Origin of the sequence: Williamsia sterculiae (assembly GCF_900156495.1) — a bacterium.
Taxonomy (GTDB): Bacteria; Actinomycetota; Actinomycetes; order Mycobacteriales; family Mycobacteriaceae; genus Williamsia_B; species Williamsia_B sterculiae.
On sequence record NZ_FTNT01000003.1, the window covers coordinates 402,589 to 460,259 of the forward strand.

At 67.7% G+C, this 57,671-nt stretch carries 49 protein-coding genes (2 of these 49 only partly in view); 28 read left to right on the forward strand and 21 right to left on the reverse strand.

What is annotated here, in order from left to right:
* Together BW971_RS07440 and BW971_RS07445 are read right to left on the reverse strand one after the other, a co-directional pair.
* Window positions 1-122, reverse strand: the 5' end (the start) of a protein-coding gene (locus BW971_RS07440) for a lipase family protein (RefSeq protein WP_234974300.1). 1,111 nt of this gene lie to the left of the window's left edge; 122 of the gene's 1,233 nt are visible here — the first part of the coding sequence; it begins with the start codon at window positions 120-122; the stop codon falls past the left edge of the window.
* A gap of 167 nt (window positions 123-289) precedes the next feature.
* Window positions 290-1,135 carry a GNAT family N-acetyltransferase gene (locus BW971_RS07445; protein ID WP_234974277.1) on the reverse strand — a complete coding sequence of 282 codons (846 nt, stop codon included), beginning with the start codon at window positions 1,133-1,135 and terminating at the stop codon, window positions 290-292.
* Between the two features lie 135 nt (window positions 1,136-1,270).
* Here BW971_RS07445 and cobN point away from each other — a divergent pair, with 135 nt between their 5' ends.
* The 5 genes from cobN to BW971_RS07470 all read left to right on the forward strand — a co-directional run bounded on the left by cobN (window position 1,271) and on the right by BW971_RS07470 (window position 9,674).
* Window positions 1,271-4,867, forward strand: a complete 3,597-nt coding sequence (gene cobN / locus BW971_RS07450) for a cobaltochelatase subunit CobN (RefSeq protein WP_076478317.1) — start codon at window positions 1,271-1,273, stop codon at window positions 4,865-4,867.
* 84 nt (window positions 4,868-4,951) lie between these two features.
* Window positions 4,952-5,428: an FxsA family protein gene (locus tag BW971_RS07455; RefSeq protein WP_076478000.1), complete on the forward strand. Its 477-nt coding sequence runs from the start codon at window positions 4,952-4,954 to the stop codon at window positions 5,426-5,428.
* Window positions 5,429-5,501: 73 nt separating this feature from the next.
* On the forward strand, window positions 5,502-7,127 hold the full coding sequence (locus BW971_RS07460; protein ID WP_076478002.1) for an amidohydrolase: 1,626 nt from the start codon (window positions 5,502-5,504) through the stop codon (window positions 7,125-7,127).
* Window positions 7,124-8,848 carry an apolipoprotein N-acyltransferase gene (lnt, locus tag BW971_RS07465; protein ID WP_076478004.1) on the forward strand — a complete coding sequence of 575 codons (1,725 nt, stop codon included), beginning with the start codon at window positions 7,124-7,126 and terminating at the stop codon, window positions 8,846-8,848. The genes BW971_RS07460 and lnt overlap by 4 nt, the downstream gene beginning before the upstream one ends.
* Window positions 8,832-9,674 (forward strand): polyprenol monophosphomannose synthase, encoded by an 843-nt coding sequence (locus BW971_RS07470; protein WP_083709430.1) that lies wholly within the window; start codon window positions 8,832-8,834, stop codon window positions 9,672-9,674. The genes lnt and BW971_RS07470 overlap by 17 nt, the downstream gene beginning before the upstream one ends.
* A 69-nt stretch (window positions 9,675-9,743) precedes the next feature.
* Here BW971_RS07470 and BW971_RS07475 read toward each other — a convergent pair whose 3' ends face one another.
* Window positions 9,744-10,088, reverse strand: coding sequence for an RNA polymerase-binding protein RbpA (locus tag BW971_RS07475; RefSeq protein WP_076478006.1), 345 nt, complete (start codon window positions 10,086-10,088; stop codon window positions 9,744-9,746).
* Window positions 10,089-10,334: 246 nt separating this feature from the next.
* Here BW971_RS07475 and BW971_RS07480 point away from each other — a divergent pair, with 246 nt between their 5' ends.
* The gene (locus BW971_RS07480) at window positions 10,335-10,676 is read left to right on the forward strand and encodes a hypothetical protein (RefSeq protein ID WP_076478320.1); all 342 of its coding nucleotides are present in this window, start codon (window positions 10,335-10,337) and stop codon (window positions 10,674-10,676) included.
* 4 nt (window positions 10,677-10,680) lie between these two features.
* Here BW971_RS07480 and BW971_RS07485 read toward each other — a convergent pair whose 3' ends face one another.
* The 5 genes from BW971_RS07485 to BW971_RS21450 are packed head-to-tail and all read right to left on the reverse strand — an operon-like array spanning window position 10,681 to window position 17,663.
* Complete coding sequence (locus BW971_RS07485) at window positions 10,681-11,937, reverse strand: TerD family protein (protein WP_200799374.1); 1,257 nt, start codon at window positions 11,935-11,937, stop codon at window positions 10,681-10,683.
* Window positions 11,934-12,902: a hypothetical protein gene (locus BW971_RS07490; RefSeq protein WP_076478008.1), complete on the reverse strand. Its 969-nt coding sequence runs from the start codon at window positions 12,900-12,902 to the stop codon at window positions 11,934-11,936. The genes BW971_RS07485 and BW971_RS07490 overlap by 4 nt, the downstream gene beginning before the upstream one ends.
* Entirely contained in the window at window positions 12,899-15,301 is a 2,403-nt protein-coding gene (locus BW971_RS07495; protein WP_076478010.1) for a phosphoribosyltransferase, read from the reverse strand. Before BW971_RS07495 ends, BW971_RS07490 begins: the two co-directional genes overlap by 4 nt.
* Window positions 15,298-16,494, reverse strand: a complete 1,197-nt coding sequence (locus BW971_RS07500) for an HpcH/HpaI aldolase/citrate lyase family protein (RefSeq protein ID WP_076478012.1) — start codon at window positions 16,492-16,494, stop codon at window positions 15,298-15,300. Before BW971_RS07500 ends, BW971_RS07495 begins: the two co-directional genes overlap by 4 nt.
* A complete protein-coding gene (locus BW971_RS21450; protein ID WP_083709432.1) occupies window positions 16,494-17,663 on the reverse strand; it encodes a serine/threonine-protein kinase in 1,170 nt (389 codons plus the stop codon). Before BW971_RS21450 ends, BW971_RS07500 begins: the two co-directional genes overlap by 1 nt.
* Before the next feature lie 153 nt (window positions 17,664-17,816).
* On the opposite strand from BW971_RS21450, the gene BW971_RS07510 reads away from it, so the two are divergent.
* From BW971_RS07510 to BW971_RS07545, 8 genes are all read left to right on the forward strand, one after another.
* A complete protein-coding gene (locus tag BW971_RS07510; RefSeq protein ID WP_076478014.1) occupies window positions 17,817-18,392 on the forward strand; it encodes a TerD family protein in 576 nt (191 codons plus the stop codon).
* A gap of 109 nt (window positions 18,393-18,501) precedes the next feature.
* Window positions 18,502-19,620, forward strand: coding sequence for a DUF475 domain-containing protein (locus BW971_RS07515; RefSeq protein ID WP_076478016.1), 1,119 nt, complete (start codon window positions 18,502-18,504; stop codon window positions 19,618-19,620).
* 189 nt (window positions 19,621-19,809) lie between these two features.
* Window positions 19,810-20,643 carry an adenylate/guanylate cyclase domain-containing protein gene (locus BW971_RS07520; protein WP_234974278.1) on the forward strand — a complete coding sequence of 278 codons (834 nt, stop codon included), beginning with the start codon at window positions 19,810-19,812 and terminating at the stop codon, window positions 20,641-20,643.
* Window positions 20,644-20,730: 87 nt separating this feature from the next.
* The gene (locus tag BW971_RS07525) at window positions 20,731-21,441 is read left to right on the forward strand and encodes a rhomboid-like protein (protein ID WP_234974279.1); all 711 of its coding nucleotides are present in this window, start codon (window positions 20,731-20,733) and stop codon (window positions 21,439-21,441) included.
* Window positions 21,442-21,510: 69 nt separating this feature from the next.
* The gene (locus BW971_RS07530; protein ID WP_076478020.1) at window positions 21,511-22,206 is read left to right on the forward strand and encodes a YceI family protein; all 696 of its coding nucleotides are present in this window, start codon (window positions 21,511-21,513) and stop codon (window positions 22,204-22,206) included.
* A gap of 53 nt (window positions 22,207-22,259) precedes the next feature.
* On the forward strand, window positions 22,260-22,742 hold the full coding sequence (locus BW971_RS07535; protein WP_076478022.1) for a nitroreductase family deazaflavin-dependent oxidoreductase: 483 nt from the start codon (window positions 22,260-22,262) through the stop codon (window positions 22,740-22,742).
* Window positions 22,743-22,747: 5 nt separating this feature from the next.
* Window positions 22,748-23,650, forward strand: a complete 903-nt coding sequence (locus tag BW971_RS07540; RefSeq protein ID WP_076478024.1) for a hypothetical protein — start codon at window positions 22,748-22,750, stop codon at window positions 23,648-23,650.
* Window positions 23,651-23,663: 13 nt separating this feature from the next.
* Window positions 23,664-25,076 carry an amidohydrolase family protein gene (locus BW971_RS07545; RefSeq protein ID WP_076478026.1) on the forward strand — a complete coding sequence of 471 codons (1,413 nt, stop codon included), beginning with the start codon at window positions 23,664-23,666 and terminating at the stop codon, window positions 25,074-25,076.
* Here BW971_RS07545 and BW971_RS07550 read toward each other — a convergent pair.
* Window positions 25,023-25,997 (reverse strand): sensor domain-containing diguanylate cyclase, encoded by a 975-nt coding sequence (locus BW971_RS07550; protein WP_076478028.1) that lies wholly within the window; start codon window positions 25,995-25,997, stop codon window positions 25,023-25,025. The genes BW971_RS07545 and BW971_RS07550 overlap by 54 nt on opposite strands.
* 279 nt (window positions 25,998-26,276) lie before the next feature.
* On the opposite strand from BW971_RS07550, the gene BW971_RS07555 reads away from it, so the two are divergent.
* Window positions 26,277-26,822 carry a dihydrofolate reductase family protein gene (locus BW971_RS07555; RefSeq protein WP_076478030.1) on the forward strand — a complete coding sequence of 182 codons (546 nt, stop codon included), beginning with the start codon at window positions 26,277-26,279 and terminating at the stop codon, window positions 26,820-26,822.
* A gap of 14 nt (window positions 26,823-26,836) precedes the next feature.
* Here the strand turns inward: BW971_RS07555 and BW971_RS07560 are convergent, their stop codons facing one another.
* Entirely contained in the window at window positions 26,837-27,256 is a 420-nt protein-coding gene (locus BW971_RS07560; protein ID WP_076478327.1) for a TIGR03618 family F420-dependent PPOX class oxidoreductase, read from the reverse strand.
* 156 nt (window positions 27,257-27,412) lie between these two features.
* Between BW971_RS07560 and BW971_RS07565 the strand changes: the two genes are divergently transcribed.
* Entirely contained in the window at window positions 27,413-28,738 is a 1,326-nt protein-coding gene (locus BW971_RS07565) for a flavin monoamine oxidase family protein (protein WP_076478032.1), read from the forward strand.
* On the opposite strand, the gene BW971_RS07570 is transcribed toward BW971_RS07565, so the two are convergent.
* From BW971_RS07570 to BW971_RS07585, 4 genes are read right to left on the reverse strand one after another with little or no spacing between them, the layout of a single operon-like run.
* Window positions 28,701-29,630, reverse strand: a complete 930-nt coding sequence (locus BW971_RS07570) for a glycosyltransferase family 2 protein (protein ID WP_076478034.1) — start codon at window positions 29,628-29,630, stop codon at window positions 28,701-28,703. The two genes, BW971_RS07565 and BW971_RS07570, sit on opposite strands and share 38 nt — an antisense overlap.
* Window positions 29,627-30,622: a glycosyltransferase gene (locus BW971_RS07575; RefSeq protein ID WP_076478036.1), complete on the reverse strand. Its 996-nt coding sequence runs from the start codon at window positions 30,620-30,622 to the stop codon at window positions 29,627-29,629. Before BW971_RS07575 ends, BW971_RS07570 begins: the two co-directional genes overlap by 4 nt.
* Complete coding sequence (locus BW971_RS07580) at window positions 30,619-31,701, reverse strand: glycosyltransferase family 4 protein (protein ID WP_076478038.1); 1,083 nt, start codon at window positions 31,699-31,701, stop codon at window positions 30,619-30,621. The genes BW971_RS07575 and BW971_RS07580 overlap by 4 nt, the downstream gene beginning before the upstream one ends.
* Window positions 31,698-32,780, reverse strand: a complete 1,083-nt coding sequence (locus tag BW971_RS07585; protein ID WP_143690235.1) for a glycosyltransferase family protein — start codon at window positions 32,778-32,780, stop codon at window positions 31,698-31,700. Before BW971_RS07585 ends, BW971_RS07580 begins: the two co-directional genes overlap by 4 nt.
* A gap of 145 nt (window positions 32,781-32,925) precedes the next feature.
* Here BW971_RS07585 and BW971_RS07590 point away from each other — a divergent pair, with 145 nt between their 5' ends.
* Genes BW971_RS07590 through BW971_RS07600 form a run of 3 tightly spaced genes read left to right on the forward strand, consistent with a single transcriptional unit; the run spans window position 32,926 to window position 36,274 of the window.
* Window positions 32,926-33,858, forward strand: a complete 933-nt coding sequence (locus BW971_RS07590; RefSeq protein WP_076478042.1) for a WcbI family polysaccharide biosynthesis putative acetyltransferase — start codon at window positions 32,926-32,928, stop codon at window positions 33,856-33,858.
* Entirely contained in the window at window positions 33,855-34,901 is a 1,047-nt protein-coding gene (locus tag BW971_RS07595) for a glycosyltransferase family protein (protein WP_076478044.1), read from the forward strand. The genes BW971_RS07590 and BW971_RS07595 overlap by 4 nt, the downstream gene beginning before the upstream one ends.
* Window positions 34,898-36,274 (forward strand): glycosyltransferase, encoded by a 1,377-nt coding sequence (locus tag BW971_RS07600; RefSeq protein ID WP_234974280.1) that lies wholly within the window; start codon window positions 34,898-34,900, stop codon window positions 36,272-36,274. The genes BW971_RS07595 and BW971_RS07600 overlap by 4 nt, the downstream gene beginning before the upstream one ends.
* A gap of 12 nt (window positions 36,275-36,286) precedes the next feature.
* Here the strand turns inward: BW971_RS07600 and BW971_RS07605 are convergent, their stop codons facing one another.
* Window positions 36,287-38,239, reverse strand: a complete 1,953-nt coding sequence (locus BW971_RS07605) for a gamma-glutamyltransferase family protein (protein WP_076478046.1) — start codon at window positions 38,237-38,239, stop codon at window positions 36,287-36,289.
* A 106-nt stretch (window positions 38,240-38,345) separates the two neighbouring features.
* Window positions 38,346-40,565, reverse strand: a complete 2,220-nt coding sequence (gene katG, locus BW971_RS07610; RefSeq protein WP_076478331.1) for a catalase/peroxidase HPI — start codon at window positions 40,563-40,565, stop codon at window positions 38,346-38,348.
* Between the two features lie 409 nt (window positions 40,566-40,974).
* On the opposite strand from katG, the gene BW971_RS21455 reads away from it, so the two are divergent.
* Window positions 40,975-41,139, forward strand: coding sequence for a hypothetical protein (locus tag BW971_RS21455; protein ID WP_159441835.1), 165 nt, complete (start codon window positions 40,975-40,977; stop codon window positions 41,137-41,139).
* Between the two features lie 18 nt (window positions 41,140-41,157).
* On the opposite strand, the gene BW971_RS07615 is transcribed toward BW971_RS21455, so the two are convergent.
* A complete protein-coding gene (locus BW971_RS07615; protein ID WP_076478048.1) occupies window positions 41,158-42,546 on the reverse strand; it encodes an aspartate aminotransferase family protein in 1,389 nt (462 codons plus the stop codon).
* A gap of 50 nt (window positions 42,547-42,596) precedes the next feature.
* Complete coding sequence (locus tag BW971_RS07620; protein ID WP_076478051.1) at window positions 42,597-44,090, reverse strand: CoA-acylating methylmalonate-semialdehyde dehydrogenase; 1,494 nt, start codon at window positions 44,088-44,090, stop codon at window positions 42,597-42,599.
* Window positions 44,091-44,221: 131 nt separating this feature from the next.
* Between BW971_RS07620 and BW971_RS07625 the strand changes: the two genes are divergently transcribed.
* Window positions 44,222-45,826, forward strand: a complete 1,605-nt coding sequence (locus BW971_RS07625) for a PucR family transcriptional regulator (protein WP_076478053.1) — start codon at window positions 44,222-44,224, stop codon at window positions 45,824-45,826.
* Here the strand turns inward: BW971_RS07625 and BW971_RS07630 are convergent, their stop codons facing one another.
* Entirely contained in the window at window positions 45,827-46,543 is a 717-nt protein-coding gene (locus BW971_RS07630) for a TetR/AcrR family transcriptional regulator (protein WP_076478055.1), read from the reverse strand.
* A 151-nt stretch (window positions 46,544-46,694) separates the two neighbouring features.
* Between BW971_RS07630 and BW971_RS07635 the strand changes: the two genes are divergently transcribed.
* The 6 genes from BW971_RS07635 (at window position 46,695) to BW971_RS07660 (ending at window position 53,595) form a co-directional block, all read left to right on the forward strand.
* Entirely contained in the window at window positions 46,695-47,885 is a 1,191-nt protein-coding gene (locus tag BW971_RS07635; protein ID WP_076478057.1) for a lipid-transfer protein, read from the forward strand.
* A 52-nt stretch (window positions 47,886-47,937) separates the two neighbouring features.
* A complete protein-coding gene (locus BW971_RS07640; protein ID WP_076478059.1) occupies window positions 47,938-48,372 on the forward strand; it encodes a type II toxin-antitoxin system Rv0910 family toxin in 435 nt (144 codons plus the stop codon).
* A gap of 39 nt (window positions 48,373-48,411) precedes the next feature.
* Entirely contained in the window at window positions 48,412-49,311 is a 900-nt protein-coding gene (locus tag BW971_RS07645) for a MaoC/PaaZ C-terminal domain-containing protein (RefSeq protein ID WP_076478060.1), read from the forward strand.
* A gap of 67 nt (window positions 49,312-49,378) precedes the next feature.
* The gene (locus tag BW971_RS07650; RefSeq protein WP_076478062.1) at window positions 49,379-50,248 is read left to right on the forward strand and encodes an SDR family oxidoreductase; all 870 of its coding nucleotides are present in this window, start codon (window positions 49,379-49,381) and stop codon (window positions 50,246-50,248) included.
* A gap of 9 nt (window positions 50,249-50,257) precedes the next feature.
* Window positions 50,258-52,462, forward strand: a complete 2,205-nt coding sequence (locus BW971_RS07655; protein WP_076478064.1) for an acyl-CoA dehydrogenase family protein — start codon at window positions 50,258-50,260, stop codon at window positions 52,460-52,462.
* Window positions 52,459-53,595: a CaiB/BaiF CoA transferase family protein gene (locus tag BW971_RS07660; RefSeq protein WP_076478066.1), complete on the forward strand. Its 1,137-nt coding sequence runs from the start codon at window positions 52,459-52,461 to the stop codon at window positions 53,593-53,595. The genes BW971_RS07655 and BW971_RS07660 overlap by 4 nt, the downstream gene beginning before the upstream one ends.
* Before the next feature lie 122 nt (window positions 53,596-53,717).
* Here the strand turns inward: BW971_RS07660 and car are convergent, their stop codons facing one another.
* Window positions 53,718-57,131 carry a carboxylic acid reductase gene (gene car / locus BW971_RS07665; protein ID WP_327200806.1) on the reverse strand — a complete coding sequence of 1,138 codons (3,414 nt, stop codon included), beginning with the start codon at window positions 57,129-57,131 and terminating at the stop codon, window positions 53,718-53,720.
* Between the two features lie 206 nt (window positions 57,132-57,337).
* Here car and BW971_RS07670 point away from each other — a divergent pair, with 206 nt between their 5' ends.
* The gene (locus BW971_RS07670) at window positions 57,338-57,547 is read left to right on the forward strand and encodes a PspC domain-containing protein (RefSeq protein WP_076478333.1); all 210 of its coding nucleotides are present in this window, start codon (window positions 57,338-57,340) and stop codon (window positions 57,545-57,547) included.
* A gap of 51 nt (window positions 57,548-57,598) precedes the next feature.
* Here BW971_RS07670 and BW971_RS07675 read toward each other — a convergent pair whose 3' ends face one another.
* Window positions 57,599-57,671, reverse strand: partial view of an amino acid permease gene (locus BW971_RS07675; RefSeq protein ID WP_143690237.1) — the 3' portion only. 1,370 nt of this gene lie beyond the right edge of the window; 73 of the gene's 1,443 nt are visible here — the last part of the coding sequence; the start codon falls outside the window, past its right edge; its stop codon occupies window positions 57,599-57,601.

A 57,671-nucleotide genomic window follows, 5' to 3' on the forward strand; every position in this document is an offset into this window, starting at 1 on the left:
CTGCCCGGAGTGCGGTCGGCCGCAACGGCGGGCGGTGTGTAGAACGGGTCGACCGAGGGCAGTGACGCGGCGGTCGCCCATCCCGTGCCGAGACCGGTGAGAGCGACCACGGTGAACGCCACGCAGGCCAACGACCAGAGCAGGAATGGACCCCGTCGTGGTGGGCCTTCGACGCTGGTCACGGCGTCAGTAAACACCCCCGATCGGACATCGCGGAGGCGGTTCGTGGGACGACGACCGATCCTGTGACGGGTGGGATGTCAGGGACGGAAGAGCACGATCGTGACCGTCACTCCGGTGACACCAGCGAGATGAACCGGAGCCGGCGGCGCAACCGGAACCCGAGACGTTCGTACAGCCTCACCGCACCGACATTGGATGCGGACGCGTGCAGAAACGGTGTCTCACCGTCGGCCTGGATGCCGGCCGCGACGGTCGCGGTGAGTCGCGCCGCCAGTCCACGGCCCCGATGGTCGGGGTGGGTGCAGATGGCACTGATCTCGCGAAACCCGGGGGCGTGCATGCGCTCACCGGCCATGGCGATCAACGTGCCGTCGGCCCAGACCCCGTGATACCGCCCGAGGTCGATGGTGCGGTCGAGGAACGGACCCGGCCGGGTCAGCGCGACCAGGTCCAACATCGCCGGGACGTCGTCGGTGGTCAGCCGCACGGCGTGCGGATCGACCATCCGGTCGGCGGCGAGGGTGTCGACCATCTGCACGCCCGGCATCGACCACCCGATGGACCATCCGTCGGGCAGCACGTCGGCGGGGTCGGCATCGGGCATCCAGGGTAGCGCCGCGGACGAACCCGGGCCGATCAGCTCGGCGAGGTCCGCCCAGGCCGATGCGTGTGGATCGAGTGCCGCGTGGGGGTCGGCGAAACCGGCGAACGGACTCACGTCGGGCAGGTATCGCACCGCCGACCCCTGCCACTGGGTCAGGTCGCGCTGCGGTCCGTTCGCCGCCGCGACGACGGGGTTGTCGAGAGGTGTGAGCACGGTGTCATTGTCACCACGTCGATCGGACCCGGACACGTCGCATACGCTGAGCGCGGACAGATCCACCGTGGTCTGCCATCGACCACGTCGGTGGTCGTCGAGGAAGCCGGTGGGAATCCGGCGCGGTCGCGCCACTGTGGAACGACGTCCGGCCCTCACCGGCCGACGTCGTCGAGCCAGACCCTCGTCGAACCGGCCGCGCGCGGAGGACCTTCCGCCCGCGGCGCCGACACCACGACCCCGGGCGCGGATCCCGGCAGGGAGGACACCATGATCCTGCTGTTGTCGACGTCGGACACCGACCTGATCACCGCCCGTTCCAGTGGTGCCGACTATGTGGTCGCCAACCCGGCCCGGCTGCTGCTCGACGACCTACCCGCTCTGCTGGCGCAGGCCGACCTCGTGGTGGTCCGGATCCTCGGCGGCAAGCGAGCCTGGCCCGAGGGTGTGGACGCGGTGCTCGCGGCGGGCAAGCCGACCGTCGTCCTGTCCGGCGAACAACTACCCGACCCCGATCTGATGTCCCTGTCGACGGTGCCCGGCGGGGTGGCTGCCGACGCACACAACTATCTCGCCCAGGGCGGCACCGCGAACCTGACCAACCTGCATGCTTTCCTCTCCGACACCGTGCTGCTCACCGGCCACGGGTTCGCCGCACCGGAGGAGGTGCCGCACTGGGGCGTGTTGGACCGCGACGCGGCGGAGATCGATGCGGATGCTCCCGCGGTCGCCGTCCTCTACTACCGCGCTCAGCACCTGGCCGGGAACACCGCCTACATCGACGCCCTGTGCGCGGCGATCGAGGCGAAGGGGGCCCGCGCCGTCGGCATCTACTGCGCGTCGCTGCGCACCGCCCCCGACGATCTGATCGAGACCCTGGGCACGACCGACGCGCTGGTGGTCACCGTGCTCGCCGCGGGTGGCACCACCCCGGCCACCGCGTCGGCCGGTGAGCAGGACGAGAACTGGAACATCGAGCGGCTGGCCGCGCTGGACATCCCGATCCTGCAGGGCCTGTGCCTCACCGGTTCCCGCGCCGACTGGGATGCCAACGACGACGGCATGTCGCCGCTGGACGTGGCCACCCAGGTCGCGGTGCCGGAGTTCGACGGACGCATCATCACCGTTCCGTTCTCGTTCAAGGAGTTCACCGACGACGGCTTGCCGACCTATCGGCCCGATCTCGAACGGTGTGCGCGGGTCGCGGGCATCGCGGTACGGCACGCGCGGTTGGGCAGCATCCCGGCGGCAGATCGCCGAGTCGCGGTGATGCTCTCGGCGTATCCCACCAAGCACGCGCGCATCGGCAACGCCGTCGGCCTGGACACCCCGCGCAGCGTTGTGCACCTGCTGCGCGCGATGCTGAGCGCGGGTTATGACCTGGGCGACCCCGCCGACATCCCCGGCCTGGCCGAGGACGATCCGGATGCCCTGATGCATGCGCTGATCGCCGCCGGTGGTCAGGACGAGAACTGGCTCACCGAGGAGACCCTCGCCGCCAACCCGATCCGGCTCTCCGCCGCCGACTACCGGGCCTGGTTCGCCACCCTGGACCCGTCGCTGCGGGAGTCGATGGAGGAGCACTGGGGCCAGGCCCCCGGTGAGTTGTTCGTCGACCGGTCGCGCAATGCCGACGGTGACATCGTCATCGCCGCCATGGAGTTCGGCAACGTGGTGTTGATGGTGCAGCCGCCGCGCGGCTTCGGCGAGAACCCCGTCGCGATCTACCACGACCCCGATCTGCCACCCTCGCACCACTATCTGGCCTGCTACCGGTGGTTGGCCGCGCAGCACCACGGCTTCGCCGCCGACGCCGTGGTCCACGTCGGTAAACACGGCAACCTGGAGTGGTTGCCCGGCAAGACACTCGGGATGTCGGCATCGTGCGGCACCGACGCCGCACTCGGTGACCTGCCGATGATCTACCCGTTCCTGGTCAACGACCCGGGTGAGGGAACCCAGGCGAAACGTCGGGCGCATGCCGTCCTCGTCGACCATCTGATCCCGCCGATGGCCCGCGCCGAGAGTTACGGCGACATCGCCCGGTTGGAACAACTGCTCGACGAACACGCCAACATCTCGGCCCTGGATCCCGGCAAACTGCCTGCCATCCGCCAGCAGATCTGGACCCTGTTGCAGTCCGCGAAACTCGACAGCGACCTCGGACTGACCGAACGTCCCGACGAGGACGTGTTCGACGAGATGCTGCTACACGTCGACGGCTGGCTGTGCGAGATCAAGGACGTGCAGATCCGAGACGGACTGCATGTGCTGGGTCAGCCGCCCGCCGACGACACCGAGATCGATCTGGTGCTGGCGATGCTGCGGGCACGGCAGTTGTGGGGCGGTACGCAGAGCCTGCCCGGTCTGCGCGAGGCGTTGGGACTCGACGAGGACGCCAACGACCGTGAACGCACCGATGAGGTGGAGCGGGTGGCCCGCGCGTTGGTCGCGGATTGCGCAAAAGTCGACTGGGCGCCCGACTCGGTGGCCGACGTGGTCGCCGACCAGGGCGAGCCGGTGCGACAGATCATGCGGTTCGCGGCCACCGAGATCGTGCCGCGGCTACGGCAGACCACCCAGGAGATCCCCCGGGTACTGCATGCACTGGACGGCGGCTTCATCCCCGCCGGTCCGAGTGGGTCGCCGTTGCGCGGGTTGATCAACGTGCTGCCCACCGGGCGCAACTTCTACTCGGTGGATCCCAAAGCGGTGCCGTCGCGGCTGGCCTGGGAAACCGGCCGGGCGATGGCGGATTCCCTGGTGGAGCGGTATCTGACCGATCAGGGCGAGTACCCGCGGTCGGTGGGTCTGTCGGTGTGGGGGACCAGTGCCATGCGGACCTCAGGTGACGACATCGCCGAGGTGCTCGCGCTGCTCGGTGTGCTACCGGTCTGGGACGAGGCGTCTCGCCGGGTGACCTCGCTCGAGGTCATCGATCTGACCGAGCTGGGCCGACCGCGCATCGACGTCACCATCCGGATCTCAGGTTTCTTCCGCGACGCGTTCCCGCATGTGGTGACCATGCTCGACGACGCGGTGCGGATGGTTGCCGCCCTCGACGAACCCGACGATCGCAACTATGTGGCCGCGCACGCCCGCGCCGACGCCGCCGAACAGGGTGAGCGTGACCCGGCGACGGTCGCGACCCGCGTGTTCGGATCTCGGCCGGGCACCTACGGAGCGGGGTTGCTGCAACTCATCGACAGCAAGCAGTGGCGATCCGACGACGACCTCGCCGAGGTGTACACGGCCTGGGGCGGATACGCCTACGGGCGTGGCCTGGACGGGGTGGCAGCTGTCGACGACATGCGCACCGCGTATCGGCGGATCTCGATAGCCGCGAAGAACACCGACACCCGCGAACACGACATCGCCGACTCCGACGACTACTTCCAGTACCACGGCGGGATGGTCGCCACCGTGCGTGCGCTCACCGGATCGTCACCGGAGGCGTACGTCGGTGACTCCACCCGACCCGACTCGGTGCGCACCCGCACGCTGAGCGAGGAGACGCACCGCGTCTTCCGCGCACGGGTGGTCAACCCGAGATGGATCGGCGCCATGCAACGGCACGGATACAAGGGTGCCTTCGAGATGGCGGCCACCGTGGACTACCTGTTCGGGTATGACGCCACCACCGGAGTGGTCGACGACTGGATGTACGAGCGCCTGACCGAGGCCTACGTCCTCGACGAGAAGAACCGCGAGTTCATGACGGCATCCAATCCGTGGGCGCTGCACGGTATCGCCGAACGTCTGTTGGAGGCGGTGGGCCGCGACATGTGGAGCGAACCACCACCGGAGATGCTCGAGGAGCTGCGCGCGATCTATCTGGCGGCGGAGGGTGACATCGAGGGACAGTGATGGCCCTCACGGGACGATCAGGGACCTCGGGAGAAGATCTGGTCGCTCGTTCGTTGGTCGATCGAGTGAGCGGGAAGGACCGACATGAAGCTGCTGCTGTTCGTGCTGTACCTCGTGGTGGAGGTGAGCGCCTTCGTCGGGCTCGCCTACCTGGTGGGGTTGCCCTGGACCATCCTCGCGACCATCGCGACGGTGGTGATCGGTTTCTGGCTGCTGGCCCGACGCGGGGCCTCGGTCGTCGCCGACCTGCGGCGCACCGCCCGGGGTGAACTCCGGCCCACGTCGTCGCTTGGCGACACCGCACTGCTGGCGGTGTCGACCGCCCTGATGCTGATCCCCGGCCTGGTCACCACCGTCGCCGGGATCCTCCTGCTGATCAAGCCGGTCCGGGTGGCGTTGCGTCCGGTGGTCGCCGCGATCGGTGCGCGCCGGATGGCTCGGGCCGTCGACGGCAGCCGCGTCGGGTACCCAGGGTTCGGGCCCACCCGGGTCACCGTGATCGACGGTGAGGTGGTCGATCCGTCGGCCGGGACCGGGCCGTCGGTGCGCTCGCTGCGCTGACCGGCTACGGGGTCGGGCCCGGGGGTGTACCGGTGCGCCGGGTACCACGGGTGACAAGGCACACTGAACCCTCGTGACAACCCAACTCCTGCTCGGTGGACAGGTCTACTCCCACGACGTCCCCGACGCGACGGCCATGGCGGTCACCGACGGGGTGGTGGCGTGGGTCGGTGTCGACCACGTGGGTCGGTCCCTGCATCCCGGAGCCGAGGTCATCGACCTCGACGGCGCGTTCGTCGCCCCGGCATTCGTCGACACCCACGTACATCTGACGTCCAGCGGGTTGTCGCTGGGCGGACTCGATCTCAGCGAGGCGACCAGCGCCACGGACTGTCTCGACCGACTCCGCACCCACGCGGCGCAGAGCGACGACGACATCATCTGGGGACTGGGTTGGGACTCGTCCGCGTGGGCGGATCCCACCGAGTTCACCACCTCCGACGTCGACGCCGCGGTCGGTCGTCGAGCGGTCTACCTGGCTCGTATCGATGAGCACTCCGCGGTCGTGTCGTCGGCGCTGCGCGCACTCGCCCACGACGTGGACGAGGCCCCCGGGTTCGATGCCGAGGGAGCGTTGACCGCCGAAGCCCATCACCGTGTCCGGGGTGCCGCGCGGACGTTGCTCCGGGGTCGGCAACGCGAACGTGCACAACGCCGTGCCCTGGATTTCGCCGCCGCACACGGCGTGGTGGCGGTGCACGAGAACGGTGGCCCCGACATCAGCGGCCTCGACGACCTGCTCGCCCTGAGCGATCTCGGGCACCCGGTGCACATCCGGCGGTACTGGGGTCAGGCGGCCACCGATGCCGACGAGGTGGCGTCGTTGATCGCCACGACCGGCGCCGACGGGTTGGCCGGTGATCTGTTCATCGACGGTGCGATCGGCTCGCACACCGCGTGGTTGACGGCGCCGTACGACGACGACCCCACCATGACCGGTGTCGCCTACATGGATTCCGACGCGGTGTACGCGCACCTGCGCTCGTGCACCGCGGCCGGTGTGCAGGCCGGGTTCCACATGATCGGCGATGCCGCCACCGCCTGTGTGGTCGGCGCGCTGCGTCGACTGGTCGACGAGTTCGGTGGTCCGGCGGTCGCCCGCTGCGGCCACCGACTCGAACACGTGGAGATGACCGACGCCGGGGACGCCGCCGTCTTCGCCGCGGCCGGGGTCATCGCGAGCATGCAACCCCTGTTCGACGCCCTGTGGGGCGGTCCGGGCCAGCTCTACGCCCAGCGGCTCGGCGTCGATCGCGGCAGCAGGCTGAACGACTTCGCGACCCTCGCGCGCGCCGGGGTGGGGTTGGCGTTCAGTTCGGATTCACCCGTCACCCCCATCGATCCCTGGTCCACCGTCCGGGCCGCGGTGCACCACAACAACCCGGTCAGCGCCGTGTCGGCGCGGGCCGCGTTCACCGCCTGCACCCGCGGCGCCTGGCGCGCGGGCGGCGTGCGCGATGGTCTGACCGGCACCCTGACCCCGGGTGCCCCCGCGCACTACGCGGTCTGGGACGCCGATGACCTGGTGGTGGCCGGGTCGTCGGACGACGTGCAGCGTTGGTCAACCGACCCGCGATCGCGCGTGCCTGCCCTTCCCGACGTCGCGCCCGGTGGTCGACTCCCGCGATGCCTGCGCACCGTGCGCGACGGGCGCACCATCTACGACGCCGCCGCGGGGGTCGTCGAGGCCGACGCATGACGGTTCGCGACCGGTTGGCCGCGGCGCCGGACCGGGCCGCCGTGGTGCGCTGGGCGGTGCCGACCGTGATCGCCGCCGTCGCCGGTGTGCTGCTGTGGGCGGCCTTCCCGCCGCGCAACCTGTGGTACCTGGCGGTCTTGTCGACCGCGGCGTTCGCCGGTCTGTTGCGGTGGCGGCGACCGCGCGTCCGCACCGGCCTGTGGTGGGGGTTCGTCTACGGGTTGGGCTTCTACCTTCCGCTGCTGCCGTGGATCGGCGTCTATGTGGGGCCGCTGCCGTGGATCGCGCTCGCTGTTGCGTTGGCGCTGTACCAGGGATTTTTCGGCGTGGTCGCGACCCTGACCATGCGGCTGCCCGGCGCACCGGTCTGGTTCGGGTTGTCGTGGGTGGCGGTGGAATGGCTGCGGTCGAATTTCCCGTTCGGCGGATTCCCGTGGGGACGGGTCGCGTTCAGTCAGGTGGGCAGCCCACTGCTGCCGGTCGCCGCGCTGGCGGGTGCCCCAGGATTGTCGTTCGCGGTGGTGCTCACCGGTGCTAGCCTGGCCACGCTGGTGGTGACGGGGACACGACGGACCCGTTCGTCCGGCGACGTACGCGGCGCGGTGGTCGGTGTGGTCTGCCTGCTCGTCGGTCCGGTCTGCGCCGCGGTGATGTGGTCACCGGTACACGATCGCGACGAGTCGTCGGATACCGTGACCATCGCCGTCGTCCAGGGCAACGTGCCGCGTCTGGGCCTCGATTTCAACGCGCAACGACGCGCGGTCCTGGACAACCACATCGCCGAGACGGCCCGTCTGGCCGCGTCGATCCGCGCTGGACGAGAGCCCCGGCCCGACGTGGTGCTTTGGCCGGAGAACGCCTCCGACATCGACCCCCTGCGCAACGCCGACGCCGCGGCTGAGATCGGGGCGGCATCGGCCGACGTCGGTGCACCCATCCTGGTGGGCACCCTCATCTACGGCGACGACCGTGACGACCGACCCACCAACACGGTGCTGGTCTGGGATGGTGAGCGAGGACCGATCGGCCGCTACGACAAGAAGATCATCCAGCCGTTCGGCGAGTACCTGCCATGGCGCAGCTTCTTCCGGCTGTTCTCCTCCTACGCCGACCAGGCGGGCAACTTCCGGCCCGGCTCGGGGCCGGGCGTGTTGACGGTGCGTGCCGCGACCACCACCAGCGAGCAGCTCCGGGTGGGTGTCTCGACCTGTTGGGAGGTCGCCTTCGACCGGTCGGCGCGTGACGCGGTCCGCAACGGTGCGCAGTTGCTCGATGTGCCCACCAACAACGCCACCTTCGGACGTACGCAGATGACCTACCAGCAGCTGGCGATGTCGCAGGTTCGTGCGGTCGAGCACGGTCGGACGGTCGCCGTGGCGGCGACCACCGGGGTGAGTGCGATCGTCGCTCCCGACGGGTCGGCGACGCGACAGACCGACTTCTTCACCCCTGCGCATCTGACCGCGCGGGTGCCGCTGCAGACGACGACCACCCTGGCCACCCGGATGGGTGCGGTGCCCGAGCTGCTCGGCGTGGTCGTTGCGGCGCTCGGGTTTTTGTTCGCGCTGGTCTTCCGTACTAGGTTCAGTGGACGCATGCGACGACACGCCGTGCCTTCCGGAACCCGCGACGGGTCCGGACCTGGTGTTTCATCGACACGAGCCGTGGTCGCATCGCCCACCGCACAGAGAGCAAAGGAGCCCGATGGCAGCGGGGACTGACGAGTCGAACCCGGCTGGCGACAGCAGGGTGGCGGCCGACGCGACGGCCACCGACCCCACGCCCACACCGGTGGTCGATCCGACCGGAACCGGGGCTCTGGTGATCATCCCGACGTTCAACGAGCGCGAGAATCTTCCGGTCATCACCGAACGCCTGCTGGGGTCCCTGCCCGGTATCACCGTCCTGGTGGTCGATGACGACAGCCCGGACGGCACCGGTGATCTGGCCGACCGACTGGCTGCGGACGACCCGGCCGGTCGCATCAAGGTCATGCACCGGACCGGCAAGGGCGGCCTCGGTACCGCATACCTGGCCGGCTTCCGGCAGGGTCTCGACGACGGTTTTCAGGTCTTGGTGGAGATGGACGCCGACGGCAGCCATGCCCCCGAGCAGTTGTCCCGGTTGTTGGAGAAGGTCAACGAGGGATACGACCTGGTCATCGGGTCGCGCTATGTTCCGGGTGGCGAGCTGGTGAACTGGCCCCGCCGCCGCGAACTGCTCTCGCGTGGGGCCAATCTGTACGCACGGTTGGCTCTGGGCTCGAGCGTGCACGACATCACCGCCGGATACCGGGCCTACCGCCGCGCGGTGTTGGAGAAGATCGCCCTGGACACGGTCGATTCGCAGGGATACTGCTTCCAGATCGACCTCGCCTGGCGCGCTCTGCAGGCCGGGTTCCGGGTGGGCGAGGTACCCATCACCTTCACCGAGCGCGAGATCGGCGAATCGAAGATGAGCGGCTCGGTGATGGGCGAGGCATTCTTCAAGGTCGCCCGCTGGGGTCTCGACCATCGGCTGGAGAAGGTGGGCATCAAGCGGGTCTGAACGCGAGACGGGTGGTCGGGGCCTGTGCCCGCGACCACCCGTGTCGGTGCGATCCAGAGAGTTCTTCGATCAGCTGGTGAGGCCCTTGCGACGCTGCTTGAGCAGATCCATCCGCTCGTTCAGCAGCACCTCCAGCTCGTCCTCGGAACGCCGCTCGAGCAGCATGTCCCAGTGGGTACGCGGCGGTTTGGTCTTCTTCTCCTCGGGTTCGGCGCCCTCGAGGATGGTGCCTTCCATCCCGTTCTTGCAAGGCCACTTCGACGGGATCTCCGCGTCGTCCGCGAACGGGACCTCGAAGATCTCCCCGTTGTCGGTCCGGTACTGCACCAGTCGTCGAGGAGCCAGGTCGTGGTCACGATCGGTCTCGTAACTCACGGCACCCAGCCGGCTGCCTCGAAGTACTCGATCTGCCATTCGTGAAGTCCTCTCTCCTCGGTCTCGTCTCGACCCGGACCACCCCACAACGCGCGGACCCGGTCGGACATTCCCCGCACAGCCGATCGGGCCCGCGTCCCACCCGGCGGTGTGGTGACGATCCACCGCGGTGCGGCCGCTACTGCGTGCCCGACGCCCCCTGCGCGGCGCTCAACAGGAACATTCTACGCGCCACACCTCCGCCGGTCACATCGCGGCGCTGTGGGTCGCGGTAGCCTCGGCGCCATGACGACCGCAGACAGGCTCGGCACGCGTAAGCCGTACGCCTGTGCGTGGTGTGGCCGCGAGATCGTCGACAGTGGCTCCGGCCGCCGCCGCCGGTACTGCAAGCAGGCCTGCCGACAACGCGCCTACGAGAGCCGGTCGTCGGGTGACACGTCTGTCCCTGACGATGCGGTGGTGCTGAGTTCACATCAGGCGACCGATCTGCGCGACCGCCTGTTCGCTCTCCGCTGTGGGGTCGAGGACCTCGACACCGCTCTGCGGGAAGGCGCCGAACACGACGAACTGACCGCGATGTCGCGCGACCTGCTGTCGATGGCGCGGGAAGCCGAACGGCTGCGCTGACGGGTCAGCGAGTGATGAAACGCTCCACCGGCGCGGGTGCGCCACCCGCGGATTTCACGGCCTCACCCGGGTGCCGCGCCGAGATGCCCTCACCGATCGCCTCGAGCTTCCAGTCCGGCCCGGCCCGATAGACCTTGGCCATGACGAGACCGGTGAACGGCATGCCGCCGGCGAGCGTGTACCGGGCCAGTTCGATGTCGGTGGTCGCGTCGACCAGACGGCAGAACGCGTTGTCGATCTGTTCGAACGTCTGGCCCTGATACGAGGTCACGATGAACAGGATCTGGTCGACGCTCGGGTGTATCCGGGTGAGATCTACGTCGATCACCTCGTCGTCGCCCTCACCCTCGCCGGTGAGGTTGTCGCCGCGATGCCGGATGGAGGCGTCCTTGGACACCAGTTGTCCGTAGTAGGCGATGTCGATGACCCGTCCGCCGGACACCAGGATCGCCGACGCGTCGAGGTCGATGGCCGAGCTGCGCGCCGAGGAGAGAAACCCTCCTCGCTTGGTGATCGGATCCCAGCCGAGGCCCATCATGATGCGGGTCAGCGCGACCCCGCCGTCCTTCTTCAACGACACCCGCTGCCCCTTGGTGAGGCTGATCGGGCGGTCCTTGGTCAGGCTGACCTCACCCGCTGCACCCGCTGCGAGGTCGGCGGTCCGCTGATGCTGCGGCGCCGCGGTGGGGCGCTCGTACCGCGGCGCCGCGGTGGCTGGCGGGGGTGGTGGTGCGGGTGCTGTCGGGGCTGCAGGAGGCGTCGGGGCGGGCTGATCGTCGACGGACACCCCGTGGTCGGTGACCAGGGCCGCGAATCCGCCCGCGTACCCCTGCCCGACTGCGCGCACCTTCCAGGCACCACCGCGGCGATACACCTCGAGAGCGATGACGATCGACTCCGAGGACAAGCCGTCGATGGTGTAGTTGTAGAGCTCCTGACCGCCTGCGATCACATGCGCGACCGGTGCCGCGACGGCGCCGAACGTGCCGCTGTCGAGGGTGATGACCGCCCGTACCTGAGCGATGTCGGCGGGGATGGCCGACAGTGTCAGCTCCAGCGTGCCGATACCCGCGCCGCCTCGGAGGGCCACGCCCGGACCGGTGGGTTGGTTGTAGAACACGAAGTCGGCGTCGGTGCGCACCGTGCCGTTCTCCGTCACCAGCAACGCGGACACATCACCGGCCGTGGCCAGGTCCACCGACACGGTGACCGCGTCTGTGTTCAGCGGGCCGTTCTGCCCCTTCGCCAGCGTCATCGTCATGTGTAGTGCCTCTCTCCGGCGTGTGCGCCCGGGTGATCGTGATGTGCGGACACGTCCATCGTGTCCCCGACGGAGTCGGTCTCGATGTCCCCGACGGAGTCGGTCTCGATGTCCCCGACAGAGTCTGTCCCGTTGTTACCGACGGAGTCGGTCTCCACCTGCTGCGTCAGCCATGTCAGCAGTTCCTCGGCCGCGGACGCCCCGTCGGAGTCGGTGACGGCGACCGACGGCGCCGACCAGCCCAGTTCCTCCAGTTCCCCGTGCCGGGGACGGATGGCGCCGGCGGCGGCGGCCAGGACCGGGATGTCCAGGGCGCCGTCCCCGGCCGCGAACAGCCGCTCCCGAGACCCCCCGATGCGGTCGAGGATCTCGTCGACGGCATTCATCTTGGTCAGCCCGTCGGGCATCAGATACACCTTGCGACCCTGCCGCGAGAGGTTCCAACCGCGGGCTGCCACCGCATCCCGCCATCGCGGTAGTCGGTCGTCGGGTAGGGCGGCGACGTCGACCACGGCGTAGCAGAACAAGTCGTCGGCGAGTCGGGTCGCGTGCATCCAGGCACTGCCGGCGTCGGCGGAGAAGAGCGCGGCGACCTCGGACAACGGCGCGGAGTCGCGCCGGAGGCGATCACGGACCCGTCGGTGCCACTGGGCGTCGGGCTCACCGTCGCACAGCAGGGTTCCACCATTGGCGGCCACCGCGTATCGCGGCATCGGCAGCGGCAGCCGTACCCGCCGGTACTGCTCGACGGTGCGGGTGGTGCAGGGGACCACGGTGGCCCGCGTGGTCAGCCGCTCGAGCAGACCCATCGCTGGCACCGTCATGAACGACTGCGGGTTGTCGCGGTAGACCTCGACGCACCGCAACGCGTCCTGCGACACCGCGCCTGCGGCCGCTCGCGAGTAGATCAGCGTGCGGTCCAGATCCAGCACGACCGTCGGGGGAACGAATCCGGCCGCGGTCACGACACCGTCCTGATCAGACCGACGCAGGAATAGGCGAGGTCGTCGACCACGTCGATCGGGACGCCGCGGGCCTCGGCCAACGCCCGGATATGTGCGTGTTCGGGGTCGTCGGCGCGACGGACCAACACCCGCCACGGCACCCGCCGCAGCAGCACCCGCGTCGTCTCACCCACCCCGGGCTTGACGAAGTTGACCGACTCGATGCCGTAGTGCGCGGCAACGTCTTCGACCGATCGCCAGCCCGCCCAGGTGGGCAGGCGATCGCTGCCGCGGACCGCGGACACCGCCTCGGTCACGTCGTCTCCGATCGTCGGATACCAGGCGCTCACCGCGTCCAGGAGACGACCGGACACGTCGGCGTCGGCCAGGTCGGCGTAGAACTTGGCCCCGTGGAAATCGTCCGGCCCGATCAGGTCGGCGTTGAGGACGGTGCGTGACACCAGACCCGAGACCGTGGAGTTCAGACATGCGGAGGCGATGAGGAAGTCGTCGCGGGTGCCGAATGTGCGCACGCACGAACCGGGGTCGGCCAACACGGCGAGGTCGGGGTCGAACACCGGACCACCCGACGCGGACAGGTCGGCCAGTGCCTCCCGGAGTTCCCCGGCGATCGCCCCCTTCCCGGTCCATCCGTCGACGAACACCACCCGGGAGGGGTCGTGATGGGCGGCCAACCAGCCCATCGCCACCCGATCGATCCCGCGGTCACGGATGATGGAGACCGCATAATGCGGCAGCTCCAGCCCATGCTGGGCCGCGGCCCAGCGTCTCATCAGGATGCCCACCGGCGTACCCGCTCGGGCCAGCGACGCCAACACCACGTCGTCACCCCGTTCGGCGAGGACAAGCTCGGTGACCGCACCCACCGCCACCGCGAGCCGCCGGGCCGTGGCCTCGAGCACCTCGTCGAACAACCGCCCATAGCGTTCATCCGGTTGGTACTCGACCGGCAACGATTCCGCGTAGTGCGCCACCCCGGATTGAATCCGCTGCTCTCGCAAGGCCACGTCGGCCTCGAGGTCCACGTGGGAGAGATCCGTGAGCAACCACCCGACCTCGTCGGGGGCGTAGGACCCGAAGTCCGGTCCCCGCAAGGGCTCCGGTGACGAGCTCGTGGCCCGGCCGCGAACCGCGGTGACCGCGGTGCCGCCGACCACCACGACCAGGGGGTCGTCACCCCCGGCCCGCAACGCCGACACCAGACCACCGGGTGCGGTGAGGGCGTCGGTGTCCGCGGCCGGGTCCACCAGCACCACGAGCCGCGCACCCGGGACCGCTGCTTCGGCGTTGTAGAGATACCGATCAGGCGCGACGTCGGTCTCCGGGGCGATGAACCGGTATCCGCGGCGCAACGGGTAACCGGGGTCGTCGACCACATAGGCGGGGGAGCGGGTGGTGGTCTGCGTGTAGACGGGCGCGTCGAGCTCGGCGTCGAGAGCTGCGGCCACCCGCAGCGGCAGGTACATGAGTTCTTCGTGACCGACCACGACCAGCGGACGGTCGCGATCGACGTGGTCGACGATGGTGGCCGCGATGCGGTCGACCTGTTCGGCGAAACGCCCCCGATCGTCGTCGCGGATGCCGTGACGTCCGCCGTCGGGCAGGTCCGGCGGCCAGGCACAACGAATCGGCTCGCACGCACCGGATTCCGTCCCGGTGATCAGCGACGGCCCGGGCAGCGCCGATACCCGCGAGGCGAGGTCGGCGGGGATCTCGGCACGGCCGCGCACCAACGCCACGAAGTCCACCTGGGCTCCGAGCGCAGCCGCACGCGCTGCACAGCGCTCCCGATCGGGGCCCGAGCGCAGGTCGATCAGGGCCGAGACCACGTACCGCGCCCGTGGCGCCACCCGATGCAGTTGTTCGATCGCGTCGAACGCGGTCTTTCCGGTGCTGATCTCGTCATCCACGAGCACCAGCGCAGACGAGTTGACCAGGATCGCCGGGTCACCAGGGGTGATGAGATGGTCGGTGGCATGCGAGTGCCCCTCGGTGAACCCGGTGAGTACCGTTGCCCCGGCCACCCGCCGCCGCGTCGAGTGCAGATATCGCGGCGCCCGTAACCGTTCGGCGACGACGTGCCCGAGACCGGTTGCCGTCTCGGCGAACCCGAACACCGTGACATCCGTTTCGGCGGCCAGCAGGGCGGCCACCGCGTCGGCGAGATCGTCACCCGCGGCGATCACCGCCGACGGTCGTGCGGGCACATGTTTGCCGAGGACCCGCGACACCCACAGGTGTCCGCGGCGCGGGTTGCGACGCAAGCCCGCGACGATGAGGTCATCGAGTTGCCACCCGCCGAAGCCCGGCCCCACCTGCGCGGCACGCACACCGAATCGTGCGGTGGCCCAGGCACGGTGATCGGACTCGACGACGTCGACGCCGCGTTCGTCGATCATCGGTCGACCACCGCGGTGAGGAGTTCGATGATCCCGACGTCGGGCCGGGTCACCCCGAACACGCGGGCGCGGACCAGGGTGCGTCGCGCCCAGTTCGTGTGGGGCCGAACCTCGTTCATCTTGTTGCCGTATTCGCTGGCCTGCACACCACCGAGGTCGTCGGCGCCCGCGATGGCGGCCGCGTCGACGTACTCCTCGTGGGACACGGCGTAGGTGGAGTGGACCACGTTGACATGCGACGGATGTATGACCGTCTTTCCCTGCAGACCGTTCGCGCGGTCGAGCACCAGTTCGCGTAGCAGCCCGTCGAGGTCCCTGCTGACCAGGCGTTTGCGGAACCGGACAGCGTCGATCTCCTCGAAAGGCGTGTGCCGCAACATCGGTCGGAACATACGTTCATGCGAGTTGTAGTACTCCCAGACGGGCCCGGTGATGAGGAAGCCGGTGCCGTCGGCCCGACCCAGCACGTTGACGATGGCCGCGATGGCCGAGGCCACCGGATGCACGTCGTAGATGGTCAGGTCCGGGTCACGACGGATACCGAACGCCCCGCTGAGATCGGCGGCGCCGATCCGCACGGCGAGCACGCGTGACCGGTGCCGGTCCAGCAGGCGGTGGATCCCCGCCAGTTCCCGGTCGCGTGTCTCGAGGTGCAGGACCCGAGCCGACTCGATGATCGGCATCGCGTACAACCGTCGGCCCACCGTCACTTCTGCGCTGACGATCCGATCGAGGTATGCGGGTCCGGTCGCGGCCGAGAACTTGGGCACCACGAATCCGGTGAGGGCGGGGACGTCAGCGCCCGCGAGGTCGAGCAGTTCGTCGATCTGCTCGGGTCGACGCACCCGGACGAACAGCATCGGCGTACGCGGTCGCGTGTCCGCCTCGACCAGTGCCGCCGCGGCGTTACGCAGTCCGGCGACCACCTCGTGGTCGGCGACCGCATCCTCGAGATCGATGACCATCGATACCGAGCCCGCGGCACCGGCCTTGGCGATCGCGTCGACCAGTCGGGGCCGGGTTGCCGGTGTGTAGAGGGTGGCGCCCAACGCCACCGCGGTGACGTCTTTGTCGGCGGTGACGTCGACGACGTCGGGAACGCGATGGAACAACCGTTCTCGGTCGTCGTGGTCGAGAACGGGGAAGTGCGCAACGGTCCTCGCGGCCGTGGACCGTTCGGCATCGGCCCCCATCAGCGACGCGCCCGCATCTTGTCCACCACGTCGGCCACGAATGCCGAGATCCGGTTGAGCTCCGTCAGATATGCCCAGTAGTCGGGATGTCGTCCCTGCAGGGCGGCGCCCGCGCGGTCCACCCGATCCTGTTGGGCGTCGAGTACCGATCCCCACTGCGCCACCTGACCCCGGCTCACCGCGAGCAACTGGGCGTCGCGGATCTGGAACCGCGTCCGTCCCGCGGGACCGTCCGGGTCGGCCCGCACCGCACGCAGCTCGTTGAGCCGGTCGGTCACCGAGTCGACGAGATCGTCGGCCACCCCGAGTTCGGAACGGGCCTCGGTGATCGCGTCGAGCGCCGCGTCCGGATCACCGGGTACCAGCGCGGCGGCACGCGCGATCAGTCGTTCGCCCGCTGCCATTCGCTCGGCGGCGCTGCGGTCGTGTCCGGCCAGGTCGACCGAACACGGTTCACTGAACTCACGTAACAGTGCCGAGTACGCCTCCGGCATACCCGCCGCCCGAGTCTGGGCCGCCGACAGCCGGGTGCGCACCGACGCCAGCGCGCGCCGCGCCGCCTCCGACAGTGTCGGGGCGGCGGCCGTCGCGGTGCGCAACGCCGTGGCGGCCGACTCCAACCGGGAGGTCGCGCCGCGGACGTCGGACGGGTGGCGCGCCGCGTCCAACTCCACCCGGGCCGCATCGACTGCCTCTGCCGCTCGGGTCACCGAACGGTACGACCGCGCGGGTTCCGGCAGCGCGACCGCCGCACCCAGCTCGGCGTCTGCGGCCGTCCGCGCCGCCTGGGCCGCGCGTGGCACGTCGGCGAGTTCCCGCCGCGCGGTCTCCAGTCGCCCCACATGACGTCGCCGGAAGTCGTCGAGCGACTCGATGGCCTGATGAATGTCGTCGGAACACCGCGCGAACGCGGTCTCGTCCACCGGGTGGGCGTTCTCCCGGTTGGTCAACTCCAGGTACTCCTCGACGACCCGGTAGCAGTGTTCCCGCAACGGCGCGAAGTCCTGCCGCAAGGTGGCGTCCGGATGAAGGGCCTCGGACGCGTCGGCATCCTCAGCAATGGACGAAAGTCGTTGGTCCAGTTGCAGAAATGCCGCCACGAGGTCGGCCTGCGCGGAGGACACCGGGGCCTGACCGGTCTCGTCGTCCTGCCTGCGGAACCAGCGCACGCCCAAACACTACTGGGTCGTGGGCGATGGGGAACCCCGATGGCATCGACGGATCGGCCGCCCGAATGGTCCACCGGCCGTCACTTCCTGGCAGTACCCCGGCGAATTCGTCTACCGTGGTCTCCGACAACCTCGGACTTCGAAAGGACTGACATGGGTGTCAGCTTGAGCAAGGGCGGAAACGTATCGCTGACCAAGGCGGCGCCGAACCTCACGGCGGTGTCGGTCGGCCTCGGCTGGGATGTCCGGTCCACCACCGGAACCGACTTCGACCTCGACGCCAGCGCCATCGCAGCCGGTCAGGACAAGAAGGTGCTCTCGGACAAGCACTTCGTGTTCTTCAACAACCTGAAGTCCCCGGACGGTTCGATCGAACACACCGGTGACAACCTCACCGGCGAGGGTGAAGGCGACGACGAGGTCATCAACGTCGACCTCAGTGCCGTGCCGCCGGAGGTCGACAGCATCATCTTCCCGGTCTCGATCTACGACGCCGACTCGCGCTCGCAGTCGTTCGGCCAGGTGCGCAACGCGTTCATCCGCGTCGTCAACCGCGCCGACAACAACGAGTTGGCTCGATACGACCTCACCGAGGACGCCTCCACCGAGACCGCGATGGTCTTCGGCGAGCTGTACCGCAACGGTGCGGAGTGGAAGTTCCGTGCGATCGGCCAGGGTTACGCCTCCGGCTTGGCGGGAATCGCTCGCGACTACGGCGTCAACGTCTGACGCCCACCCACACAACCCTCCCGGCGGACCCCTCCAGACTATGGTGGGGTCCGCTCTGGTCTCCGCGCCCTTCCGTTTGCGCCCACCCGTCTCCCGAGAGGTATGACCCGTGATCATCAGGATCTTCGGCATCTCCTTCGTGGTCACCATCCTGTCGCTGGTGGTCGCCTTCCTCTACGACAGCTGGGAAGGTGTAGCGCTCTGCGCCATCCTCGGCGTGCTGGAGGTGTCGCTGTCGTTCGACAACGCGGTCATCAACGCAACCGTGCTGGAGCGGATGAGCGACTTCTGGCAGAAGATCTTCCTCACCGTGGGCGTGATCATCGCAGTGTTCGGCATGCGGCTGGTGTTCCCGCTGCTCATCGTGTGGATCACCGCGGGTCTCGACCCCATCCGCGCGTTCGACCTCGCGATGAACCCACCGGCGGGTGGTGCGGAGACCTTCGCCGACGGGAGCCCCAGTTACGAGAAGATCCTCACCGACGCGCACCCGCAGATCGCGGCGTTCGGCGGCATGTTCCTGTTCATGCTGTTCCTCAACTTCATCCTCGAAGACCATGAGATCACCTGGTTGAGCTGGCTGGAACGTCCGTTGGCCAAGCTGGGCAAACTCGACCAGCTCGCGGTCATCATCGCGGGCGGCACCCTCGTGTTGGTCGCGGAATTCCTCGCCGACGACCAGCATCGGGCCACCATCCTCATCGCGGGCACACTGGGCATGATCACCTACATCGCGGTGGACGGTCTGGGCTCGTTGTTCCACACCGAACAATTCGAGGAGGAACACGAGGGAGGTCCGAGCACGTTGGTGAAGGCCACCGGCAAAGCGGCCTTCTTCCTGTTCCTCTACCTCGAGGTGCTGGACGCCTCGTTCTCCTTCGACGGTGTCATCGGCGCCTTCGCGATCACCGCGGATCCGATCATCATCGCGCTCGGTCTGGGCTTCATCGGTGCGATGTTCGTCCGCTCGATCACCGTCTACCTGGTGCGGGCGGGCACGCTCTCGGAATACCGGTTCCTCGAACACGGCGCCCACTGGGCGATCGGCGCGCTGGCGATCATCCTGTTCGTCAGTATCGAGTACCACATCAACGAGATCATCACCGGCCTGGTCGGGGTCGCATTCATCGGCGCCGCCTTCGTCACCAGCATCATCGCCAATCGTCGCGACGGTGGTGACGATGCGTCCGCGGACACCGACGCCGCACTGGCGACCGCCAACGAGTGACGTCGAGGTCGCCGCGAGTCGTGTCGGGTGTCGTCGGTGTACAGTCGTACACTGAATGCGCCGAGGGGAGGACAGCTCGATGGGACGTGTGAGCCGGGACGACGTCGACCGGCGGGTGCCATCGCCTGTCGGCATCGACGACGCGGCAACCGACAGGGGTCGGGCGTCCGGACGGAATACACTGTCGTCGTGACCGGGCCCCGCCGTGACGGTGAGATCGAGCAGCGCGACGACAGCACCGTCGCTCCTGTCGAGAAGTCCGGTCGTCGTGACCGGGCGATCGCGCAGATGCTGTCGAAGACCGATCAGAACGCCACCGTGTTGCGCGCGGCGCGCGCCGCCCGTCGGATCGCGCCCGGCCCCGGCCCGACCGTGGACCTGCCCACCCGCGACCGGATGTCCGATCGGGTGGCCGACGTCCTGAACGAGGGTGAGCGACCCAGTGCCTCTCGCGAGCTCGCGCTCACCGCGGTCCAGCTGTGGCAGTCGCTACGGGCCGGCCGACGGTCGGGGACCGAGATCACCGACGTGACGATCCTCTTCACCGACCTCGTCGGGTTCTCGTCGTGGGCGTTGCGGGCGGGGGACGACAGCGTGCTCACACTGATCGGGAAGGTGAACTCGACCAGCGACGACATCATCTCCCGACACGGTGGTCGGGTGGTCAAGACGCTGGGCGATGGCCTCATGGCCGTGTTCGGCGATGCCTCCGAGGCGATCGCCGCCGCCTACGAACTGTGTGGTGCCGTCTCGGCGATCACCGTCGATGGGTACCGGCCGGCTCTGCGGGCAGGGCTGCACACCGGTACACCTCGCAAGGTCGGTGACGACTACCTGGGGGTGGACGTCAACGTCGCGGCCCGGGTGGCCGACGCCGCGTCGGACGGTGAGGTGTTGGCGACCAAGACCGCGCTCGATGCGGCGGATCCCGACAGTTATGTGCGTCGTCGGAAGCGGTTCCGTGCCAAGGGTGCGCCGCGCGACATCGAGGTGTTCTCGGTGGTCCCGCACTACGGCGACTGAGTGCGTCGACGCGGCCGTCGCCGCGAACGTCTTCCGGTCCCGACGTATCGTCGGATGCGACAACGGCGCGGGGCGGAGGAGGTCGCGATGGCTCGGCGGGGCGCATCGCCGACGGTTCGACCAGGCTCCCGATTGCGGATCTGGTCGGCCGCCTGGCTCCGGTACATACGTCGAGCCCCCGGCACCTTCGTGTGGCTCCTGATCCTCCTCGGCACGACCATCGCGGAGCACGTTCTCCCCGCCCATACCGTCACCCACCTGTTACTCGAACGCTCCACCAACCTGCACCATCTGCGCACCGATCCGTGGCGGGTCCTCTTCGTCAGCGCCATGTGGGTGGACGGTGGGTACTGGCTGGTCTATCTGCTCTTCTACAACGCAATCCACGTCCCCGCCGAACGGTGGCTCGGTACCGTGCGATGGCTCGCGGTCGTCGTCATCTCCCACGTCGGGGCGACCTACATCAGCCAGGCGGTCCTGTACTGGGCGATCCAGCACGGGCGGGCGCCGGCGTCGCGCGCCGACGTCGTCGACATCGGTGTGAGTTATGCGCTCGTCGGGGTGGCAGGTGTGCTCACCTATCGACTCCCCATGCGGTGGCGACCGCTGTATGCACTTGCCTGGCTGGGGTTGCTGTCGATCCCGCTGTGGGGTTCCTTCACCTTCACCGACGTCGGTCACTTCACATCGATGCTCATCGGTCTGCTGTGCTATCCGATCACCCGCACCATGCGACGTCCGCGACCTGCTGCGACCGTCCCCGAATCGCGACCGGTACACACCGAGGCGGCGGGTTGATTCACAGCCTCACCTCAGTCGGCCTGGCTAGGCTCACCTACATCGATGTCGACGGTGAGGACGTGGCGGATGAAGAAGTTCCTGCTGTGGGGTGGCGGGTTGCTCGTGGTGCTGGTCGTCGTGGGTGTGATCGCCGGGCCCTGGGTGTACAAGCACTGGATCGCCGGAGAACCCGACAAGGCGCTGAGCCTGCCCTCGTCGACACAGGCGGCCAGCGTGGGACTCGACGGCACCTGGACCATCGGCGCCGGCCCGTCGGAGGCCGACACCCGGACCCAGGCGGGTTACCGGGTCGACGAGACGTTGCGCGGGCAGAAGATCACGGTCAACGGACGCACCACCAAGGTCACCGGACAGTCGACGGTGGCCTCCGGCAAGTTGGAGTCGGCCACCATCGACGTCGACGTCGCCTCCATCACCAGCCCGGAATCGCAGCGCGACAATCGCTTCCGAGGGTCGAGCATCATGGACACCGGCCGCTACCCGACGGCCACCTGGAAACTGGACGCACCGGTCGATCTCTCGTCGGTGCCCGAGTCCGGTGCTGCGGTACCGATCGCCGTGAACGGGACCATGACAATCAAAGGCCAGGCTCGACAGATCTCGACCACCCTGAACGTGCAGCGTTCGGGCTCCACGCTGATCGCTCAGGGATCGGTGCCGGTCACCTGGACCGACTACGGCGTCACCCCGCCGTCGCTCGGATTCGTGGAGGTGCAACCGACCGGAACGGTCGAGTTCTTGGTCAACCTGACCAAGAGCTGACCGCCGGAACCACTGGTCGACCGGGCCGGACACCCGGTGAGTACGCTTGCCCGATGGGAATTCTCACTCCACTCGCGGTCAAGATCGGTGCCACCCCGTGGATGCCCAAGCTGCTCCCGGTGATCGTCGCGGTCGACACGCGACTGCAACGGTGGTCACGGGACCGGGTGTCTCTGCTGGACCTCGCCGGTCTACCCAACCTGACCCTCCGGGTGGCCGGACGCAAGTCTGGTGCCGTGCGGGAGACGCCCCTGCTCTGCGCACCCCGTGGTGACGAGTTCGTCATCGCAGGCTCGTACTTCGGCGGTGACAAGAACCCTGTATGGGTGCTCAACCTGCGTGCGGCCGAGCGAGCCGAGGTGATCTGGCACGGGAACACCATCCCCGTGGCGTCGCAGGAGGTGACCGGCGACGAGCGCACCGCACTGTGGGATGCGTTGCTGGCGGTGTGGCCGAACTACGCGGTGTACGAACAACGCACCACCCGCCACATCCCGGTGTTCCTGCTGACCCCGGTGGCCCCGGCGGGCCGCTGAGTTCCATGTCCGACGTCGACGCGCGACTGCGGGTGATCGCGCGGGACCTCTACGCCGGCGATCCGGCGGAGTTCGTCGACGTTCGCACGGCTCGGGTGGCGCAGGCGCGCGCGGCGGGTGACCGAGAACTCGGTACCGCCCTCGGCAGGCTTCGACGACCCACGCAGGTCGCGCGGTTGGTGAACCTCCTCGCGCGGGAACGCCCCGACGACGTCGCCGCCCTGCTCGATCTCGGGATCGAACTGACCGAGGCGCAACGTCGGCTGTCGGGGGATCGCATGCGCGAGTTGGCGCGCCGTCGATCCGCTGTCGTCGGCGCTCTGGCCCGGGCCGCGGTTGCGCTCGGCACCGACCACGGCATCACCGCCTCCGACGGCGCGGTCCGTGAGATCTCCCAGACGTTGCACGCTGCACTCGCCGATCCCGCCACCGCCGCACTCGTCCGCGACGCGCGGCTCAGCTCCGCCGTCCATTACGACGGACTGGGACCGGCGGGCCTGACCCTGGCCGGAGCCGGACCCGCCACGGACGGTCCCGGCGAGGATCGCGCCCGTACGGCCGCCGACGAGCGAACCGGACTCGCCGAGGAGTACGCGGCCGCGCAACGTCGACTCGACGGCGCGACGTCCGCCATGACCGACGCGGAGGCGGCGGCGCGCGACACGGAGGTGGCCGCGGGGGAGTTGACGTCCGAGCGGGATCGTCGGCGCGCCGACGTGGAGCGGTTACGCGATGAGCTACAGGTGAGTGAGGACGAACTGCGTGGCGTGGAGCAACGACTGCAGTTCGCCACCGCCTCCGCACGGGCCGCCGCGGCCGAGCTGGCAGCGGCGCACGACGATCTCGAGGCCGCGCGATCAGCTGTCAGGGCGTTGCGGTCCCGTCCGGACGGTGCTCCGGAATCGTGATGTAGTAGTCGATGTGACCAGCATCCACCGCGGCCAGATCTTCCACGTCGCCGGTTCTCCGGCGGTCACGGATGCGGTCGCGGCGCTCGAGTACATCGAGGACGGGGCATTGGTCGTCGACGGGAACGGTGTCATCGCATGGCTCGGCGAGTACCCGGACGTACCCGACCACTTGCACCCCGATCAATCGGACGCGGTGTCCCTCCATGACCACCGACCGGGCTTCGTGTTGCCCGGGTTCGTCGACACCCACCTGCACTTCCCGCAGACCTACGCCGGTGACTGCTACGGCGGTGGGCAGTTACTGGAGTGGCTGGAGCGGTGCATCTTCCCCTCTGAGGCCCGCTACGCCGACGAGACGTTCGCCGTCGCGGCGGCCGAGGAGTTCACCGAACGCCGCCTCCGCGCGGGGACCACGGCGGCGATGGTGTTCGGCTCGGCGTTTCCGGTCGCCCAGGACGCGCTGTTCACCGCGACCCTGGACCGTGGGCTGCGCATCGTCAGCGGCCGGGGCATCCAGACCTGCGGTCCACCAGCCGCGGAACCGCTGATCACCGGCGAGGACGACGCCATCACGATGTCCGCTGCAGAGGTGCAGCGCTGGCACGGTGCCGACACCGGTGACGTCACCACCGCGCTGGTGCAGGTGGCCCTCGTACCCCGGTTCTCGCTGTCCGTGACCCCGAGAACGCTTGCGTCGCTGGGGGAGCTGTACGACGAGCTGCGGCCCGCCGGGGTGTATGTGCACACCCATCTCAACGAGAACAACCGCCCGGGGACGGGCGAGATGGATGCCACCAAAGCCGCATACGGAGTGGAGAGCTACCTCGACACCTACGACGGTCTGTTCCTGCCCGGGGGCCGACGCGGTGGCAGCAGTCTGCTCGGCAGACGCACCATCATGGCCCACGCGGTGCACTGTCTCGACAGGGAACTGAGTCGGATGGCGGAAACCGAGACCTCCATCGCGCATTGTCCGGTGTCGCAACTGTTTCTCGGTTCCGGGACGATGCCGTGGTTGCGCACCATCCGCTCCGGGGTGAATGTCGCGCTCGGCACCGATCATGGTGCCGGTGACGAGTGGTCGATCGCCCGAGTGGTCAACGACTCCTACAAGGTGCACATCTCCGAACCCGATCACAGCGGTGTTGCGCTGCATCCGGCGGTACTGCTCTTCACCGCGACCCTCGCCGGTGCGCGAGCACTCGATCAGGAAACTCGGTTCGGCAACTTCGACGTCGGCAAGGAAGCGGACTTCCTGGTCATAGATCCCGAACGCTGGCCACCTCTGTACAACGCGATCAATCGTGCGGTCCGGTCGGACGACCCCCAGATGGCGCGCGACCAGATACTTTTCGCGGTTCTGATGCAGCTACGTGAGTCCGCGATCGCCGAGGTGCACGTCCGTGGCCACCGCGTCGGCTGAGACGGGCGCATCGAGCGTCGGCACGACCGGAACCTCGAACTGCGCCGCCGTGGACGCGACGCGTTTGGTGAGCTTGTCCTTGTACATCAACGCATCCGCGGTTCGCCAGGCACAGTCGAGTCCCTCGGCGATGCGGTACTGGGCACACCCGAGCGAGGCGCTGACCCCGGCGCGGCCGAACTCGTGCCGGATGCGTTGCTCCATCTCGTCGATCCTCACGCTCGATCGAGCGTCGAGCAACACCGCGAATTCGTCACCGCCGGTTCGGGCGATCACCGACGACTCATCCACCACACCGATGAGGATCTCCGCCGCACGACGCAACTGGTTGTCACCGGCATGATGCCCGAGTGTGTCGTTGACGTGCTTGAGCCGATCGAGGTCCACGACCACCACCGCACCCGGCTCACCGAACCGGCGAAACCGTGCCTCCTCGTCACGCAGCAGTTGTTCCCAGCCATTGCGGTTCAGCAGACCCGTGAGTGAGTCGGTCTCCGCATGCCGACGGGCCGCCTCCAGGTCGCGATGTACCGCGGTGGCGATGAGATCGGCTTCGAGGACGTTGGCAAGCAAGGACACGACCAGCGGCAGCAACCCGTCATGGTCCAGTTCCTCGGCCGTCCGCGCCCTCGGACCGAAGCCGCACACGGTCCCGAACAACGTCCCGTCCGAGGTACGTAGCGGATAGCCCACGTAACAACCGACATCAACACCCCGCCGCTGGACCAGGGCGGCGTACTCCGGGACATCGCTGACGTCGTGCGCGATGTGCGGCGCTCGACCCGTCGACGAGTACTGGCACATCGAATTCGACCACGCGATGAAGTCACCGGATGTCAGGCCGTAATGAGTGTCGGCGACGGTCAGATACACCTGCCGTTCCCCGTCGTACCGGGTGACGGCCCAGGTCTCGAGGGGCATCCTCCGACGGAGGTGGGTGATCACGTCACGAGATGCCGCGTCGAACCGCGGCGGAGACACCGGCGTGGGCGGTTGGAAAGGCATTCCATGTCCTCCCCACGCGGTTCGCGAAACGTTCGATTCGGTCATCCTACCCGGGCGGGGTCGCCGATATGCCTGACAAAGCGTCCAGCGCCACGTGTTCTCGGCCGGCGATGACTGGTGCGCTGTCGGACGGTCGATACCGTCATACCCGGACACGGGACGACACATGAAACCCGATCGAACAGGGAGCAGAGCATGGGCAGCATCGTGGTACACGAGTTCATCAGCCTCGACGGGGTGTACGAGAACCCCGGTTGGACCGCCGAGTTCGGTTTCACCGAAGCGCTCGGCGCCGCGATCGGCCGGATGACCACCGGGTCCACCGCGATTCTGCTCGGCCGCAACACCTTCGACATGTTCGGTCCGGCCTGGTCCGAGCGCACCGCCGAGGACGACCCCGGCGCACCATTCTTCAACGACACCGCCAAGTTCGTGGTGTCGACCTCATCGGCGTCGGTGAACGGGTGGGCCAACTCACGACTGCTCGGGCCGTACGACGCCGACGCGATCCGGTCACTGAAGTCCGATCACGAGAAGATCTACGTGAGCGGCAGTGGGACCCTGGTCCGCGCGCTGATCGCCGACGGCCTCGTCGACGAACTACATCTGCTGGTCTACCCGATCGTGCTCGGCTCCGGCGCGCGCCTGTTCGCCGCGGACGGCGTCCAGACACGCCTACGACTGTCCGAGACGGAATCGTTCGACAACGGGGTCGTACACCTGACCTACGGCCCGCACTGATCCCGCGGGCAGCCTCAACGCGTCCAGGGTCCGACGCCGCCGATCTTGTCGATACGGATCCTGGTGACGAATCCGGGCGGAGCATCCGGCGGCGGGAAATCCGCGTCCGGTGCCAGCGAGGCGGCCAGCTCGCGCAGCAACTGTGGGGCCCCGCCCTCGACGATGTGTGCGGTGCCCGCGACAGACAGGTACGGGGTCATCACCGGAGCAGATCGATCGGACAGGATTGTCAGCGCCACCCGTTCGTCGCGCCGGACGTTGCGCACCTTCTGGTACTCGCCCAGATGGGCGGTGAGCAGTTCGTCACCGTCGGCGGTCTGGCGTAGCGCGACCCAGACCACGCTCACCTGCGGACTTCCGTCGGTATTGATCGTCACCAGGGTGGCGTTGGCACCCGATCCGATGAGGCCTCGAGCGGCTGCGGGTAATTCCATGTCCACGTACTACCTCATGAACACCCGAATTTGTTCCCCGGCGGGTGGCTTGCGGCGGCAGACTCTCTGCTCTAGCGTTAGAGTCAGTCGTGTGTATGACTTAGTTGCTCGGACGCGCGCCCCAAACCCATCACCGCCCAGTTGACGAGGCCGACCATGACGCCAGACCACAGCCGTGTTCCGCCGGGCACCGACGTGGCGATCGTGGGCGCCGGTATCGCCGGGTTGGTCACCGCCGACAGATTGGGCACCCGCGGAATCGATGCTGTGGTTCTCGAGGCGGCCGACCGCGTCGGCGGTCGTCTGATGGCCCGGACCTCGGTCCTCGGGTCCGCGGTGGACCTCGGCGGTCAGTGGATCGGGCACGGACATCACCGCTTCGAGGAACTGGCCGACGAACTCGGTGCGAGACGGTTCCCGATGCACAGCCCCGGTACCCCCGCAATGGTCACCGCCGTCGGACCGATCTCGGCGACGAACCCGTCGATGTTGGCGGCCACCGTCGGGTTACTCGGGTTCGAGGTCGCGTCGCGCCTGCCCGAACGCGACACCTGGACCACGACGAGCGTCCGAGAATGGATCGACAGGATCCCCTCGCGCCGCGCCCGCCGCATCGTCGACGTGATCGTCGCGGTCACCTGCTGTGCAGACACGTCGACACTGTCGATCGCGGCGTTCCTGCGGCTCATCCGGTTCCAGGGTGGCTTGTCCACCATGATGAAGACGACCGGCGGCGCCCAGGACGCACTGGTCGTCGAGGGCGCCGGAGCCCTGGCGGAGAGACTCGCACACCGCCTCGGTGATCGGGTGCACACCGGTGTTCGCGTGACCGCCGTCGACCAGACCGACCGTGGCGTCACCGTCGCGACGCCCACCACCACGATCAGGGCACGACGGGTGGTGATTGCGGTGCCGCCCCCGATGGCCGCGCGGATCGCCTTCCGCCCACCGCTGCCCGACAACCGAGTCCGATCGCACCACAACACGCGGATGGGCGAGGTGTACAAGGCGATCGCCGTCTACGAGACACCTTTCTGGCGTCAGCGTCGTGACGCCGAAGCGATCATGCTCGGTACCCCCGGCTGCGCGGTATTCGACACCACGCCGCCCGACGGCCCGGGTCATCTGACGATGCTCGTGGGCGGTGCCGATGCCGCCCGCATCGGCCAGTTGTCCGTCGGACGACGTCGAGAGACTCTCCTCGACCACCTCGAACCCCACCTCGGCCGGGAGGTACGACGTCCGGCCGGGTGGTACGACAAGGTCTGGCATCACGATCCGTATGTCGGTGGGGGATATGCGTCACTACCGGTGATGGGTACCCGCGAGGGGTACTACCCCGTCGAGCACACTCCCGCCGGCCGCATCCACTGGGCGGGAACCGAAACCGCCGCGGAACACGCCGGATACGTCGAAGGTGCCATCGAATCCGCGGAACGCGTGGTCACCGAACTGGTCCGGACGCTCGGGGAGACCGGGTGACGGCGGCGGCGCCCAGGCCGTCACCCGTCGGCGTTGTGTCCCTGGGCTCGACGATCTCGATGCCGCGCGCCGACCGACGTATCAGTCCGGCGGTCTCGAAGGCCTCGAGCCATCCGGTCATCGGCCAACGATCCCAGCGTCGGTGGAACACCTCGGCGTTGCGGACGATGTCGTCGAGGTGTTCCACCGGTGGTGCGGACACCGGATGATGCTGGTGATAGGCGTCGGCACCCCCGACCCATACGACCGGGATGTCGAGAGCGGCCGCTGTACTCGCGAAGTCGGTGTCCTCGCCCCCGTAACCGCGGTAGTCCTCGTGGAACCCGCCCACGCGCGACCACGTCTCGCCGGTCACTGCGAAGGACAGGGACCAGAACAGGTCGGGGTCGGCACCGACCTCCAGCACGCCGTCGGGCGGGTCGGGGCGCGCCGAATGGGGTTGGCGGTGGGCCCGCAATTCCGCAGCCGTCCAGTCGGAGTCGCGCGGCGGCAGATAGGTGACCGGTCCACACAACAACACCGGACCCGTGGTGCGCCGCGCAGCCTCCCGATAGCGGCCGATCATGGCGGGATCGGGTATGCAGTCGACATCGAGGAACACCAGGAGGTCCGCGTGCGCAGCGAGCGCGGCCTCGGCCCCGCGGTTACGGGCGCTCGCCAACGGGAGGCCCCCACGGACACGGGAGACCTCGATCACCATCGCCCGCGGATCCGCGGATGCGACCAGCGGTCGGATGTGGGGATCGTCCATCGCCACCACGACATGGGTGTCGACGGGCGTTGTCGATGCCTGCAGTCCGCTGAGCTGTGCGGTCAGGTGTCGATGGCGCCCGGACACCACGGTGATCACCGCCGTGCGTGTCACCGGCGGCGGCACACCATCGGCGGTCACCGTGCCGCCACGTCCGCTATCACGGCGGCCGCTCGACGTGCGGCGCCTTCCACCTGCAACCGACGCCATGACAGACGGTCGAGGCTCTCGGCTCGGTGCAACACGTCGGGCCAGGAAGATGGCTCGGGCCACCTCCGTGTCACACACGCCACCTCGTGTGTCCGCAGGGCCTCCGCCGTCGCATCCTGTTCACCGAACGGTCGTCGTTGCGGGGTGACGACGGCGGCGGCACCTGCGCAGGCGACATCGGCGATCGCATTCTGCCCCGCATGAGTGACGATCACGGAGGCCGAACACAGCAGTGGCCAGACGTCGTCGACCCACCCCGAACCGGCGACACCCGCCGCGACCCATCGGCGCCCGGGTGTCGTGGCCCGTGCCGCCGCGACGTCGTCATCGGTGACGATCGAACCGCCCGCTCCACCGAGGATCACCACCGGAGCGTCTCCATCGGCCCGGCCACACCGAGCTCGCCCGTCGAAACGGCTGATCGCACCCACGTAGTGCGTGGTGTCGTCGAACGGGTGCAGATGTGCCGGCCGGTATAGGTCCGCCGACCACGGCGCGACGATGGCGTCGGCGAGTCGGTGGGCCAACAGATGCGGGGGATCGTCACGCACGCCGGGCATGGCCATGATCACCACCGGGATGCCCATTGTGCGTACGAACAGTGCAACCTCCACCGAGACGTCGACGACCACGACCGACGGACGGGTTCGCCGGATCCAGTCGGCGATGATGCCCATCCGCTCGGTGAGCCCGGGTACGTCGATCGGCGCCCAGTGCAATGTGTCGTGTGCTGACGGCGCACGCACCGTCGCGTCGGGCGGATCCGGTACGTCGAGCGGCAACGGCAACCAGGAGCCGGCCGCGTGTCCGTCCTGCGGTCGACGTGACGACAGCACCGTGACCGGCTCGTCGAGTGACGCGGCGATCGAATGCGACCGCATCATGTGTCCACTGCCCTGATGGTGGACGTAGTAACCGATCACCCGGCCACCGCGGTCACCGGCCGCGTGTAGACGTCGATGTACCTCTCGACCATGCGGTCCGCCCCGCAGAACTCAATCGCCCGTCGCCGTGCGGCGTGGCGCGACAGTCGACCGGCATCCACCAGGGCCGCGGTCAGCGCGGACACGTCACCCGCGGGTGCGAGGCGGCCGCAGTCGGCGGTGATGATCTCCGGGATCCCGCCACGAGCGAAGGCCGCGACGGGAGTCCCGCAAGCCAATGCCTCGGCGACGACGAGACCGTACGGCTCGTCCCAGACCGGGGTCACGATGGCCACGGAGGCGGACCCGACCACCCGGGCCAGCTCCTGTTGCCGCAGGTGACCGAGGTAGCGGTGGGACCCTCCCAGCAACGGTCGCACCTGGCGGTCGTAGTAGTCCGGATCGGCGATCGGCCCGGCCAGACGAAGTCCGACGCCGGCACGGGTCGCCGCGTGCAGCGCCAGGTGGGGCGCCTTCTCCGGAACGATCCGGCCGGACCAGACGGCATGGCCACCACCCGGGCCCACCGGCCATTCGTCCGGCGATATCCCGTTGTGGACGACGTCCACGTCTCCCGCCACCCGACGCCACTGTCGGGCGGTGTGGTCACTCACCGCCGCGAAGCCCGACGCCGAACCCGCACGCACCACCGGTTCGAGCCACGGCAGGGGCGGGGTGTGCAACGTGGTCAACATCGGACGTCGCAGGGACGAGGACATCGCGATCGGCAGCGGATGCAGGCTGTGGTTGTGCACCACATCGAACTCATCGGGTCGTCCCGCCAACTCGGTCATCAACGAGAGATACGCGTGGTCTTCGGCCAGGGTGGGCATCATCCCGAGGTCCGGGCCGTGGTCGGCGACCGACGGGCTGCGAGCGATGTCGAGATGTCTGACACGGATCTCGTCGCAGGGCCGAGGTGTCGACGACCCTTCGGCTGCGAACAACGTGACCCGGTGGCCGCGATCGGCCAGTGAGGTGGCCAGGGCATGGACATGCGCCTCGAGCCCGCCGGCGAACGGCTCGACGATGGGGAATCGCGACGGTCCCAGCAGCGCCACCCGCAGGCCGGCCGTCATACGGCCACGCCGACGCGGCGGTCGAGCACCTCGCGGTAGATCCGTTCGTGCGCCGCGGCGATCTGTTCGCGCTGGGATCGACGCGCCGCAGCGCTCACCTGCGGTGGCCTGTCACGCATCTCGTAAGCGCTGCGTAGCGCCTCCCGCAAGCTCTCCGGGTCGAACCGGCGCGCGCCGAAACCGAATGTGCGGCAGGCCTGCTGCGACCGGTGGTGTCCGCAGTCGGCCACCACCGCGGTCACGCCGAGATCATGGCATGCCTCCAGCCAACCCGAATGCGTACCGAAGCGATACGGCATCACCGATACGTCGATGTCGGACAGGTACTCCCACAGCTGATCATCGGAGAAGCGTGGATGGACACGAACGTCGACACCGCGGACCGCCCGCCGCCGCAGCAGCGCGTGGGCGACGTCGCGGCGCGATGCGTCGGCGGCGTCGTCCAACACGTGGCTGTCCAGGTCGATGCGGACCGTCGCCGTCGGCAGGTCGCGTACCGCGTCGATCACGGTGTCGACGACGGTCAGGGGATCCAGATTCGCTCGCAGACTCTTCGCGTGCAGACCGACGACGAACTCCTCCCGCGGCCGTCGGGCCATTCCGATGAGGTGCAACGGGGCCACGTGTGGGTGCGCGATCACGGTCGCCGATCTCGACCATCGCCGCTCGATCTCGTCGGCCGCGGATGCGGTGAGGGTGATCAGCGCGTCTGCAGCCGGTATCAGCACGTCGAGTTGGGCGAGATGTGCGGTGTCGTCGGCGAAGTGGGGATTGTGCAGGTCGTGCACGGTGAACACCAGAGGTTTGCCCAGTCCACGCAACACCGTCACGAGCGAGGTCAACTCATCGGTCGAATAGTGTTCGAACCCGAAGTGCAGATGGATCAGGTCGAAAGTGTCCTGCTGTGAGACAACGTATTCAGGTTCCAACCAGCGCGGGGGCCACCATTGTTCGGCGGTGAGTGCATCCGGCGGTACCGGGTCGGGAAGGCGGACGACGGCGACGTCAGCGAGATCACCAGGGACGCGCAGATGCGCGACATAGGCGTGTCCGGTGGGCACCGAGGCCACGGAGATCACAGGCGGGGGTCCTCCATCGACAGACGGGGTGTGAGGCAAGCGAGATATAAAGGGGTGTGTCAACCACCCGGCCCGACTGTTCGAGAGGGGGAATCGTGCTTCGGGTACCACCTTATCGTGCCCCTACGACGGCAGGCATCACCACGTGACCGACATCGACCCGAGAACCCGCCATTTCGGGTCTTTTTACCGCCTGGACCAGCCACGACGTGACGAGCGCCCGCTGTGGGTCATCTGGGGCAACTGCCAGGCCGAAGCCCTACGGGTACTCCTCGCGTCGGCACCCGACGTCGGCATCCGCACCGTCCGCGTCCCTCCGGTCCACGAACTCGAAGCCGGCGACATCCCCTTCGTCCGCGAGTTGCTCGCCGACACGCAGGTATTGCTGTCCCAACCGGTCCGCGACGGTTACCGGGAACTCCCCATCGGAACCGCGGACGCCATCGCGATGATGCCGGTGACGTCGCGGGTGGTCCGTTGGCCGGTGGTGCGCTACGCGGGGCTACACCCGTTCCAGATCATCGTGCGTGACCCGGCGGACATGTCGTCGAATCCACCCGTGGTCCCGTACCACGACCTCCGCACCGTGCTCTGCGCCCGCGATGCCGTGCGCGACCGTCGGATCTACGACTCCACAGTGGATGCGCACACCATCCGGGAGGTGGCGCAATGGAGCGTGGAGCAGTTGCACGCGCGGGAACGCCGGGACACCGACATCGCGGTCTCCGATGTGTTGTCGGCGCTGGGCGCGTCGGCCGCACACACGATCAACCATCCCGGCAACGCCGTTCTGATGATCCTGGCGCAACGGATGTTCGCGGCCCTCGATGTGCCTGCGCGGCCTGTCGAACCGGATAGGGACCTGCTCGGATCGGTGCGGGCGCCGTTGGACGGCCGTGTCGTGGACGCGCTGAACCTCGATGCCCGGGAGAGCTCGACGTGGACCGTCGACGGTGCCGTCATACCCGACGACGAGGTGTTCGCCCGGCAGATCGGTTGGTACGCCGATCATCCCGGCTTCTTCGCAGCCACCGAGCGCAGGTATGCCGAGCTTCTCGAGATCATCGGCATCCGATGACCACGGCCGTCCCGTCCGCCGTCCTCCACCTGGTGGTCGGTCCACATGATCACGGTGTCGTCCGGTATGCGCGCGCCGTACACGCGTCGTTGGCGATGGACGACTCCGGGCAGCGACTCACCCACGTGGCCGACGCCGACGCCGCGGTGGCCGTGGTGGCACAGCCCTGCGGACCGCTCGTGCACATCCACGTCACCGACAAGCTCTTCGGTTCCGGTGCCACCGCTGCCGCCACCGCGGTGGTCGCCGTCGTCGATGCGGCGCACGCCGCCGGGACCCGGGTGTCTCTGACCCTGCACGATCTACCGCAGCCATCCGACGGTGCCGGATTCCACCGACGACGCGACGCCTACCGAGCCATGCTGACGGCGGCGGACGGGGTCATCGTCTCCAGCGAGCACGAGTCACGTCTCATCGACGAACATCTCGGGTGGTCGCCGCGGCCCCCGACGGATGTCGAGGTGATCCCACTGATGGTCGGCAGTCCCGGTGACGCGGTCGTCCGCGTAGCCGCGCCCACCTCCCGGTCCGTCGGCGTCCTCGGCTTCCTGTATCCCGGCAAGGGACACGCAGAGGTGTTGCGAGCGATGGCGGCGTCGGCGCCCGACGTCGTGTTCGTGGCGTTGGGTACCCCGTCGCCGGGGCACACCGACCTGGCCGATCAGCTCACCACCGATGCTGCGGCGGTGGGCCGCGGTTGCGAGATCACCGGGTTCCTCGACGATGCGCAGCTGGCGGTGCGCCTTGCCGAGGTCGGGGTGCCGGTCGCCCATCATCGGCACCTGTCGGCATCCGGGTCGATCAACACGTGGCGGGCCGCCCGACGTCGTCCGCTGGTGCCGCGGCACCGCTACTCCGAGGAGATGGATCGGATGTCCCCGCGAACCATGACCCTCTACGACGAGGACCGGCTGTCGTCGGCGATCGCCGAAGCTCTCGCCGATCCGGCGTCGACGTGGATCGACGCCGGCCGTCCGGTGCATCCCTCGCCCGCGGAGGTCGCGATGGCGCACCGAACCACCTTCGCGCGGTGGTCACGGTGAGCGGGCTCTGGCCGCTGGACGACGGTCACTGGGTGGTCGCCGACAACCGGTGGGATCTCGCACCGCCGCCTTCTCGCGAACCGACGGTGAGCGTGATCATCCCGTACTACGAACAGCCGTGGCAGCTGGAGTTGGTGCTGACCGCGCTGTCGATGCAGACTCACCCGGCCGATCTCATCGAGGTGATCGTCGCGGACGACGGGTCTCGCAATGCTCCCGACGTGGCGCATCACGATCTCACGGTGTCGGTTGTCCGCCAGCCGAACAACGGTTTTCGAGCGGCGGCGGTGCGGAACCTGGGTGCCGCGGCGGCCGGCGGGGAGGTGTTGTGTTTCCTCGACGCCGACACCGTTCCCGAACCCGATTACCTGTCCCGCGCCACCCGACTCCCCGCCGCGGTGCCGGATGCCGTGGTCGTGGGGCGACGTCGGCACGCCGATCTGTCCGGGTGGTCGCCCACCCGGTTACGCGGTTGGTGGGATGGTGCACACGTCGGCCCGGCGGTTCTCGAGGAGCCGGGCTGGCTGGTCGAGGCGTACACCCGCACCCGCAATCTCCTGATTCCGGGTTGGGACGCGTACAAATACCTGATCAGCGCCGTGTTGACCTGCCACCGTTCCATGTTCGTCCACGCGGGTGGTTTCGACGAGTCCTTCGACCGATACGGCGGTGAGGACTGGGAACTGGCGAACCGGATGTTCATGTGTGGTGCGGTTCTCGCGCACGTTCCCGACGCGGTGGCCTGGCACGACGGCCCGGATTGGGGACTGCGCGCGGGGCCGGAACGCACCGAGGTCAAGAATGCCGAGGCGCAGGCGCTGGCCCCGCTGATCACCGATCCCGCCGCACGGACGTCGGGCCTGAGGTTTCGCATCCCCGACGTGGCCGTGACCCTCGCGGTCGACGGCCACACCCCGGCATCGCTGCAGCGAACCGTCGCGTCATTGCTCACCGGCCCTCAGGGGATACCGCTCGATCACGCGATCTGGTTGTGCGGTAACGGTGCCGACGAGATGCTCCGGGTCCTGGGGGTGTGCGACACGCGGGTTCGAACCGGCCTGCCGGACCAGGAGGTGGTGCGGCGTTGCCGGTACACCGTGCACATCTCGGGACGCGTCGTCGTGGAGAGCGGAGCGCTGGGACGGGTGTTCGCCGATCTCGGTCCCGGTGGTGCCGGCGCAGCCTCGGTCGACGTCGGTGCGGACGGGTCGGTCACGGTGCACACCTCGCGGGCGCGCCATCGAGCACGCAGGCTGACCCCGTATGGGTGGTCGGAGGACACCGCCATCCGTGCGTTGTTCGGTGTGAACTCGCTGGTCGGAGACGACATCGGAATCCGGGTGGTCGGCGACGAACCGGACCTCTCGTGGTGACCGAGCACGGCCTCACCGCACCGGGTCGCCCATCACCTCGCCCTCCCGGCGGGGGTCTGCCCCGCCGACATAACCGGTCCCGTCCCGTATCACGGCGGCGAGACCGGACGACTGATCGGCCACCGACACCTGATGACCTCGAGCACGCAGTCCGCGCACCAGTGGGTCGTCGGCCCCGTCGTTCGCGGTGTCGATCCCCGGATGTTCACCGCCGACGTTGGTGACGGGTGTGTTGGCTGCGCCGAAGTCCACCCCGGAGACCGCCTGCTGGGGGTCGAGGCCCCAATCCAGCAGATTGATGAGCGTCTTCACGACGAATTGGATGATCACCGACCCACCTGGTGATCCCAGTGAACCGACCAACTCGCCGCGTGAGCCGTCCGGTTGACGGGCGAACAGCAAGGTCGGTGACATGGCGCTACGCGGACGTTTACCGGCCTCCACGCGATTCGCCACCGGCTTACCCGTGGAGTCGACGGGGGAGGAGGAGAAGTCGGTCAGCTGATTGTTGAGAATGAATCCGTCGACCATGTGGAACGACCCGAAGGCCGACTCCACCGTGGTGGTCATCGTCGCCGCGTCACCCTTCTTGTCCACGACGACCACCTGACTGGTGCCGTGTTCCGGGGTGGGTGCGGCCGACCCGGGTGCGGCCGGGAAATCACCTGGTCTGGCCTCACCCATCGATCTGTCCGGATTGATCGACGACGCACGTTGTTTCAGGTAGTTCGGATCGGTGAGCGCGGCGGGAGATCCGCCGGGTAGAGGAACGAAGTCCGCATCGGCGACGTATTCGTCGCGGTCCGCGTAGGCGAGGCGTTCGGCTCCGGAGACCAGGTGGACCGCCTCAGCCTGTGGGATGCCCCCGTTGCGGTCGATCCTGTCGGGCCGCAGGGATGCCAGGTCGAAGTTCGACAGGATGCCCATCGTCGCGGCTACAGCGATGCCACCCGAGGACGGTGGGGGCATACCGCACAGGATGCGGGTGCGGTAGGGCGTGCACAACGCCTCCCGCGTTCGTGCTGTGTACCCGGCCAGATCATCGACTGTGGTCAGCCCCGGGGTGACCCCACCTTCGGTGGAGCCGATGGCATCGACGATGTCTCGCGCGACAGAGCCCGTGTAGAAGGCGTCCGCACCGTCACCGGCGACGGCGCCCAACGTCTTCGCGTATGCCGGGTTGGTGAGGCGGGTTCCGGCGGTCTTGGGTGACCCGTCCGCGTTGAGGAAGTACGCGCGGGCATCCGCATCGACCGCGAGTTGCGCCCGACTGTCGGCGATGGCCGCGGCCATCCGTGGACTGATGTCGAAACCGTTGTCGGCGAGTCGGATCGCAGACGTGAACAGGTCGCGCCACCGCTTGTCGCCGTGTTCGGACTGGGCCAACTGCAGCATTCGCAGCACTCCGGGGGTGCCGATGGACCGACCGCTGGCCCGCGCCGACGGCATCGGCGATCGATGGTCTGTGGGACTGATGTACCGGAGATAGTCTCCGGTCGCGGCCGCGGGCGCGGTCTCCCGACCGTCGTAGGCTCGCAGCGTTTTCGATGCGGCATCGTAGTAGACCAGGAATGCGCCGCCGCCGATCCCGGTGGCCTGGGGTTCCACCAACCCCAGTACCGCCTGCGCCGCGACCACCCCGTCGGCGGCGCTTCCCCCGTCGCGGACCACCTCACATGCGGCCTGGGTGGCCAGCGGGTTGGCGGTGACCACCGCGAAGCTCGTGGTGTGCACCGGGGTCATCGCATCGCGGTATCCGGCGGCCACCTCGGGATTGGTGGCGATGTCGCGACTCGACCCGTCCGCGGACGCTGCCGCGACCACCGGAGTGCCGTTGGGAACCGTTGCGCAGGTGCCGCCTTCGGCGCCCGACCGCGGGACGGTGTCGTCACAGGCCACGGCGGTCAGGCCCAGCACCGTCGCGACCGCGACGGTCAGCGCCCGAGTGCGTGACGTCGGTACCATGCGGCTCTCCTGTCCGAGGTGTGGTCCGACGCTAACAGTGATCCGGCGCGGACGAGACGACAACGCCCCGCGAACCGGGAGGCTCGCGGGGCGCAGTCTCGGGTGATCAGCGCACGTCGAACCGGTCCAGCATCATGACCTTGTCCCACGCGGCGACGAAGTCGCGCACGAACTTGTCCTTGGCGTCGTCGGCCCCGTACACCTCGGCCACCGCACGCAACTGGGTGTTGGACCCGAAGACCAGATCCGCACGGCTACCGGTGAACTTCTCCGCTCCGGTCGCCCGGTCGCGACCGACGTAGGTGGTGTTGTCGTCGCCCGCCGGCTCCCACGCGATCTCCATGTCGAGGAGATTGGTGAAGAAGTTGTTGCTCAACGTCTCGACATCGTCGGTGAAAACGCCGACCTTCGAGTTCTTGTAGTTGGCTCCCAATACCCGCAGCCCACCGATCAGGACGGTCATCTCGGGAGCGGACAGGTTGAGCAGGTTGGCCTTGTCGACGAGCAGATACTCCGCGCCCAGTTGCTGACCCTTGCCCTCGTAGTTGCGGAAGCCGTCCGCGGTGGGCTCGAGGTGGGCGAACGACTCGACGTCCGTCTTGTCCTGGGTGGCGTCGGTCCGGCCCGGGGTGAACGGGACGGTGATGTCGAAACCACCTGCCTTGGCGGCCTTCTCGACACCGGCGGCGCCGGCGAGGACGACGAGGTCGGCGAAGGACACCCGAGCACCGGCGGAACCGGTGAACGATTCGCCGATCCCCTCGAGAACCGAGATCACCCGCGCGAGTTCGTCGGGCTCGTTGACCTCCCAGTCGACCTGGGGGTGCAGACGCAGACGGCCACCGTTGGGGCCGCCGCGCTTGTCGCTCTGCCGGAACGACGCGGCCGCCGCCCACGCGGTCTTCACCAGCTGCGAGACACTCAGACCGGATTCGAGCACCGTGGCTTTCAGTGCGGCGATGTCCTCGCCGTTGATCAGGTCACCCTCCGCCGGCGGCACGGGGTCCTGCCAGAGGAGTTCCTCCGATGGCACCTCTGGGCCGAGGTAGCGCGTGATCGGGCCCATGTCGCGGTGGGTGAGCTTGTACCAGGCGCGAGAGAACTGGTCGGCCAGGGCCGCGGGATCCTCGAGCCACGCGCGGGTGATCTCGGCGTAGATCGGATCGGTGCGCAGGGCGAGGTCGCTGGTCAGCATCATCGGGGGGTGCTTCTGTCCCTCGACGTGGGCGTCGGGCACCAGGTCGGCCGCGGCGCCGTCCTTGGGCTTCCACTGCCACGCGCCGCCGGGGCCCTTGTGGACCTCCCACTCGTACCCGTACAGGATCTCCAGGTAGGAGTTGTCCCAGGTGGTGGGCGTCGGTGTCCAGGCACCCTCGATACCGCTGGTGATGGTGTACTGGGCGTTGCCGGTGCCCAGGCTGTTCTTCCATCCCAGGCCCTGCATCTCCAACCCGGCACCACCGGGCTCGGGACCGATGTACTGGTCCGGGTTGCCCGCACCGTGGACCTTGCCGAAGGTGTGGCCGCCGACGATCAGGGCGGCGGTCTCGACGTCGTTCATGGCCATCCGTCCGAAAGTCTCGCGGATGTCGTTGGCCGAGAGCTGCGGATCGGGATTGCCGTTGGGGCCCTCGGGATTGACGTAGATGAGACCCATCTGCGATGCGCCCAGCGGCTTCTCGAGCTCATGGTTCTCGTCGAACCGTTCGTCACCCAACCAGGTGTGTTCCGGTCCCCAGTACACGTCCTGGTCGGGCTCCCAACCATCCACCCGGCCGCCGGCGAAACCGAAGGTCTGCAGACCCATGGTCTCCAGCGCGACGTTGCCGGTCAGGATGATCAGGTCTGCCCAGGACAGCTTCTTGCCGTACTTCTGCTTGATCGGCCACAACAGACGACGCGCCTTGTCGAGGCTCGCGTTGTCGGGCCAGCTGTTCAGCGGCTCGAACCGCTGCATGGCCGCCCCGCCGCCACCGCGCCCGTCGTCCACCCGGTAGGTGCCCGCCGAGTGCCAGGACATGCGGATGAAGAAGGGCCCGTAGTTGCCGTAGTCGGCGGGCCACCACGACTTCGACTCGGTGAGCAGCGCGGCGAGATCCGTCTTCACAGCGGCGAGATCGAGGGTCGCGAATTCTTCGGCATAGTCGAAGTCCCCACCCAACGGGTTCGCGACGGCCGGGTTCTTCTGGAGGATCCCCAGGTTGAGCTCCTCCGGCCACCAGTCGCGATTGCTCGCACCCTCGACCGGATACTTGCGGTTGTTGCCGGCGACGGGGCACGCAGAAGCGTCGACCGCGGAGTGTTCCTCCGGCTGGTCGGCATTCATTTCCTTGACGCGTGTCTCGTGTTCTTCGGTCACGATGTTCCTTTCGTGGGGCCACTTGGCTGCGGCGACCACCGGGCTACGATGGTGGACTCGAACTCTTCGAACGATACCTGCGACACCCACTCGAATCGGTGTGTCGGGACATCTCGCGGCAGCCCCTCGTGCCTGGTTGTGGACGTTCTTATCGCAGTGAGAAAGTCGTCCTATCGCCGAAGCGGAAAGCGGTGCTGTGTTCGGGCGTCGGGGGTGGTTCTCCGTCGGTCCGTGGCGCCGGCGCCGGCGCGCGGGGGACTACCGGTCGCTCAACGGATCCGGAGCCCGTTCCCAGTGGATTCCCAGTGGCCTGTCCTATGTTTCTGGCCAGTCGGGAACCACCTGCCGCAAACACCGCACTGCAAGGGATGGACTCATGCTCGCCAGTCAGACCATCGACGTCGTCGGAGCCTACGGGTCCGTGACCACGATCTCCCAACGACCGGACGGCACCATCGAGGTGGTGACCTCGGGCGGGTCGGGCGCGGTGATACGGGTCAGCGGCGACCTCCGGACCGTCTGCGTCGGCGCCGATCGGTAGCGGCGAGGTGGGGCTCGGTCAGCCCGGGAGGTGAGCGTCGCCGACGGTCAACGCCGCGTCGAGCACGGTCAGACCCTCGCGTACCTCCTCGGCCGTCACCGTGCACGGCGGCACCACATGGATGCGGTTGACATTCGCGAACGGCAACAGACCACCGGACCTGCAGGCCGCGACGACGTCGTTCATCGCCGCACTGCTCGCGCCGTACGGCGCGAGCGGCTCGCGCGTCGTCCGGTCGCGCACCAACTCCAGTGCCCAGAAGACACCGCACCCGCGGACCTCACCGACCGAGGGATGCCGATCGGCGAGCTCTGCCAGACCGGGTCCGATCACCTCGGCGCCGATACGGGACGCGTTGCCGACCACATCCTCGTCGGCCATGGCGGTGATCGTGGCGACGGCGGCCGCGGTGGCCAACGGATGGCCGGAGTAGGTGAGTCCGCCCGGGTAGGGCCGGTGGTCGAAGGTGGCCGCGATCGCCGCGCTGATCGCCACCCCGCCCAGGGGCACGTATCCGGAGTTGACACCTTTGGCGAAGGTCAACAGGTCGGGGGTGACCCCGACGAGATCCACCGAGAACCATGTGCCGCTACGACCGAATCCGGCCATCACCTCGTCGGCGATGTAGACGATGCCGTACCTGTCACAGAGCTCCCGTACACCGCGTAGATACCCCGGCGGCGGGATCATGATGCCCGCGGTGCCCGGGATCGTCTCCAAGACGATCGCCGCGATCGTCGACGGACCCTCCATGCGGATCACCTCGTCGAGGTGATCGAGGGCTCGGGCACACTCCTGCTCCTCGGTCTCGGCGTGAAACCGAGAGCGGTACAGGAACGGTCCGAAGAAGTGGACCACTCCGCTGTCACCGTGATCGTTCGGCCACCGTCGCGGGTCACCGGTCAGGTTGATCGCGGTGTCGGTGCCGCCGTGGTAGGAGCGGTATCGCGTCAACACCTTTCGACGACCGGTGTGCAGACGTGCCATCCGGACGGCGTGCTCGTTCGCGTCCGCACCTCCGTTGGTGAAGAAGATCTTGTCCAGATCACCGGGCGTACGTTCGGCGATCAGCCGGGCCGCCTCCGATCGCACATCGTTCGCGTACTGCGGTGCCACCGTGCACAGTTTCGCGGCCTGCCGCTGGATGGCCGCGATCACCCTCGGGTGCTGATGACCGATGTTGGTGTTGACCAACATCGACGAGAAGTCCAGCAGGCGGCGGCCGTCGCCGTCCCACACGTACGAGCCCGCCGACGCGGTGATACCCATCGGCGAGATCTCGGCCTGGGCCGACCAGGAGTGGAAGACGTGCCGTCGGTCGAGGTCGTAGGCGCGCGCGGCCTCGACGCGCGCATCTTCGACACTGCGCCCGTCGGGCAGCGTGTCGAGGTGATCGATCGTGGTCATCGCTGCATCCTCGTGGTGATCAGAGCTCTGGGCGGCAGGTGTTCTGTACGTCAGGTGTTCTGGGGGAATCCGAGATTGATCCCGCCGTGGCTGGGATCGAGCCAGCGGCTGGTGACAGCCTTGGTGCGGGTGAAGAACTGCACTCCCTGGGTGCCGTGGGCGTGGCTGTCGCCGAACAGGGAGGCTTTCCAACCGCCGAAGCTGTAGTAGGCCATCGGGACAGGGATGGGGACGTTGATACCGACCATTCCCACCTCTACCTCGTTCTGGAATCGGCGGGCGGCGCCTCCGTCGTTGGTGAAGATCGCGGTGCCGTTGCCGTAGGGGTTGGCGTTGATCAACTCGAGCGCCTGGTCGTAGGTGTCCACGCGCACCACGCTGAGCACCGGTCCGAAGATCTCGTCGGTGTAGATGCTCATGTCGGTGGTGACGTTGTCGATCAGGGTGGGGCCGAGCCAGAACCCGTCGGCACCTACGTCGGGCGTCACGGTGCGTCCGTCGACGACGATCGTCGCCCCGGCGGCCGCACCGGCGTCGACGTAGGAGCGGACCCTGTCGCGGTGGGCGCTGGTGACCAGCGGGCCCATGTCGGCGCCTCGGGTTCCGTCGCCGGTGATCAGCGGTCGGGTCCGGTCGGCGATCTTGGTGACCAGTTCGTCGGCGATGTCACCGACCGCCACACACGCCGAGATCGCCATGCAGCGTTCGCCTGCGGAACCGAAGCCTGCGTTGACCATGGCGTCGGCGGCCAGGTCGAGGTCGGCGTCGGGCAGCACGATGGCGTGGTTCTTCGCCCCGCCCAGTGCTTGGACCCGCTTGCCCGCTGCGGTGGCGGTGGCGTAGACGTACCGGGCGACCGGTGTGGACCCGACGAAGCTGATGGCCTTGATCGCCGGGTTGGTCAGCACTTCGTCAACCGCCGTCTTGTCACCGTGCACCACGTTGAACACACCGTCGGGCAGCCCCGCCTCTTTCCACAGCTCGGCGATCCACATCGACGCCGACGGGTCCTTCTCGGACGGTTTGACGACGACGGTGTTGCCCGCGGCGATGGCCACCGGGAAGAACCACATGGGCACCATGGCGGGGAAGTTGAACGGTGAGATGATCCCGACCGGCCCCAACGGTTGTTGGATGGAGAACACATCGACCTTGGTCGAGGCGTTCTCGGTATACCCGCCCCTGAGTAGATGGGGTATACCGCAAGCGAATTCGACAACTTCCTGACCGCGCGACACTTCACCCAGTGCGTCGGAGAGCACCTTGCCGTGTTCGGCGGTGATGATCTCGGCAAGTTCGTGTCGACGGCTGTTGAGCAGTTCGCGGAACCGGAACAGCACCTCCACCCGCTTGGCGAGGCTGGTGTCACGCCACGCCGGGAACGCCGCCGCGGCGGCGGCGATGACCGCCCGGGTGTCCTCCACCGCCGCCAACGCGACCTCTCCGGTCACCGCACCGGTGGCCGGATTCGTCACCGGCGCGGTGGTCTCACCCGCACCGGGATACGGCTTGTTGTTCACCCAGTGGGTCACGGTGGTCGGCATCGCGAGAACCTCTCAGTCGACATGGTGGGCCGCCCGGACACAGCCGACCGCCCCTCGATCATCGACCACCGAGCTGCTGTCGAGTGACTACATCATGTATCGAAATCGACCTATTCGAATACACTCTGTCAATGCCAGTGACAGTCCGCGATGTCATCGACCTGCCCGAGGTACAGCACGGGCGTCCGCAGGTGATCTGCGACGATCGGCTCGGCGACGCGATCCGGTGGGTGCACGTCAGTGACGTCGCGGATCTGTCGGGACTCCTGCAGGGTGGCGAACTGGTCTTGACCACCGGCGAGGCCCTCGTGCGGTCACCCGCGGCCTACCTGCGCGGGCTGGCCGCGGCCGGCGTGGTCGGGGTGATCGTCGAGATCGGCGAGACCGTTGCCGCGTTGTCGGACTCGGTCGGGACCGCTGCCCGAGACCACGGTCTCGCGCTCGTCGCTCTGCACCGGACGGTGCGCTTCGTCGAGGTCACGGAGGCCGTGCATCGCCGGATCGTCGCCGAGCAATATGACGCCGTCGCCTTCGATCGTGCGGTGCACGAGACCTTCACCGACCTCAGCATGCGGCGCGCCTCGATGGGCGGCATCGTCGATGCGGCCTCGCGCATGCTCGACCAGCCCGTCGTCCTCGAGGACCTCGCACACCAGGTGCTGGCCTCGTCCAGCGGATCACAGACCGACATTGCCGGCGTGCTCGCCGACTGGGAGCGGCGGTCGCGACACCACCCCGACTCCGGGGTGGTGTCGGAGGGCTGGACCGCGGCGGTGGTGGGACCGCGAGGCGAGACGTGGGGACGCCTGGTGGTGCCGCGTGAGGTCGCCGCGCCCGCGCGAACCCTTCGGGTGCTGGAGCGAGCCGCGGTGGCGCTGGCACTGCACCGGATGATCGAACGCGATCGCACCGGCCTGCACCAGAAGGCGCAGAGTGGCCTCATCGACGACGTCATCGAGGCACGCGTCACCGGCGAGAACGAGATCGCCGCGCGTGCCCACGCCCTCGGTGTCGGCCGGGCGGCCGTCTACCACCCGATGGTGATCCGGTTGAACCGCTCCGTCCCCGACACCGATCCGGTGTCGGCACAACGACGTAACGTGCAGCAACTCGATGCCGTATCCCATGCGATCCGAACGGCCGGACACACCGCCCTGTCGACGATCCGCCGCGAGGGCGAGGTCGACGCCGTGATCGCACTACGCGAAGCCCGTGCCGGCGCCGACCATGTCCTGACCGATGTGGCGAACCGCGTTCGCGCCGTCGTGACCCGAGTCGGCGGCGTCGTCGGTTGCACCGTCGCGGTGGGCGACAGCGAACCCCGAATCGGTGACGCCATCGGGAGTCTGCCCGCGGTCGCACATGTCGCCGAGGTCGCCGAGGCCATGGAAGGCGTCTCGCGTGCGTTCTATCGCGCCACGGATGTTCGGCTCCGTGGCCTGCTCGCGTTGCTCAGGGACGACCCGCGAGTACAGGCTTTCGCGGAGAGCGAGCTGCGCACCCTGATCGCGTCGCAACCCCAACTCCTGTCCGTTCTACGTGCGTATCTTCAGGTGAACGGGAACAAAGTCGCGCTCGCACGGCGACTACACATCAGCAGGCCCGTGTTGTACAAGCGGTTGCGGACCATCGAGGAGGTGGGCGGTATCGACCTCGCCGATCCTGAGTCGCTCGTCTCACTGCAGGTGGCCCTGATGGTCCACGACGCACAGCGGGCGGGAGCCGCAGCTGGGTGATCAGTGCGCGGTAGGTGGGTCGCCGACCAGATCAAGATTGTCGATGGTCATGTCCGGGTCGATGTCGATACCGAGAATCCGGCAGTGCGCCTCGATCAGACTCCACAGCGATATCTGCAGGAACTCGGCCAGCTCCGTCGGTGAGATCCGCGGCTGGGACTGACTGAGCCAGCGATTGACCGTTGCGTCCACCGTGCCGATGAGGGCGAAGGCCAGGGGTTGCGCGAATCGAGGATCGGCACCTTTGGCCGACAAGAACTGGTACAGATAGTTCGCCACGTCCGAACCGATGGACGTTCTGGCGCTCACGACGACATGCGATCCGGCCGTCGGTCGGGACGTGGAACCCGCACCCAGGAACAGGTGCAGGGTCTGGTTCTTCTCCAGCCATCCCACGTAACTCTCCACCGAGTCGCGGATGGCGTCGCGGATGGTGCCATGCGGGACCAGTGTCGGCGTCAGAGCCGACATCAGGTCCGCGACGATGAACTCCCGGACCTGTTCGTCCAGGTCGTCACGGTCCTTGAAGATGCGGTACACCACCGAGCGGGGTAGTCGCGCGCGCTCCGCGATGTCCTTGACTCCCGCCTCGCGCCCACGCTCGGAGAACAACGCCACCGCGGCCTCCAGGATGCGCAGTCGACGTTCCTGCTTGTGTTCGTCCCAGCGACGGGTGCGGCCGTCGCCGGTCTCGACGGTCTCCTCGGAATCCGGCATCGCATCAGGATAGGGCGTGCCTATTGACTTGGACGCCATGTCCCACATAGTTTGTGTGGGACATCGTGTCCACGCGTTGCGCAACAGCGGATTCCGTCCTGTCCGAAGAGTGCGCGATGCGTGGCCGCCATAATCACGGATTGGAGCCGAGATGACGACCAGGGTCTTCGTCGCAGGGGTCGGGATGACCAAGTTCGAGAAGCCCGGAGCGATCGAGTGGGACTACCCGCAGATGGCCCAGCAGGCGGGCACGAAGGCTCTCGACGATGCCGGCATCGACTACACGGACGTCGAACAGGGTTACGTCGGCTACGTCTACGGCGAGTCCACCTCGGGTCAACGAGCGCTCTACGAATTGGGAATGACCGGCATCCCGATCGTCAACGTCAACAACAACTGCTCCACCGGATCCACGGCTCTGTTCCTCGCCACGCAGGCCGTGCGCAGCGGGACGGTCGACTGCGCTCTCGCGCTCGGTTTCGAGAAGATGCAAAAGGGTTCGCTCGGTTCGACTTTCGACGACCGCGAGCAGCCGATGATGCGACATCTGTTGGCCTTGGCCGAACTGCAGGAGTTCGCCATGCCACCGGCTCCGTACATGTTCGGTGCGGCCGGCCTCGAACACATGGAGCGCTACGGAACCACGGTCGAACAGTTCGCCTCGATTGCGGTCAAGAACCACCGTCACTCGCAGCACAACCCCTACGCCCAGTTTCAGGACGAGTACACGCTGCAGGAAATCCTGGAGTCCAAGCCGATCTATGGGCCGCTCACCAAGTTGCAGTGCTCGCCGACATCGGACGGTTCCGGTGCGGCGGTCATCGTCAGCGAGCGCTTCGTCGAACAGCACGGTCTCGGCGACCGCGCGGTCGAGATCGTCGGGCAGTCCATGGTCACCGACATGAACAGCACCTTCGACGACAAGAGCGCCATCAGCCTGGTCGGCGCGGACATGACACGCAAAGCCGCTGAGCGCGTCTATCAACAGGCCGGGATCACCCCCGACGACGTCGACGTCATCGAGTTGCACGACTGCTTCTCGACCAACGAACTGCTCACCTATGAGGCGCTGGGGCTCTGCGCGGCCGGAGACGGTGGAAAGCTGGTCGACGCGGGCGAAACCACCTATGGCGGCCGGTGGGTGGTCAACCCGTCCGGTGGCTTGATCTCGAAGGGACATCCGCTGGGCGCCACCGGTCTCGCACAGTGCAGCGAACTCACCTGGCAGCTCCGCGGTGCCGCCGACAAGCGTCAGGTCGACGGAGCGGCGGTGGCCCTCCAGCACAACATCGGTCTCGGCGGCGCGGTCGTCATCACGGCCTATCGGCCGGCCCAACGCTGACCACCACGCTCGTCATTCTTCACTCTCAACTCTCATCACCAGGAGGAATTCCATGGCATCCGTTTCCGTATCCACCGAGGTCGGCACCACCCCCGAGAAGGCGTGGGCTCTGCTCAGCGACCTCGAGCGCTGGGGTGAGTGGCTCACCATCCATCAGGGCTGGCGAGGTGAACTGCCCGCCGAGCTCAAGGAGGGCAACGTGTTCACCGAGGTGGTCTCGGTGATGAACATGGCCAACAAGATCGAGTGGACGGTGGCCGAGGTCAGCGCGCCGAAGTTCCTGCGGATCACCGGAACCGGTATGGCGGGCGTCAAGATCGAATTCGTGTTGCGCGTCGAGCCCTCGGGTGACGCCGGTGCAACGGCGTCGTTCGATGCCACGTTCACCGGGTCGATGATCGTGGGACCCATCGGGAAGTCGGTCGCCAAACACTGCGAAGCCGACCTGCGCGAGTCGATGGACAAGTTCAACGCCCTGGCCGGGTGACCACCGTTCGCCGAACCCCCGACGAGCTTACGGAGAACTGTGTCGAGTACCGAGAGTGCCGCCCGCCCCGCGGCGAAGCCGGTCACCTTTGACGGTGACGCCATCGGCGAGTGGACGGATCCCGAACACTTCGCGGTGACCGCGGAGCGGATCGCCGAGTACGCAGCCGCCACCAACGACCCGATAGCCACGCATCGCGAGGGTGCCGTGGCACCGCCGGTGTTCGCGGTCGTGCCGGTGTTCGGATCGATGGCCCCGGCCGCACTCTCGGTGGCCCCGGTTGAACTGCTGCCCAAACTGGTCCACGGCGAGCAGGATTTCGTCTTCCATCGTCCGATTCGTGCCGGTGACGACCTCACGGTGCTCGCGCGTCCCATCGGGTACGTGGGCCGCGAGAACGGGTCGACCGTCGCGGTGTACGCCGAGACCCGCGACGCCGCGGGCGAGTTGGTCAACGAGCAGTGGTTGACCGCCTTCTTCCGCAACGTCGACGCCGGCGTGGGAGAGGGTGACCCGACTCCCGAGCACCGTCTCGACCCCGCCGTCGCCGAGAAGGACCCGCTGGTCACCGTCGTCCAACACATCGACTCCGACCAGACATTTCGATACTCACCGGCGTCGGGCGATCCGATGCCGATCCACCTGGACGACGAGATCGCCCGGATGTCGGGGCTTCCCGGCATCATCAACCACGGGCTGTGCACCATGGCGTTCACCTCTTGGGCGGGGTTGACCGAGCTCGCCAACGGTGACACCAGCCGGTTGCGTCGACTGGCGGTTCGGTTTGCGAAACCGGTGTTGCCCGGCAACGACATCACCACGTCGTTCTGGCAGGTCGACGACCCGGAGGGCACCGACGACACGGTCTCTTACGGATTCCAGACGACCTCGGCCGACGAGATCGTCATCAAGGACGGATTGGCCGTGTTCACGGTCTGACTCCGCGCACTCACCACGTGAGTGCCGCGTATCACCACCACCAACGACTTCGAGGAGATCAAGCGACATGGGACGGTTTGACGGAACGGTGGCCATCGTCACCGGCGCCGGCCGCGGGATCGGCCGGGAGCACGCTCTGCTGCTCGCCGCCGAAGGTGCATCGGTCGTGGTCAACGACCTTGGCGGCGCCAACGACGGAACGGGAACGGATGCCGGCCCGGCGCAGGACGTCGTCGACGAGATCGTCGCGGCCGGTGGCCGCGCCGTCGCCAACACCGACAACGTGGCCCAATGGGCCGGTGCCGGTCGACTCGTCGACCAGGCCGTGGCGGAGTTCGGGCGGCTCGACATCCTGATCAACAACGCGGGCATCCTGCGCGACGCATTCATCGCCGGCATCACCGAGGATCAGTGGGATGCCGTGATCGCGGTACACCTCAAGGGTCACGCGGCCTGTCTGCACCACGCCGCGGCGTACTGGAAGGCCCGCTCCAAGGCCGGTGAGGACGTCTCGGCCGCCGTGGTGAACACCGCGTCCGCATCGGGCACATTCATGCCGAACGCCGGGCAGGCCAATTACGGCGCGGCCAAAGCCGGTATCGCCGCCCTCACCCAGGTCGCGGCCGAGGAACTCGAGCGCTACGGCGTCCGGGTCAACGCAATCGCTCCGATCGCGCGCACTCGCCTCACGTTGGCGACCCCGGGGATGAGTGCATTGTTCGCCGAAGAGGTCCCCGAGGGCGAATTCGACGCCTTCAGCCCTGCCAACATCGCACCGGTGGTCGCATACCTGGCCGACCCGAACTCCAAACTCACCGGCAAGGTGTTCGCGGTCCAGGGCGGCGCCATCTCCGAGCTCATCGGCTGGCACACCGCCGACGCCATCGAGTCCGATGGCCCGTGGACCATCGACGACGTCGCCGCGCGGCTCGGCTGAGGGGCCGACATGTCGAGAAATTCCTACGAACTCGGGATCGGCCTGAACGACGATCATTCCGCGCTGGCCGAGTCGGTGCGTCGCTTCGCCGAACGCGATGTCGATCACGACGAGATGCGCCGCGCGGTCGAGCGGTCCGGGGACGAGAAATTCCCCACCTTCTGGCAAGGCCTGGTGGACCAGGGTTTGCTCGGCCTTCATGTCCCTGAGACCGCGGGTGGCGACGGTGCCGGTCTGTTGACCCTCGCTGTGGCGCTGGAGGCTTTCGGGCGCACCATCGCCGAGGGGTCGTTCGTGCCCACTCTGCTGGCGAGTGCCGCGCTGTCGGCGACCGAATCCAAGGTCTCTCTCGAGTTGTTGCCCGGATTGATCGACGGATCGATCACCGGCACCGTCGCCCTGGGTGAAGCGATCACCGCACAGCGAGAGGGTGCAGATCTGGTGGCCTCGGGTGCCTACGACGGGGTGCTGACCGCCGTCACCGCCGACGTGTTCGTCGTGCCGTTCCTCGTCGACGACGAGATCGTCTGGGCCGCCGTCGACGCCGCGTCGGTCTCGATCAAGGCGCAGGACTCCATCGACCTCCTCCGTGGCGCGGGGCGCGTGCAGCTCGACACCGTCGTGGTGCCGTCTGACCGCATCCTGACCGGGCTGACCGCCACCCGGATGCATTCCATCGCCACCGTCATCCTGGGCGCAGAAGCGGTCGGCATCATCTCCTGGTGCGTGTCCACGGCGTCTGAGTACGCGAAGACGCGGGTGCAGTTCGGACGGCCCATCGGACAGTTCCAGGGAGTCAAGCACAAGTGTGCCTACATGGGTATCGCGCTGGAGAAGGCGCGGGCCGTTCTCTGGGACGCCGCCGGGGCCCTCGACCGCGGTGAATCGACGGCCGATTTCGCCGCCGATGTCGCTGCCGTCATCGTCCCGGATGGAGCTGTCGGCTGCGCTCAGGACTGCATTCAGGTACACGGTGGTATCGGGTTCACCTGGGAACACGATGCTCACCTGTATTACCGTCGCGCCCTGTCGATCCGGGCTCAGCTCGGCACCCACGAGGCGCGCGCCGCTGCTGTCGCCGATCGTGCGTTGGCGGGCGAGACGTTACCCACCGACATCGAATTGCCCGCCGAGGCCGAGGAGATCCGCGGTGCGATCCGGGAGAGCCTGGTCCCGCTCTCGGCGCTCGGCGAAGACGATCAGCTCATCGCCCTGGGCGACGGGGGTTGGGTGCAACCGCACCTGCCCGCGCCGTTCGGTCGGGGTGCGTCACCGTTGGAGCAGGTGGTCATCTCGGAGGAACTGGCGCGCGCCGAGATCGCGCTACCCCAGTTGCTGATGGGTGGCTGGGCCGTCGGCGCCATCGTCGCCCACGGCACCGACAAGCAGAAGAAGGATCTTGCCATCCCGACCCTGCAGGGTGAGATCGTCTGGTGTCAGCTCTTCAGCGAACCCGGTGCCGGGTCCGATCTCGCGTCTCTGTCCACCAAGGCCGAGAAGGTCGACGGGGGATGGGTGATCAACGGGCAGAAGATCTGGACCACGGTGGCGCAGTTCGCGGAGTGGGCGATGCTCATCGCCCGGACCGACACGAGTCGTCCCAAACACCAGGGCATCACCTACTTCCTGTTGGACATGTCGGCCACGGGCGTGACCGTGCGTCCGTTACGGGAGATGACCGGTTCGGCGTTGTTCAACGAGGTGTTTCTCGACGACGTCTTCATCCCCGACGATTGCGTGGTCGGCGAGGTGAACGACGGGTGGAATGTCGCACGAACCACGCTGGCAGGCGAGCGTGTGGCGTTGAGCGCGAAGATGGAGGCCTACGCCACCGACAGCGACCTGCTCAAGTTCACGACGGGACGCGATCTCGGCCCCACCGCGCGTGTGCGCGTCGGCGAGCTGATCGCGGAGAGTCGCGCCATCGACGTCATCAGTGCGCGCGTGGTGCTCAAACAGCTGTCCGGGGCGGATGTGAGTACCACCTCGAGTGTCGGAAAGCTGTTGGGGATGGCTCTAGGACAGGCCATCTCGGAATTCGTGGTGGCCGAGCTCGGCATCGCAGGTGCGGTGGTCGTTCCTGGGCAACCGAGTGACAAGGCCATCGAACAGCTGATCTCGGGCCGGGCCACCACCATCTACGGCGGGACCACCGAAGTGCAGCTCAACGTGATCGGCGAACGCATGCTGGGACTACCACGAGACGCCGCTTGAGTGGGCCACTCGGGGGTGTCCGCGTCGTCGAGATCGCCAGTCTGGCTCCTGGACCCTTCGCCTGCATGATCCTGGCCGATCTCGGCGCCGACGTCATCCGCGTCGACCGAGCCGGACACGGTGGGGGGCTATTGTCCCCGTCCGGCGTCCTCGACCGCGGACGGCGCTCCATCTCGGTGGACCTGGGGACCGCAGCGGGACGCGATGTCGTCCTGAGGTTGGTGGAGACGGCGGACATCCTGGTCGAAGGATTTCGTCCCGGTGTCGTCGAGCGACTGGGCATCGGCCCCGACGACTGTGCATCCCGTAACCCGCGCCTGATCTACGGCCGGATGACCGGATGGGGACAGAGCGGCCCCATGTCCCAGCGCGCGGGGCACGACATCAACTACATCGCGCTGTCGGGTGCACTGCACCTGATCGGTCGGACCGGTGAGCGCCCGGTTCCACCGGCGAACCTGTTGGCCGACTTCGGTGGTGGCGGACTATTGCTCGCGATGGGTCTGATGGCGGCGCTGCACGAGCGGACGTCGTCAGGACTCGGTCAGGTCGTGGACGCATCGATGGTCGAGGGCTCGGCGTTGCTCACAGCCTTCGTCCACGCAATGCACGCATCCGGCCTGTGGGACGGCGATCGCGGTGAGAACCTGCTCGACGGTGGCGGGGCCTTCTACGACACCTACGAGTGTGCCGATGGGCGACACCTCGCCGTGGGGTGTGTAGAGCAGCAGTTCTACGCAGAGTTGCTCGTGACCCTCGGGCTCACCGACGCGGACCTACCCGAGCAGTACGACCTCGACGAGGCCGACGCATTGCGAACGCGTATCGCGGCCGTGATCGCCACCAGACCCCGCGATGAATGGGCGGCGATCTTCGCCGAGTCGGATGCGTGTGTGACGCCGGTCCTCTCGCCGTGGGAGGCCGCCGATCATCCGCACAATCAGGCCCGCGAGAGCTTCGTGAGCGTCGGGGGCATCACCCAACCCGCGCCGGCCCCGAAGTTCAGTCGCAGTGTGGTGGCCACTCCGACAGCGGGTTCGCGACCCGGAGCGGACTCGACAACCGTCCTCGCCGACATCGGCTACACCGCCGAGCAGATCGCGGAGTTGACGTCGGAGGGCGCGGTCGAATAGCCGATCGCGGGCACCTCGACGCGGATGATCCTGCCGTTCAGGAAATCCGACGCTGCGAGGAGTGAAACAGCGGGATACCCACGAGCGCGTCGGTGCGGCCCCGGCGGCCGATCGAGGTGCGGTCAGGTGAGCCCCAGATGACGCAGACCGCGGGCGTAGTTGGCGATGATGCCCGGAGTGATGTGTGGGATGTCCTTGTGTCGTCCCACCTTCGCACGACGCACCGCATCGCGGAACCTGTCTGCGGGTGCGATTCCGCCAATGACGGCCGAGGTCGGTCGAGCGTAGTTGTCCAACAACGGAAGAAGCGAATGTCTACGCTGTGTGTCGGGCAGGTTGGTGATCGCCTCACCGAACCGGGTGAACCATTCGTCGTAGTCGTCGACACGAGTGATCTCCGCGCCGTCGTCGATCAACCAGTCGACGTAACGGTCGAGCCCCACGCCGTCCTCGTGTGGATTCATCGCGTGATAGGTACTGAATCCGTCGTCGTCCACCAGGGCGTTGATGGCGGCCGCCAGGAAGTCCACCGGGAGCGCGTCGTAGTGCGACGGTATCGGCGAACCGTCCGGCCCCAGCTCGTGAAAGGAGCGCGGTGCCAGTCCGGTGGCCAGCACGCTCATGAGGAGCCGCGTGAACATGTCCGGCAGATTGAGTTGGCCGAGATCGTGATCGTCGGCCAGGATCATGTCACAGCGGAACACGGTGACGGGCAAGCTCAGGTGTTCGTGCGCCTCCCGCAACAAGACCTCACCTGCCCACTTGCTGTTGCCGTAGCCGCTTGCGTAACCGTGGTCGAGTCTCCGGGTAGCGCTGATCTCGCGGATGTCGGCGTCCTCCACGAATTCCGCGGGCGCGATCTGGGTCGCCACACCCACCGTCGACACATACACATAAGGCTTCACGCATTCGGTGAGGGCCAACTCGATGAGCTCCGCTGTTCCCACCACGTTGGGGCCGAACAGTTCGTGGTAGGGGAGTACGTGATTGACCAGCGCGGCCGGGTCCACGATCAGGTCGACCGTCTCCGCTAGCTCCTGCCAGGTGTCGTCGTCGAGGCCGAGGTGACGAGCCGATTTGTCGGCGACCACCACACGTAGATGCCGGCCGGCGAGCCGGTGATATTCGGCGAGCAGCTCGTCGTCACCGGTGTCGAAGGCGTCGTCCAGGCGAATACGTCCGGCGTCGGCGTCGGACGCACGCACGAGGCAGATGACGGTCCCTCCGCTCATGTCCATGCGGCGCAACCAGTCCAGTGCCAGATAGCGCCCCAGGAATCCGGTGGCACCGGTCACCAGCACGGTTCGCGGCTCACCCGGTGCCGGGGGCAGATCCGACGCTCTCGCGATGGTCGACGGGTCCAAGAAGGCATCGAGCGTGAGGTCGGTGGCACGGATGGTCTCACCGTCGCCGTGTATCGACGCCGCGGTCGGTCGCTGTCCGCCAGGAGCCGCGACGAACGCCGCAAGTCCGGACATGTCGGTCGTCGGGGAGGTGATGACTCCGACGGGCACCTCCACGTCGAAGATCTCCCGCAGTTCGGTTCCCAGGGTGACCGCAGTGAGCGAATCACCGCCGAGGTCGGTGAAATGCGACTGGGGTCCGATATCACCCTCGGCAAGGTCGAGCAGTGCGGTCGCGACGTCGATCACGGTCTGCTCGGCCGGACGCTCGGAGGCCTGTTCCCTGGCCAGGCGCAGCTTGTCATCTCTGCCCGCCTCCAACTCACCGTAGAGCGCTTCCAGGGCGTTGCCGTACCGTGCCTTGAGTGCCGGGCGCGCGAGTTTGGCCGTGTTGGTGAGCAATCCGTTGTGCTGGCTGAACGGGTCTCGTTCGATGATGACCTCGCGGGGGATCTCGACCGCCGACAGCCCGGCGTCACGCCCGATGTCGCGCAGCGCGGTGTTCACCCGGGCACGGAGTATGTCGTCATCACCACCGGCGTCGACGACGGCGCCCGCGGTGGGGACGACGACAGCCAGCAGATACGGCCGAGAACTGTTCCCATACACGTAGATCTGCTCGACAGGTGGCGCGACGAGTGCCGCCTCCGCATGCGATACGGTCACGAATTCGCCCTGGGACAGTTTGATCACGTTGTTGCGGCGATCCAGATAGCGCAACTCGTCGGGCGCGATCTCGGCGACGATGTCCCCGGTTCGGTAGAACCCGTCCTCGTCGAAGGCCTCGGCCGTCAGTTCGGGACGACGGTAGTAACCGGCGAAGATGTCGGTGGTCTTGACCAGCAACTCACCACGCGGGTGCGGTCGGTCCGTGCTCCGGTAACCGAGTTCGGGGACGTCGCGCAGTCGGTACGCGATCACCGGCGGCCGCGTGATGTGACCGTTCAACAGCACGCCACCGGACTCGGTCGACCCGTAGCCCTCGATCAGTGGCTCGCCGAGCAGGTCCCCCACGAAGGTGGCGACGTCGGGCGAGATCGGTGCCGATCCCGTGACGGCCCGTACCTCGCCCGCACCGAGGTAGCGGGTCCGCAGATCGGACAGCGCAGTGGCGTCGTCGGCGCCGCGGGCCCGGTCGGCGAGGTACTCCCGATACAGCATCTCCCAGACCCGCGGGACGAACTGCAATTGGGTCGGGTGTACCTCGGCGAGGTCGTCGAGCAGTTGGGACAGATCGCTCTGCGCCGTGAAGAATGCGGTCCCCCCGTTACCCAGCGTCTGCAGCAGGGTGGTACGACCCATCACGTGGCTCATCGGCATGAAGTTCAAGGTCACCCAGCGCAGGGGATCGTCACGACTGAACGCGAGGCCGAATCCGTTGCGGAGCATGCGCGCGACGGCGGACTGCCGATACATCGCACCCTTGGGTGTCCCGGTGCTGCCGGACGTGTAGATCAGCAGTGCCAATGCGTCGGGATCCCGATCGCGACGCACGGGCGCAACCACGTCATGCGTGAGGTCGTCGTGGAGTGTGGTGGTGAGCTGCGCGACGGTACCTTCGATCTCCCGTCGTCGACGATCGAGATCGTCCACATCCACGTCTTCGGTATCGAAGATCAGCAGATGCTCGACGGTTGTCCGGCGCATGGCGGCGAGGATCCCGGTCACCGCGGGCAGGTGTTCGGCCGCGACGGCCAGGACACGCGGGGCAGTCTCCTCCAGAATCTGCTGCCAACTCGACGGTGACGCACCGGTCTGCAGCGGGACCGACACACCGCCCGCGGGACCGGTGACCGCTAGATCGACGATGCTGTATCCGGGACTGGTGAAACCCAGAATGGCCACCGTATCGCCCTGCCCGAGGCCGAATCGGGTCACCAGAGACGTCGCTACGGCGTCGACGCGGGAAGCCAGTTGGGCGTATGTCAGGGTTCGCCAGGCCCTCGCATTTCCCGGTCGCCACGCCATCGCAGCGCGATCGCCGTATCCGTCCGCCAGAACGGATACGATGCCCGATACCGAAGTCTCAGCCGAAACACGTTCGACCACAGCAGGATCGGCACCAGCAGTGTCGATCGCGGACGCGGGCAGCAGGGAACCGGGCACCATCACACCTCTTCGTCGAGACTTCATTAGCAACTCTAAGCAAACGCTCGGTTGCGACGGCTCGCCAGGAAACGTGAACCTTCTCACTCGCCGCCGCACCCGAAATGGCCGCGAAGTCCGATTGGGCGACATCCCACGAGATATGGGGGTGGATGTCCGGGTCATCCCCGATGACCGCACGTCCGTGGGGCGCTGTAATCGAGGGGACCGGATACAACCGAGAGGACGTCACCATGACGACAGCACCCGTACACCGCTCACCGCGCCTGGAGCGCTCGCGCACCGACAAGTGGTTCGGTGGTGTGTGCGGCGGTCTCGCCGCGCACTTCGGCTGGAGCCCGGCCCTCGTGCGCACGCTGTTCGTGCTGTCGGTGATCCTGCCCGGCCCTCAGGTGCTGGTCTACCTCGCGCTATGGATCGTCATTCCCAAGGCCCCTGCCTGACCCGTGGCACCCACCGATACCTATGGCGCCACGGGGTCTGCGGTCGGACGGTCAGGAGGTGGTCTCCGTGGAAGCGGTGGCGACCGTGCGACTCGCGTCGGGATCGATGACCTCGTCGGTACCC

What these genes read in the sequence shown, in the direction of transcription:
- BW971_RS07555 (WP_076478030.1), top strand. Translation starts at nt 26,277, where the DNA reads ATGGGCAGCATCGTGGTACACGAGTTCATCAGCCTCGACGGGGTGTAC.
- BW971_RS07595 (WP_076478044.1), top strand. Translation starts at nt 33,855, where the DNA reads ATGACCACGGCCGTCCCGTCCGCCGTCCTCCACCTGGTGGTCGGTCCA.
- BW971_RS07650 (WP_076478062.1), top strand. Translation starts at nt 49,379, where the DNA reads ATGGGACGGTTTGACGGAACGGTGGCCATCGTCACCGGCGCCGGCCGC.
- BW971_RS07615 (WP_076478048.1), bottom strand. Translation starts at nt 42,546, where the DNA reads ATGACCACGATCGATCACCTCGACACGCTGCCCGACGGGCGCAGTGTC.
- BW971_RS07525 (WP_234974279.1), top strand. Translation starts at nt 20,731, where the DNA reads ATGGCTCGGCGGGGCGCATCGCCGACGGTTCGACCAGGCTCCCGATTG.
- BW971_RS07630 (WP_076478055.1), bottom strand. Translation starts at nt 46,543, where the DNA reads ATGCCGGATTCCGAGGAGACCGTCGAGACCGGCGACGGCCGCACCCGT.
- BW971_RS07495 (WP_076478010.1), bottom strand. Translation starts at nt 15,301, where the DNA reads ATGATCGACGAACGCGGCGTCGACGTCGTCGAGTCCGATCACCGTGCC.
- BW971_RS07535 (WP_076478022.1), top strand. Translation starts at nt 22,260, where the DNA reads ATGGGAATTCTCACTCCACTCGCGGTCAAGATCGGTGCCACCCCGTGG.
- BW971_RS07560 (WP_076478327.1), bottom strand. Translation starts at nt 27,256, where the DNA reads ATGGAATTACCCGCAGCCGCTCGAGGCCTCATCGGATCGGGTGCCAAC.
- BW971_RS07605 (WP_076478046.1), bottom strand. Translation starts at nt 38,239, where the DNA reads ATGGTACCGACGTCACGCACTCGGGCGCTGACCGTCGCGGTCGCGACG.
- BW971_RS07540 (WP_076478024.1), top strand. Translation starts at nt 22,748, where the DNA reads ATGTCCGACGTCGACGCGCGACTGCGGGTGATCGCGCGGGACCTCTAC.
- BW971_RS07455 (WP_076478000.1), top strand. Translation starts at nt 4,952, where the DNA reads ATGAAGCTGCTGCTGTTCGTGCTGTACCTCGTGGTGGAGGTGAGCGCC.
- BW971_RS07475 (WP_076478006.1), bottom strand. Translation starts at nt 10,088, where the DNA reads ATGGCAGATCGAGTACTTCGAGGCAGCCGGCTGGGTGCCGTGAGTTAC.
- BW971_RS07635 (WP_076478057.1), top strand. Translation starts at nt 46,695, where the DNA reads ATGACGACCAGGGTCTTCGTCGCAGGGGTCGGGATGACCAAGTTCGAG.
- BW971_RS07480 (WP_076478320.1), top strand. Translation starts at nt 10,335, where the DNA reads ATGACGACCGCAGACAGGCTCGGCACGCGTAAGCCGTACGCCTGTGCG.
- BW971_RS07485 (WP_200799374.1), bottom strand. Translation starts at nt 11,937, where the DNA reads ATGACGATGACGCTGGCGAAGGGGCAGAACGGCCCGCTGAACACAGAC.
- lnt (WP_076478004.1), top strand. Translation starts at nt 7,124, where the DNA reads ATGACGGTTCGCGACCGGTTGGCCGCGGCGCCGGACCGGGCCGCCGTG.
- katG (WP_076478331.1), bottom strand. Translation starts at nt 40,565, where the DNA reads ATGAATGCCGACCAGCCGGAGGAACACTCCGCGGTCGACGCTTCTGCG.
- BW971_RS07580 (WP_076478038.1), bottom strand. Translation starts at nt 31,701, where the DNA reads ATGACGGCCGGCCTGCGGGTGGCGCTGCTGGGACCGTCGCGATTCCCC.
- BW971_RS07510 (WP_076478014.1), top strand. Translation starts at nt 17,817, where the DNA reads ATGGGTGTCAGCTTGAGCAAGGGCGGAAACGTATCGCTGACCAAGGCG.
- BW971_RS07565 (WP_076478032.1), top strand. Translation starts at nt 27,413, where the DNA reads ATGACGCCAGACCACAGCCGTGTTCCGCCGGGCACCGACGTGGCGATC.
- BW971_RS07670 (WP_076478333.1), top strand. Translation starts at nt 57,338, where the DNA reads ATGACGACAGCACCCGTACACCGCTCACCGCGCCTGGAGCGCTCGCGC.
- BW971_RS07655 (WP_076478064.1), top strand. Translation starts at nt 50,258, where the DNA reads ATGTCGAGAAATTCCTACGAACTCGGGATCGGCCTGAACGACGATCAT.
- BW971_RS07550 (WP_076478028.1), bottom strand. Translation starts at nt 25,997, where the DNA reads ATGCCCCTCGAGACCTGGGCCGTCACCCGGTACGACGGGGAACGGCAG.
- BW971_RS07620 (WP_076478051.1), bottom strand. Translation starts at nt 44,090, where the DNA reads ATGCCGACCACCGTGACCCACTGGGTGAACAACAAGCCGTATCCCGGT.
- BW971_RS07500 (WP_076478012.1), bottom strand. Translation starts at nt 16,494, where the DNA reads ATGGGGGCCGATGCCGAACGGTCCACGGCCGCGAGGACCGTTGCGCAC.
- cobN (WP_076478317.1), top strand. Translation starts at nt 1,271, where the DNA reads ATGATCCTGCTGTTGTCGACGTCGGACACCGACCTGATCACCGCCCGT.
- BW971_RS07470 (WP_083709430.1), top strand. Translation starts at nt 8,832, where the DNA reads ATGGCAGCGGGGACTGACGAGTCGAACCCGGCTGGCGACAGCAGGGTG.
- car (WP_327200806.1), bottom strand. Translation starts at nt 57,131, where the DNA reads ATGAAGTCTCGACGAAGAGGTGTGATGGTGCCCGGTTCCCTGCTGCCC.
- BW971_RS07640 (WP_076478059.1), top strand. Translation starts at nt 47,938, where the DNA reads ATGGCATCCGTTTCCGTATCCACCGAGGTCGGCACCACCCCCGAGAAG.
- BW971_RS07530 (WP_076478020.1), top strand. Translation starts at nt 21,511, where the DNA reads ATGAAGAAGTTCCTGCTGTGGGGTGGCGGGTTGCTCGTGGTGCTGGTC.
- BW971_RS07625 (WP_076478053.1), top strand. Translation starts at nt 44,222, where the DNA reads ATGCCAGTGACAGTCCGCGATGTCATCGACCTGCCCGAGGTACAGCAC.
- BW971_RS21455 (WP_159441835.1), top strand. Translation starts at nt 40,975, where the DNA reads ATGCTCGCCAGTCAGACCATCGACGTCGTCGGAGCCTACGGGTCCGTG.